Below are 57,671 nucleotides of genomic sequence, written 5' to 3'. Positions count from 1 at the left end.
GTTACTATTTCCTGCCGATATACCAACTATCACCCAAGAAGATTGGGGATTACAACGTATTTGCGTTATGAAATGTCCTATTATGGATGTATACCAATACAATGAAGCATTTTGGAAAGACTTATTTGATGGAATTACAGTTAGACCGCACACTTAAATACACGATACTTTTATCACACCATACATTATAATCGTCCTTATACAAAACAAATAAGGAGTGATTCTATATGTATCCACGTGCAAAAGCTTTCGGTCTTGCTGTACATCAAGATCGCCTTCTCGTACAAGAATATTATACAGAAGGCGAAATATATTATCGTCCTCTTGGCGGTTCAATTGAACTTGGCGAAAAATCAGCACATACTGTTATTCGGGAGTTTAAAGAAGAGCTTCATACGGAGATAGAAATCACCAATTATTTAGGGTGTTTAGAAAATGTCTTTCATCTCGATGGAGACATTGGTCATGAAATCATTCAACTATATTCTTTGCGTTTATTAGACACGTCACTATATGAAATGAAAATATTAAATATACAAGATGAAGAAACAGTAGCGTATGCGAAATGGATTCCTATTACGGCATTCATTCAGAAAGAAAAAATATTATATCCAGATGGAGTTTTAAAATACATCCAAAAGAAAAAAGACGAAATCCTATAGGATCTCGTCTTTCTTTTCATATATTAACCAATATCTCCAAGACGTAGTACGTCACGAGCAATCATAACTTCTTCGTCAGTTGGAATTACGATAATTTTTACTGGAGAGTGTGGGAAGTTGATGAATGCTTCTTCACCGAATACGTTATTACGTTTTGCATCGAAGTATACGCCCATGTACTCAAGGCCTTCTAATACGCGCTCACGAATAATCGCACTGTTTTCACCTACACCAGCTGTGAAGATGATTGCGTCTACACCTTTCATACGAGCAGTGTAAGAACCGATGTATTTGTGGATACGGCTTACGAATACATCAAGTGCTACTTTCGCACGGTGGTCGCCTTCTTCTTCTTTCGCAATGATGTCACGTAGGTCACTAGAGTAACCAGTAAGACCTAACATACCACTCTTCTTGTTTAATACGTTAACTACTTCTTCTACTGTTTGGCCTGTTTTTTCCATGATGTATGGAATTAACGCAGGGTCAAGGTTACCAGAACGTGTACCCATTGTTACACCAGCAAGTGGTGTGAAGCCCATAGAAGTATCGATAGATTTACCGCCTTCTACTGCTGCGATACTTGCACCGTTACCTAAGTGACAAGAAAGTAAGCTTAAGCTTTCAATTGGACGACCTAATAATTCAGCCGCACGCTCAGTTACATATTTATGAGAAGTTCCGTGGAAACCGTATTTACGGATGCCGAATTTTTCATAGTACTCATATGGTAAGCTGTATAGGAATGCAGATTCCGGCATTGTTTGGTGGAATGCTGTATCGAATACTGCTACTGCTGGTACGTTTGGTAATACTTCTTGGAATGCTTTAATACCAACAACGTTTGCTGGGTTATGAAGTGGTGCTAAATCGCTTAATTCTTCGATATCAGCTAATACTTCATCAGTAATTAAAACAGAGTCAGCAAATTTTTCGCCGCCGTGAACAACACGGTGACCGATACCGCCAATCTCATCTAGAGATTTAACGATTCCGTTTTCAGTTAACTTTTTAAGAAGCATATTAACTGCTACTGCGTGATCTGGAATGTTTGTAATTTCTTTTTGTTTTTCGCCATCTACAGTAATAGTGAAGATACTATCTTCTAAACCGATACGTTCTACTAAACCTTTTGTTAATACTGTTTCACTTGGCATTTCAAATAATTGGAATTTTAAGGAAGAGCTTCCTGCGTTAATCGCGATGATTTTTGACATCTAGTCTTTCGCCCCTTTTTCTCTTGGTAGTTGTGTGGATGTTTCCACAAACCGCTCGATTTTATCTGATCAAATTCACCAAATATGAAAACGTTTCATCATTAGCAAATTTTATACTCACGATTTTAATTTAAACATCGTCCGACATATATTTCAAGTGAAAAAATTGTAACACCAAGAAAAAATATATATTACAGATTTCAAAAAAATTCAGTTAAATCTTGTATATATTTAAAAATATGACATATTATATAAAACTGTACTACATGAATCACTAATGCTGTTACATATACCCAGCTTTATTTATGTGTTGCAAACCAAGTATTTAATTGATCCATAATGTCTTCCATCGCCTTCATGTTAGAGAATTTAGGCAACTCCACTAATAATGCCTGTTTTGGCATTGTTACATTAGCGCCTTTCTTTTGGAGAACAAATATACTTTTTGCATTTTTCTCGTTTTTAAACATGGAAACAGGAAGCTGTAATAACCCTTGAATAAAGCATGTTTCTTTAATAAATGCATGTAATTTTGGTGCCTGGTCACTTTCAAAAATGAAGTTTGGTACTAAGAAGAATAAGTAACCGCCCTCTTTCGTATGTTTCACACTTTGTTCAATAAATAAGTGATGGGCATACGACATTCCTTCATCTGCTTTTAATTTATATTCACTTGCACCGATTTCGTTTGGATAATAACCAACCGGTAAGTCTGAAACGACTGCATCAACTGGATCGATATAAAGTGGTGCTAGTCCATCTTGATGGAAGAATTCGATTGCATGCTTTTGTAAATTTGCATTTACTAAAGCAAGTTTAATTAGCACTTCATCCACTTCTACACCAAATCCACTCATTGTTAGTCCTTCTTTGGCGCTATTAAACACTGTAGTCATTAAATTACCTGTTCCAATTGCAGGATCTAAAACTGTGATCTCGTTTTGACCTTGCATAAATTTATGGAATAAGTAACTCATGAACATTCCAACTGCATCAGGCGTCATTTCATGATTCGCTTGTACGCCTTCTTTCATTCCTTTTAAGATGGCTAACTGAAATGCTTTACGAATTTCTTCACCTTTATATGTTTCTTCATTAAACGTACTATATTCACGATTCAGCCTTTCAATTGCTGATTCGGATAATTCCTCTTGTAAAATCGCTCCCTCAAACAAGTTATCACCTGTTTCTACAAGCGCCTCTAAATATGTTACATCTAATTCTTTACGTAAAACTACCGCAGAAGAATCAAAAATAGAAAATAATGTTTCTACTGTCTGACTCACGTACATTCCTCCTTCTCTCTTTTACACATAACTTATATCATACCACAAAGTGATTTTTTCCAAAAAGAAAAAGCGACCTCCTGTAAAGAGCTCCCCTTTAGTTATATATGATATAACGTTTTTTCTCATATATCGATGCTGTTACAGAGCAATATATGAGAAAAAACGACCTCTTTATAAGAGGTCATTTTCATCACATTACTTCGCAGATTTAGCTGCTTCTAATGCTGCTTCATAGTTTGGATGGCTTGTACCTTCGCTTACGTATTCTGCGTAAACTACTTTGTCATTGCTATCTACTACGAATACTGCACGAGCAAGTAAACGAAGCTCTTTCATTACTAAGCCATAAGCTTCACCGAATGAAAGGTCGCGGTGGTCAGAAAGTGTAACAACATTTTCTAAACCGTTTGCTGCACACCAGCGTTTTTGAGCGAATGGTAAATCAGCGCTAATTGTTAATACTTTCGCGTTTTCAATACCTGCTGCATCTTGGTTAAAACGACGTGTTTGTGCATCACACACACCTGTGTCGATTGAAGGTACAACACTAATTAATTTCACTTCACCTTTGTATGTTTCTAAACTTACTGGAGATAAGTCGTTTGCTAATACTTGGAAGTTTGGCGCTTGATCGCCAACTTTAACTTCTGTTCCAACTAAAGTCATTGGATTACCTTTAAAAGTTACGTTTGCCACTTGAAAATCCTCCCTTATTTAAACAAAATATGTACAATGTAAATGATAGTTTGTCCCTATCGATAATGCAAATAAAATCGCTTTATTTACAAAAAAATTAAAGAAGCTAACCTATTGATTAGCTTCTTTATTCGTTAAATTTGAAATTCAGGATCATCTTCTTTTCGTTTATCCATCATTTCTTTCACTTTATCAACAGCTTGTGGCGCTAATTCAATTATTTTATCGATGACGTGTGTTTGTTTATCTAAGTGCAATACTTTCACACCATCTCCATTTATAACAAGAAAGGCAACAGGATTAATAGAAACTCCTCCACCACTTCCCCCGCCAAATGGATGACGGCCTGAATGTTCTACTTTACCAAATTCACTTCCACCAGCAGCAAATCCGAAACTTACTTTCGAAACTGTAAGAATTACGCTTCCATCTGCCGCTTTAATTGGGTCACCAACAATTGTATTTACATCAGTCATTTGTTTTAAATGCTGCATTGCTGTTGTCATTAAACCTTGGATTGGATGGTCCATTCTATATCCCCCTATGCTTGAACAGATTTTTCTGTCATACCAGATCTTTGTCTTCTCATAAATACGAGTAATTTGACGCCAGTTTTTATAGCGCGGAATATACGAAAAGATGCTGTTAACTCGCATCTTGATGCAAATCCTTTCCCTTGAAAAACTGGGGTAATTTCAAATTCTGGTACGTCGACAATATGCATATATTGTCCGACAACTCCAGCAGCCATACCTTTTGTCCCCCATGCATATCCAGTGACAATTCCAGTACTAGCTGCATCGCCTGCTCCAATTTGTGTATGCCATTTCCAACCATTGATTTTCACTCGTTTGAGAAAATCTTTAACAATAGTATGAACTTCTTGAAGCTTTTTTATCAGTTCACCAATGCTGTCAAGTTGCGCCATAATTTTATTATCGAGTCCGCCGTCCTCTTCAGCTTTTTCGATTTTCTGTCCTGTCTTTTTCTGCTGTTTTTCAATTCTTTCCAACACATCAAATGTATATCGAATCATCCATATTTTCACTTGAAGCAAACATTGCTTTTCCATTTCTGAATATAAAAATGTCACCTTAAGCTTTATTTTCGACAATAGTATAAACAAAATAAAAAGAAGAAGAATTATTATTCCAATTACGAGCCACTTCATACGTATCATCCTTTCACTCCGTACCCATTATCGACAAGTTTATTCATCGTTAAACAGAGTTTTATAAGATTGAATATAAAAATTTTTCTAAAAATAAAAAGGTATTTTGACAATTTATATCGAAATATATTATTTGAACATATCATCAGGGAACGGACTCTAATGATATGTAGCACGAAAAACAGAAAATTTAACTGCAGTGGAGGGATACATAATGGCAGATCGTCGCAATTTATTTTTCTTTTATGGTGATGACAAAGCAACGCTCGTTGAAAAAATGAAACCAATCTATCGTATTTTAGAAGAGAATGGATTTACCATATTAGATCATCCAAAAAATGCAAACGCTATCGTCAGTGTTGGAGATGATGCAACCTTCTTACAAGCCGTTCGTAAAACTGGTTTTAGAGAAGATTGCTTATACGCAGGGATTTCTACGAAAGATGAAATTTCTTTCTACTGCGATTTCCATATTGATCACGTTGATACAGCCCTTCAAGAAATTACAAAAAATGAAATTGAAGTGCGAAAATATCCAACAATTCAGGTAGATGTAGATGGCAGTACATCTTTCCATTGTTTAAATGAGTTCTCATTACGTTCTAGCATTATTAAAACATTCGTTGTAGATGTTCATGTTGATGATTTATATTTCGAAACATTTAGAGGGGACGGTTTAGTGGTTTCTACCCCAACAGGAAGTACTGCTTACAATAAATCATTGCATGGTGCAGTTGTTGACCCGCTTATCCCATGTTTCCAAGTAAGCGAACTAGCATCTTTAAACAACAACACTTACCGTACGCTCGGTTCACCTTTCATTTTAAATCACGAACGTACATTAACTTTAAAACTAAGACCAGACGGTAACGATTATCCTGTTATCGGCATGGATAACGAAGCGCTTAGCATTAAACAAGTGGAAAAAGCTGTTGTACGCTTAAGCGATAAACAAATTAAAACAGTTAAATTAAAAAACAATTCTTTCTGGGAAAAAGTACAGAGAACGTTTTTATAGGATTAAAATAACCGCAGAATTATGGAATTCCATAATTCTGCGGTTATTTATTTCCCCCGATTGACGCGAACAATACTCTCTTACTATCCGGCCGTTATTCTTGTCAGTTTTTGTCGGTAATTCGATATATTCCGAAAACCGCTCATATATTTTTACGCATCTTTTCTATAGACAACTTGGCCATCTATTACGGTCATTTCTGCTTGTACTTCTTTTATTTCTTCTGCCTCAATTTCAAAAATATTGCGGTCTAATATTGTAAAGTCTGCTTCATATCCTTTTGTAATTTGCCCTCGCTTCGCTTCTTTTCCAATTGCATAGGCACTTCCTGTTGTAAATAAAGAAACAGCCTCATATACCGTTAACCTTTCCTCAGGCATATAGCATATACCGTCAATAAAACTTCTACGTGTAACAGCGCTATATATGCCTAGAAACGGATTTACTTGTTCAATGGGAGCATCTGAGCCACCGTTGCAGTGTAATCCTGCTTCCAGTAACGTCTTCCAAGCGTACGCATAACGAAGACGGTGCTCGCCTAGTTTTTCAATGACTGACGGAAAATCTGATGAAAGAAAGACTGGCTGTATATCGATAATGGCTTGCAAGTTTTTCATTCTTTCTATCAACTCTTCACGAGCAAGCTGACAATGAATGATGCGGTCACGTAACCCTTCTGCTGGTGGATATAATTCGAGTGCATCAATGACATATTCAAGCGATAAGTCACCGATAGTATGAATCGCAACTGGCATATGTAAATCTCGTGCTTTCTTTACTAATTCCGCAAGTTCTTCACGTGAGAAAATCGCAACCCCATTTGTTTCCTTCGCATCTTCATACGGTTCACTTAATAATGCTGTTCTTCCGCCAAAAGAACCGTCAGAGAAAATTTTCATTGCTCCAAATTCAATATAATGTTCATTTTCATATTCTTTTCGTTCATGTGCTACTTCATGGTGAACGAGCAAATGGGCTTTAAATGGCATTTCTTTTATAACGTGAGAAAACGCATTATATGTTTTTCTAAAACCACCATAATAATTTAAATCTTCCGTATGCCCGCCAACAAGTCCGTATTTCCAGCAATCTTTAATCGCTGTTTGCAGAGCTCTTTGTAAATAAGCTTCATCAATTTCTGGCTGAACATGTTTAATTAATTCTTGCCCTTGTTCATATAAAAGCCCTGTTAACTTATTTGATGAATCCCTACCAATTTTCCCGCCTTTTGGATCTTCTGTCGCTGCTGTTATATTCGCTTCTTGCAGTATGTATGCATTCACCCATGTAACGTGACGACAAACTCTCTTTAATAAAATGGGATGTTCTTTCGAAATTTCATCTAAATCACGCGCGTGAACATCTTTCGTATCTGTAAAGTTATTTTCATTCCATCCTTCTCCAATAATCCAAGAGCCCTTTGGAGCTTCTTCCACTCGCTTCTGAACAAGAGTAAGCACTTCGCCATAAGATGTGCAATTTGATAAATCTAAACGAAGCAATCTCTCCCCATGCCCAATAAGGTGCATGTGGCTATCAACGAGACCTGGAATCATCGTTTTGCCTTTTAAATCGTGCAATGTAACCGCGGCATATTGGTTTTCTAACTCTTCTTTACTTCCAACATCAACGATCGTACCGTTTTCAACGTAAACAGCGCCCACTTTTTCATTTTCTTCTCTCATTGTGTAAATGGTGCCGCCATACCAAATTTCTCCCATATATCCCATCTCCTTTATTTTTTATTGTATAAAAAAAAGCACCATTTCAAAACATGGTGCTTTTCTAAAAATTACTTTCGTTCAGTAGTAGACGTTGTAACTTGCCATTCAATATTAAATTTATCTTTTACTTGTCCGTATGCTGGGCTCCAGAATGTTTCTTGAAGTGGCATGATAACTTCTCCACCTTCTTGTAACTTATCGAATACTTCTTTTGCTTTTTCTGCATTACTAATTTGAATTGCGATTGTTACTTGAGATCCGATTGCATGCCCTTGACCTGGGAATGTATCAGAAATCATAAGATCCGTATTACCAACTTTTAAAGTAGCGTGTAAAACGCGCTCTTTCGCTTCAGCTGGAATCGGGTATTCTGGATTTTCAGGCATGTCACCAAAAGTTTGCATGACTTCTACTTTTGCATCTAAAGCCTCTTTATAAAACTGTACAGCTTCTTGCCCACTACCATCTAAAACTAAGTACGGATTAATACCTAAAATCATACGGACACCTCTTTTTTAAATTTATAAAATCGAACTTGTGTTCGTTTTTATTTTATCATTGATTTACATTTCATTCAACTATTTACTTCACTGTTTTCAAAATTATTTTGACGGAATCTCTATCTCTTGTTTTCTAAGTTCAATACGGCGAACTTTCCCAGAAATCGTTTTTGGTAGTTCATCTACAAATTCAATTTTGCGAGGGTATTTATATGGTGCAGTGAGTTCTTTGACGTGTTGTTGGAGTGTTGGAATTAGTGTTTCTTCGTTCTTTTCTATATTCTCTCTTAATACGATAAATGCCTTCACGACACTTCCACGAATTTCATCAGGACTTGCGACAACTGCACATTCTCTTACGTAAGGATGTTTTACAAGTGCATCCTCTACTTCAAACGGCCCGATTGTATAACCAGAGCTAATAATGATATCATCGCCGCGCCCTTCAAACCAGAAGTAGCCGTCTTCATCTTTCTTCGCTTTATCACCTGTAATATAATAATCACCGCGAAATTGCATCGCTGTACGCTCATCATCTTTGTAATATTGTTTAAAGAGGGCCGGCGTTTCAATGTGAACTGCAATATCACCAACTTCGCCTACTTTAACTGGAGTACCTTCCTCATTTACGATATCGACGTGGTTACCTGGCGTTGGTTTCCCCATTGATCCTGGTCTAATATCCATCCCTTTCATTACACCAACAAGTAATGTATTTTCCGTTTGTCCATAGCCGTCTCTCACTGTAATATGAAAGTGCTTTTTGAACGTTTCAATGACTTCTCTATTTAACGGCTCACCTGCCGATACAGCGCTATGTAATGCCTCTAAATTGTACTGGCTTAAATCTTCTACCTTTGCCATTAATCTATACTCAGTCGGTGTACAACAAAGTACATTCACCTTATTATCGTCTAATAAGTTTAGGTACGTTTTCGGTTCAAACTTACCGTGATATACAAACCCTGTTGCCCCTGATCCTAAAGTTGCTAAAAACGGGCTCCAAATCCACTTTTGCCAGCCTGGACTAGCTGTTGCCCATACAATATCATTCTCTTCAATTCCGAGCCAATTTGGAGCGCTCGTACGTAAATGAGCGTATGCCCACGCATGTGTATGAACGACACCTTTTGGATTTCCTGTCGTTCCTGACGTGTAAGATAAAAAGACCATATCTTCTTTATCTGTCTTCGCCATTTCTAACATGTCACTCTCTGTTTCTAACGCTGTTTTTAAATTAACCCATCCATCTACTGACTGCTCGCTCAGGACAAATTTTCGAAGAGATTCCATCGCTTCTATATCATCAAACTGCCTAATATACGGCTCATAGCTTACTATCGCTTTTACTTCTCCATGTCCAATTCGATATTCTATATCTTTTTTACGTAACATTTCCGAGCTTGGAATTACGACAAATCCTGCTTTAATAGCAGCAATATACGTCATGTACGCTTCAATTAAACGCGGCATCATAATGAGAAGCTTGTCCCCTTTTTGCAAACCACTTTTTATAAAAGCGTTTCCAATTTTATTCGCACCTTGCATTAATTCAGCGTATGTAACTTCCCTTCGATTCCCTTTATCATCTTGCCAAATTAAAGCTAACTTCCCTTTATCACCTGTATATTTCTCTATTTCAGAAACTAAATTATAAGACGGTGGCGCCAACAATTCTTCTCGCTTCATAAAATATCCTCCCTTTTCTTTATGCCTCCTTTATATAATAAAGAATTTTCAGTTAATTTTGAACCCTCTTCTTTTGACAAATTTTTCAGTTCTGTCGAATTAGTAAACGAAATTACATCGACTTACCGACAAATAGCGACACAACACAAAAAAAGAAAGAGCGGGAGAACCCGCTCTTTCTAAGCCATCATATGGGATTATTTTTGGTAACCGCCTAATTGTTGCTCAGCTAGTGAAACTAGACGTTTAGTGATTTCACCACCAACAGAACCGTTAGCGCGAGCTGTTGCATCAGCTCCAAGTTGAACACCAAACTCTTGAGCGATTTCGTATTTCATTTGGTCTAATGCTGATTCAGCACCAGGAACCGCTAATTTATTTGTGCTACGTGACATGTTATATCACCTCCTTGTGAGTATAGAGTGTGATAAATAACATGACTTCATACACGTTTTAGATATGGTAATTTATGGTTTTAGAAAAGTTCTTCAAATTTTTCTTCTTCCGCCACTACTTCTACCGTTTGTAATACCATTGTTTCTTTGTTCGCTACAGCTTCATCGATCAATGGTGTGAAATCGTATTTCGCTTCAAAACGATTTGCTTTTTCACGTTTCGGCTTCGTCGCTGGGCTTGCTGGTGTGAATACAGTACAGCAATCTTCATATGGACGAATTGAAATATCATACGTGCCGATTTCTTCAGCGATTTTAATAATCTCTAATTTATCCATCGTAATAAGCGGACGAATAACTGGGTAGTTTGTTACTTCGTTAATCGTATGCATACTATCTAACGTTTGGCTTGCTACTTGTCCAAGACTTTCACCAGTCGTAATTGCAAGTGCGTTACGCTCCTCAGCAATACGTTCTGTAATACGCATCATCATACGGCGCATAACCGTCATTGAATAGCTAGATGGGATTTCTTTATTAATCGTTTTTTGCACTTCTGTAAACGGAACAAGGTGAAGCGTTACTCGTTTACAATACTTCGTTAACTCTTGCGCTAAATCGATTACTTTTTGTTTTGCACGCTCACTTGTGAAAGGTGGACTATGGAAGTGAACTGCTTCCACAGATACGCCGCGTTTCATCGTTAAGTAAGCTGCTACTGGGCTATCAATACCACCAGAAAGAAGTACCATTACTTTTCCGCCAACGCCAACTGGTAAACCGCCAGCTCCCATACGCTCATCGCACATGATATAGCTATAGCCACTGCGGATCTCTACACGTACATTTACATCTGGATTATGAACATCTACTGTAATATCTTCTGTATTTTCTAGAATGTGTCCGCCAATCTCAGGTAATAATTCCATCGTTCTCATTGGGAAATGCTTATAAGAACGGTGTACAGTAATTTTAAATGTTTTCACATCACCTTTTACTTGTAAGAAAGCTGCTAATGCACCTTCTTTAATGTCTTCTAATTCTGATGGTACTTTCATCGCTAAGTTAAATTTATGAATACCGAATACATCCTTCAATCTTTCAGAGACTGCTTCATGATCTTCACCATTTAACTGGATGTACATACGATCATGTGTTGCATCGATTTTAATATTTGGGAATTTTTTCAGTTTGAACTTCACGTTATCTTTTAATGTGCTTACAAACTTAGAACGGTTCTTACCTTTTGTCGTCATTTCTCCGTAACGCACTAAAATATATTCATATTTCAACATAATTTCTTTACCTCATCACTTCATATAATTTTGGCATCGTCTCTTTTACAATACCTTCAAATTGTTTTACTTCTTCCATTGTGTTTTCTGGTGCCAAACTAATACGAATAGCGCTTGCAGCTGCTGCATGCGGTACTCCCATTGACACTAACACTCTGCTCACTTCATTTGCTTTTGAAGAACAAGCAGATTTCGTTGACACATATACACCGTGTTCTTCTAAAGCATGAACGACTACTTCTGGTTTTAAACCAACAAATGATACATTTAAAATGTGCGGTGCTGCATATGCAAGCGACGTGTTAATCGTTACATCTTCCATCTCTTTAAAGAAACGAACAAGCTCTGCTTGTAAACTTTGCAAATGAGCTACCTTTTCTTTCACTTGTTCCATTGTCATGCGAAGTGCTTTCACCATCGCTACAATGCCAGGTAAATTCTCTGTACCAGAGCGATACTTAAGCTCTTGTTGACCACCTGATAAAATCGGATCTAATCTTACGCCATCGCGTACATAAAGAAGACCCGTTCCTTTTACACTGTGGAATTTATGTCCAGATATTGAGCAAAGATCAATATGAGAAGCATATAAATCAAGCGGTACTTTCCCTATCCCTTGTACATGATCTACATGGAATCTTATTTTCGGATGATTCGATAATAACGTTCCAATTTCAGCAACGGGCTGAATTGCTCCAGTTTCGTTGTTCACATGAATAATTGACACAAGAATCGTATCTTCACGAAGTGCTCGTTTCACATCTTCTACCGACACAACACCATGCTCGTTAACCGGTAAATATGTTACATCAAACCCGAGTTCTTCTAATTGCTTATATGCCTCAAACACAGACGCGTGTTCAATATTTGTTGTAATGATATGTTTGCCGCGCGAACGATTCCTCATCGCTATCCCTTTAATCGCAAGGTTATTCCCTTCTGTTCCACCTGATGTGAAAATAATTTCAGAAGGTTTAACACGAAGAAGCTGCGCTGCAATCGTTCTTGATTGTGTTAATAGACGCTCTGCCTCTCCTCCAAGCGAATGAATAGAAGAAGGATTACCAAAATATTTCCCAGCAACCGTCACATACGATTGAAGAGCTTCTGGATATGGCTTCGTCGTCGCACTATTATCAAAATAGATCATCGTTCTTCCCCTTTCAGCGCTATCACATCGTATAATCATATCATAAATACGTGTCATTACGCTAAGACTACGCAAAGGTTCCGTTTTATCTCGATTGGTGAAGGCTAATAATTGTCGAGGATGCCCTCCTATTACAGTTTCACTTTATCCCGCATGAACGGGCAATAAGACTCTCACCTCAAAATCCAGTTAGAGCAAAGAAGTTAGGTAGGAGTCGGGCTGTCCGTAAATGCCCGATTGGTGAAGGCTAGTAATCAATGGGGATGAATCCTCCTACTGATTACAGTTTCACTTTATTTTGAAACGAATAACCTTGCTGTATTCCGCTATTCATTATAGCAACATCGTCTGCAAAATTACACAAAAAAACAAACCCTTTTATGAAAGGGTTTGTTCATTGTCTACATATTCAGCTATTTTTTGAACAACGCCAGGTTCAAGTTGCTCTAATACTGAAGCCGCTTGTTCTAAAGCTGCATCATATTGATATTCACGGAATAATTTCTCAGCATAATTTAAACTTTCTGCTAGGTTTTCATCATGACTACGGTAACGGTTACCGTACTGAATTAATTTTTCCACTAAATATGCTTGTCCAATTAACTCTTCTGTCATTTCAGCCACACCGTTCACAGTTGTGTATGCTTCTTCTAAACTGCTATTTACAGCGTTCATATTTAACGGCTTCACTTCTAATTGTTCATATACAGCTTGCATTGCCATTTGCCCTCTTTTTAAATCTTCCATAATACTCTCTGGAAGACCTGGCAAATTCGACTTTTGCATAAAGCGTTTCGTTTCGAAAATAGTATTTCGCATTTCTTGTAACTTCTCACGTGCTTCAAATTCTTCTTTGCGCATCGCTTGCAGCATTTCTTTATATTCTGCATGAAGTACTTTTAACGTTTCACATTGCTCATAAACCTCTTCTAGTTCCTCACGAATAATAGAGAAGGCAATATCTTGTTCTGCAACGCGTAATTGTAGCATTTCAAAACGTTTCGTTAAAATGTGCATTTGCTTTTCAATTACTTTTTGAGACTCAATGTCTTTATCTTGTAACTGATAGCTTTGTTTCACAAGTTGTGTTTCTGTTTTCGTTTCAATCGTTTCGATACGCATTTCTTCTAAGTCATCGTAAACAGAAAGTGTTTTTTGCTCCACATAATGTCTCGCATGTACTTCTTGTTCCAATTGGTCGTAGAAGCCATCTAAACGTGTTTTTAAATTTTCTACTTTTTCAGCCGCTTCTGTTATATGAAGCTCCTGTATATCCATTAAACATGTTTGTAGTTGTTTCGTCATATCGCGAACTTCTTTAGGGACTTCCAAATAATCTAATACATAACCTTGTCTTACCATATCATTATGTCCGTGTAATAAATCTTCCAGCTGAACTGGTAACGTCGCTTGACACTCTACCAATAAATCTGGAATTTGGTGAATAATGATTTCTAAATCTGCTAAACCTTCTTCCAAACTAATAACAATTTCTCTCGCTTTTAAATAGTCGCCATTGTTTGTTGCTTCTTCAAAGGTTTTAAATTTCTCAGATTCAGCGTCTAGCATCTCTTCGATTTTCTGCTCTGCTGCTCCATACATATGTCTATGAGCAAGAACACTCTTTTTCATACTACGATATGTATCACGTAACCCTTCAATTTCCGAGCTATTTTTCTCATGGCTTTCTAACAATTGCTGTAATTCATTTAAAATGTCCGTAATACGATTATCAGCGTCATCTAAACCACTTATGGATTCGTTCATCGCATGCTTTGCTTTTCGGAAGGAGAATTGCGAGGCGAATTTTCGCGCTTGCGCTAAATCTTTGTCAGCTTTCGGAAGGGTTGTTGATACAATTTCATCCCATTCTTCACGCCATTTACCAAACAGTTCTTCTGTTTGACCCGTCATGTTTAAATCTTTTACCCGTTTTAGTTCATCTGCCACAGGTTTATCTTTTATCTCTTGTTTCCACTGCTCCAGTGCTTCAATATCTTTATATGAACGATTTCTTATCACAAGCTCTATCATGAGCAGCACTAGAATAGAGCTTACTACAATGATAACGATCGTCAGGATAGAATCCATGCAAAAAAGCCTCCTAGTTATATCTCTTTTTTTGTCCGTTCCGTTTATGAAATGGAAGGCATTATGTATAAAAAGGGAATTCCCCTATATTTAACAACTAACAATGTACTAATCATACCATGTAATGGTTTGTTTTTGACCTAGTTTTTTTTAAAATTTCATGTTTCTTTCAATGTGATTGTAATCTTTCTCAATATTCCGCCTACCTCACTCCCTATCCTCAAATGATTGTAATAACAAACAATCTTTCGTATGGGATACGAAATAAATTTTCCGCATGAGTGGTGGTTCAACAGAAATTACATGTACATTTCCTTGCCTTACAGACTGCTCTACTGCCCTTTCTGGAAGTAACGTGATACCAAGGCCAGCTTTTACCATTGCAAGCATCGGTTCTGCGTAAGATGTTTCCACAGCTATAGTTGGTTTTACACCTATTTCATGAAACATGTTCATAATCATTTTCCTTACATCACATATTTCTGGATATACAATTAATTTTTCATTGTGCAGCTCTTCTATTTGAATGACTATCTTCTCTTTGTACGGATGATTATTTGAAACGGCACAAACAATTTTCTCTTGTTGCACTTCTTTTATATACGTAGCACCTTCTACTACTGAATCGATGAACATCGCGTCAATCTCCCGCGCTTTAAATAAATCTCTTAATACTTCCGTATGCCCGATTTGCCATTCCACTTCGAACTCACCACCTAATATATCTTTACATTCTGATATGTAATGCTCCGCTAAACTCGGTAGTATACCAATTGAAAACTTCCGGTTCTCTTGATACCCCCTCATTTCTGTTTTCACTTCATTTATTTGCTCCAAAATCGGTAACATTCTTTTTATAAATAACTCTCCTGCCTCCGTTAACTCTACTCCTTGCGCAGAACGCTTAAGTAACGTAACCTCTAAATCCGCTTCTAACTTTTGAATTTGTTTACTAAGCGCTGGTTGCGATATATGTAAAATCTTACTTGCCTTTGATAAACTTCGCGTATGCTTCACTTCAATAAACGATCGTACTGCCTCCAAATCCATCGTACACACCTCTAACAAAAAGTTATAACCGTTATAAGAAATCGATATTTCCTCCTATAAACAATTACTCTTTATACTTATTTCATCAACTTACTATAACGAAATGTAAAGGGGAAAGATACTCTTGAACAAAAAACAAATGCTACTCGGATCCTTTCTATGCTTACTCGCTGTCACTGCCTGGGGATTTATGTTTCCTGTAATGGCAAATGCTCTGCAATTTATCGATCCATTCTTCTTCACAACGATTCGCTATGGATCAGCAGCTATTATTTTTCTTATTTTGCTATTAATTACTGAAGGAAAGACTTCACTCCGCTTAGAAAAAAGAACACTTTCTCTATTCTTTTACGGGACAGTCGGTTTCGCGGGGTATGGTTTTCTCGTTTTCTACGGACAACAACTTGCCGGACCTTCCGGAGCAATCCATGCAGCTATGATTCAATCCCTTATGCCACTGATTGCCTTATCACTGCAATGGATAACGAAAAATCGCCGCCCACAAAACTATACATTCCTTTGTATGTTCGTTGCATTACTTGGTGTTATGCTTGTCATTTCAAAAGGAAATATTCACTTATTATTTGGAGCTGCAAGCCACTTATCAACAAACATATTGATGCTATGCGGCGTTACTTGCTGGGTCATTTATACAAACGGGGGTGCTCGTTTTCAATCTTGGTCACCACTTAGGTACACGACATTAACTTGTTTATTTGGCTCCATTTCACTCATCGTTATTGTTACTTTCTTAACGTACACAAATATAGTTACTATGCCGTCACTGCGTACAGTTGTGAGCGTTCGTTTTGAGCTCTTTTATATGTCGATTATCGCAGGCGTTATCGCTGTATTTTGCTGGAATATGGGAAATCGCTATATTTCATCTATTAACGGCATATTATTTATGAATTTAGTTCCTATCCTTGCACTGATCGGTTCTATCTTTCGAGGTTATACAGTCGATAAAATTGAAATCGCTGGAGCTGCATTAACAATTATAGCGCTATTATGTAACAATTTATGGCAAAGAAAAGTAAACATAAAAATCCCCACCTCAGTTCGTTAGGTGGGGATTCTTCACATATGAACAGCTCTTGGCCATTCATGGTACATATTCGCCTTACATAATGCTTGTTCCATCCATTGCTCAATCTCTTTCGTGTACATTTCTATGAAAAATGTCTCAGACGGGAAAGAATGCAGTACTTCTGATATATATTGTGGATATAAAAACGGCATATTTATCATACCTTTTAATTGCGTCATAAACATTGTAAATGATACTTTCTGAAATTCTTTTTTCATTTGTCCTTGTCTAATCATTTGTTCTATATAATATCTTTCTTTAGAAAAATAAACGGTCATCACTTCACGAATTAATGTCGTATCAAGCGAAAGCTCTCGGTAGAAGAAACGTGTTAGTTCTCTATTTTCAAATTGATATCGTAAAATCCCGCGCACCATTTGCACCATCACATCTTTAGCCGACAAATACTCTCTCTGTTCAAACGACATTTCAATCACATGAATATATCCTTCTAAAAAATCAGTAATAAGCTGTTCTAATAAACCTTGCTTCCCAGCAAAATAATATGAAATATTCGCTACATTCACATCCGCTCGCTTTGCAATGTCTCGCACCGATGTTCCATCATACCCTTTCGTATTAAACAACGATATTGCCGCATCAATTACTTTTTGTTTCGTCTGCTTCATGCGCTCACTTCCCCTCACTGAACAGCTATAGTTTAAATTTCTTGACTTTTAAGACAAATTCCTTTAATTTTCTATCGACAAAGTCATGTGAAATACATCGTATTTTGCTAATATTTTACACATCTCGATAAAAAAGGAGCTGTTTCCATGTTTACTAAAGAAAGTTATGCAGGATCTCGCGTGCAGCAATATGAGACAGTAATTAAACAACTGGATGCGTTATTAACTGGCGAATCAAACGTAGTCGCAAACTTATCAAATGCGTCCGCATTATTAAACCAATTTTTAGATCGCGTTAATTGGGTTGGCTTTTACGTAACAGAAGGAAATCAGCTTGTCCTTGGACCGTTCCAAGGAATGCCTGCTTGCGTACGCATTCCATTTGGACGAGGCGTTTGCGGCGTAGCAGCTGAAACGAAAACAACACAGCTTGTAGCAGACGTTCACCAATTCCCAGGTCACATCGCTTGCGATAGTGCTTCTAATTCAGAAATCGTTGTACCGATTGTGAAAGAAGGAGCTGTCATTGGTGTACTTGACATTGATAGTCCTGAAAAGAATCGTTTTGATGAAGTAGATCAGCGCTATTTAGAAAAGTTTGTGGAAACACTCCTAAAACATATGTAAAAAGAAAAGAGCGAGTTATCGATTTAGTACGCCCTGTACAAAACCGATAGCTCACTCTTTTTTCATTGATTTACAGTAGATATTTTCTTTAATGCCTGCTCTAAATCAGAAACGATATCCTCCCACGATTCTAAACCGACTGATAAGCGTATTAAATTATCGAAAATGCCCATTTCTTTTCTTAGTTCAGCTGGAATCGCAGCGTGCGTCATCGTTGCTGGATGCTGAATTAACGTTTCTGTATCTCCTAAACTCACCGCAATTGTAATAAAGTGAAGATCATTAATAAACGCTTGCGTCTCTTCTTTTCCGCCTTTTACTGAAAAAGAAATAACACCGCCCCCGCGTTTCATTTGACGAGATGCTAACTCCCCTTCTGGATACCAAACACCTTCTACCGCATCATGTTTTCTTAGGAACGATACAATTTTTTCTGCATTATCACAATGACGATCCATTCTTACTGCTAACGTCTTTAACCCGCGTAATAATAACCACGCATCAAACGGTGCCATAATACCGCCGATATCCTTTCGCATCGGGCGAATCTTTTCAGCTAATGCTTTCGTTTTACAAATTGTTACGCCTGCTACAACGTCACCGTGACCACCAATATATTTTGTCGCACTATGCACAACAGCGTCACAGCCAAGCTCAAGCGGTCTTTGTAAATAAGGTGAACAAAATGTATTATCAACAATAACAAGTAAGCCATTTCGCTTTGCAACCCGAATCACTTGTTTTAAATCAATTAATTTCATTGTCGGATTAATCGGTGTTTCAACGAAAATAAGCTTTGTATTTGGGCGAATTTTATTTTCAATATCAACCTCTGTCTCCATATCACAAAACGAATGCGTAATCATAAATTTTTCTTCTAACACTTCTAAAAAACCGTACGTGCATCCATATAATCCATTTGAACAAATAATATGATCTCCAGCTTTTAGAAAACCGATTAACGTTGCTGAAATAGCTGCCATACCAGATCCGAAGGCAAGTGCTTCTTCTCCTCCTTCTAACACCGCCATACGTTCTTCAAATAATTTCACAGTTGGATTTCCAAGCCGTGAGTAAATATAAGATGGATCCACTCCCGCAAAACTCGCCTCTCCTTGCTGCGCAGTCTCAAATGTAAATGTAGAAGTTTGAAATAAAGGTGGTGTTAAACTTCCTTTATGTTCCTCAGGTGTATAACCGTAATGAATTAACGCTGTCTCCATATGCTTCTTTTTCATAAAAACATCCCCCTTATGTTTTTATTGCCGCATATTCATCCATAAAAATTTGATGAACGTTTTCCTTCATTTTATGTAAGCGTTTTATTTGTGTTTCTATCTCTTCTTCTATATTGTTTTAAATTCCTTCTTATATTAATTTCCAAAATTTATATGCATAAAACAAAAACGTACTCGCTTGACGAAACTCTGGGTAAAAGATATAATAGCGTTTGTGTAAAATAAAAAGGCAGCCTTGTAATGTGAGTTTATCGTTTGTATTTTGTTCCTCTACGGAGGTGTATCTCGTAACTCCCTGCTGCTGGAGCGAAGGTACATGAAAACAAAATGCCCGTAAATATCGATTACGTCTGTTTTTATTTTACGTAAATAAAAACATTTTTAAAGGAGGAGTCAACTATGGCTCGTTATACAGGTCCAGCTTGGAAACTGTCTCGTCGTCTTGGAATCTCTCTAAGCGGCACAGGAAAAGAATTAGAAAAACGCCCTTACGCACCAGGTCCTCACGGTCCTAACCAACGTAAGAAACTTTCAGAATACGGTTTACAATTACAAGAGAAACAAAAACTTCGTCACATGTACGGCATGACTGAGCGTCAATTCCGTCGCACATTTGACCAAGCAGGTAAAATGCCTGGTAAGCACGGCGAAAACTTCATGATCCTTCTTGAAGCTCGTCTTGACAACTTAGTTTACCGTATGGGCTTAGCTCGCACTCGTCGTGCAGCTCGCCAATTAGTAAACCACGGTCACATCATGGTTGATGGCGCTCGCGTAGATATCCCATCTTACCGTGTAAAACCTGGTCAAACTATCAGCGTTCGCGAAAAATCTAACAGCCTTGTTGTTGTTAAAGAAGCGATCGAAGTTAACAACTTCGTACCAGAATACTTAACTTTCGATGCTGACAAATTAGAAGCTACTTACACTCGTCACGCTGAGCGTGCTGAGTTACCAGCTGAAATCAACGAAGCATTAATCGTAGAGTTCTACTCTCGTTAATGACAAAAAGCCAATCCTGTGGATTGGCTTTTTTCGTTTATATATAAAATAAAATTATTTATTTTCCTCTTTTTGAACATATACATAAGCATCTTTCTGCTCTTTATGTACATCCACCTTCGAATTCTCTGCAAGCTGACCCGCATTTAGCAAAGAAAAAATAATGAGCGCTTCTAGTGACATTTTGTTTTACCACTCCTTTCTATTTGTTATACATTTATCATACCGCTTACATGTGATTTCCGTATGAACTCGAAAAGGAGATTACAACAAAAAGGTTACAGGCCTATGAATGCACGCTATAATAACCATTAAATAGGAGGTGGATTCTTTTTGACAATAAACCAAATGGTTCAACTCGGAAGTTCATTTATGCTATTTATTACTTCAGCACTGATGAGTTGGTATCAAGGGAGTAATTTAATAGATAATCCTGATGAATGGAAATATAGCGCTAAGTTTACGAATTACTTCAAAGGCACCGTTTCAAATTACCAAGATATTTATCAAATCGATTTCTTTATATATGCAGCAAAATTTTATCCAACAGCATTTATCGTTATGCTAGTTAGTTTACTTTATATGCTCATATTAATTCTTTATATTCTATTTTCAAAAAAAGATCCGGCGATTTAAATCCATACATAAAAAACCCCGAATCATAAACTTTTCAGCCTATAATTCGGGGTATTATTTGTTTATATTCGTTTCTAATTAGTAACGAATTAAGAAATATTTCTTTTTACCGCGGCGAATGATTGTGAATTTACCCTCGATGCGGTCGTTTTCTGTTACAACGTAGTCTAACGCTTGTATACGCTCACCGTTTACGTAGATTGCGCCGTTCGTTACATCTTCACGTGCTTGACGTTTTGATGGAGAGATTTTACTTTCTACAAGTAAGTCGATTAATACTGTATCTTCTGCAGTACGTTCTACAGATGGTACGTCTTTGAATCCTTGTTCGATTTCGCTTGCAGTTAGTTCTGCTACAGAACCGCTGAATAATGCAGCTGAAATTTTGATTGCTTGCTCTAATGCTTCTTCACCGTGAACAAGTTTTGTCATTTCAGAACCTAATGCTTTTTGTGCTGCACGTTTTTCTGGCGCTTCAGCTACTTGCTTTTCAAGCTCAAGAATTTCTTCATGAGATAAGAATGTGAAGTATTTTAAGTATTTAACAACATCGCGGTCATCTGTGTTAATCCAGAATTGGTAGAACTCGTAAGGAGTTGTTTTCTCTGGGTCTAACCAAATTGCGCCACCTTCTGTTTTACCAAACTTCGTACCGTCAGATTTAGTAACAAGTGGAATTGTTAAACCGAATGCTTTCGCATCTTCTTCTGATTTACGGATTAATTCAAGACCCGCTGTAATGTTACCCCATTGGTCACTACCACCGATTTGTAGGCGACAATTATGGTGTTGGTATAAGTTTAAGAAGTCGTATGATTGTAAAATCATGTAACTGAACTCAGTGAATGAAATACCAGTTTCTAAACGAGATGCTACTGTATCTTTTGCTAACATATAGTTTAAACCGAAGTTTTTACCGATATCGCGTAAGAATGAAATTACATCTAAGTTACCAAGCCAATCATAGTTGTTAGCCATTGTTGCTGGGTTGTCCACGTTTTCAAACTCTAAGAAGTTTGAAAGTTGGTTTTTAATGCTTTCTGTGTAGTAAGCAACTGTATCTTTCGTATTTAATGTACGCTCTGCTTTTTTACCACTTGGGTCACCGATCATACCAGTGCCACCGCCAACAAGTGCAATTGGTTGGTGACCAGCTAATTGGAAACGACGTAACATTAATACTGGTAACATATGACCAATGTGTAAGCTATCTGCTGTCGGATCGAAACCACAGTATAATTTAACGCTTTCTTTTTCTAATAATTGCTCAAGTCCCTCAGCATCTGTTTGCTGATTAATTAGACCGCGAAATTCAAGATCTTGTAAAATACCCATATCCTACATACTCTCCTTTAAGTTCATTACTGGCGTGAAGGTTGAAAACATAAAAAAATCGCCCCTTCAAATAAGGGACGATTTTGATTATCGCGTTACCACCCTAGTTGCAGGCAAAAAAAAGCCTACCACCTTATTTACATAACGGCTTAGCACCGTCTTTTCCCTTTTGAATACAATTCAATCGAAAAAAGATGCTCTAGGGGCGTAATTCGCGATCATCTATGTGCTGATTTTCACCGGCCATCAGCTCTCTAAAACAGGGAAATGATCACTACTTCTCCCTTTCCACGCTCAATTATTCATATACTTTTCTTTATACCATCATTTATATAGGCATGTCAAATAGAGGTCAGGTTTCCCTTCTTGTCAATCCTTTACAACACCATAAAGAGTATCGTAATAAGAGAAAGAATTGGAACCCCAACTAATAACGATACATGAAACACAATCGATAAATCATTCCCAATGGTCGCCTCCACAGGATCTTTCGTTGGGGAACCAAGAAACCCGATTAATCGATCGAATCGACTTACCGTTTTTGGAAAGTCTGGTATTTCTACATGATCACTATCTAAATGTTGCTTTAACTTATATTCACTCTTAAAGGGATTTTCGCTCAATTTCGTCCACCTCCAGCAATTGTTTCAATTTCTTTATCCCGTTATGAAGTCTCGATTTCACCGTTCCAATCGGAATGTTTAATATCTCTGCAATTTCTTTTTGCTGCATGTCATGATAATAAGAAAGGATTAGGACCGCTCTTTGCTCTTCTGGAACTTTCAAAATTGCTTCTCTTACTGTGAGCCGATCTTCGTGAGAAAATTCTTTTTCCGGAATCGGCACTAAAAATGGCAAAAGCGTACGCCACTTTTTTCTCCTATTTAATTTATTAATCATAAGACGATAACCAATTTGAAATAAATACGTTTTTATTTTACCTTTTTCAAGTTCATACATATGTTTCTTACGCTCTAGCGTCAAAAACGTATCTTGCACAAGATCGATACTTAATTGTTCATCTCGGTTCAATCGATATAAAAATGTGTATAGCGCTGGTTTGATTAAAACATATAGTCTTTCTCCCGCTTGTTTATCTCCACTTTGATACGCAAGCATGAGCTCCTCCTCAATCCCAATCTGCGCCATGATTTTTGATCTCCTTTATTCCTTTTAACGTTAATGAAATACGGGAAATTAAATATGCAATCGCAATAAAAATCCACAATTGTGATTGATTTGTAAAAAATTGCACATATGGGTTTTGAATCGTAAATCCCATTGCAACTAAAGTATTTAACGCTTGCACACATATGCATGCATACAACGCAAGGCAGACAGAAATAGTGTCAAATACATTCCAGCGAAAATACACTTTTGTTTTTGTAAAATCAATTTTATATCCATTTTTCCGTACTATATGTTTTCTATCAAATGGAATAATGATTGAAAACAGAACACTCATTATAACTCCAGCTGTAAGCATTGATACTCTATATCCAATTGGTATCGGTAAGAAAAGACCACAAGAAAATACGACTATAATTCCAAGTAAAGCAAAAGCAAGAAGTAATTTATTAGACATATAAAAGCCTCCCTCATCTATTCTTTCATAAATGTATACAGACGAGGAAGGCACTTCGTTCAAATATTATTTTAGTTTTTTTATAATCTTTGCAGGATTCCCGCCAACTACTACATTATTAGGCACATCTTTCGTTACGACAGCACCAGATGCGATCACCGCATTGTCTCCAATTGATACACCGGGATTAATAATTGATCTTCCGCCAATCCATACGTTATCGCCAATTGTAACTGGTTTTCCGTATTCTGATCCGCTTATGCGCTCTACTGGATCAAGCGGATGTGTTGCTGTATAAATGTGAACACCTGGAGCTAACATACAGTTCACTCCGATTGTTACCGGGCATACATCTAAAATCGTACAGTCAAAGTTCGCGTAAAAATTTTCGCCAACGTGAATGTTATAGCCGTAATCACATCTAAAAGAAGATTCAAGATGAATATTATCTCCTGTCGTTCCGAATAATTCTTTTACGATTTCGCTACGCTCTTTCAATTGCTCTTCTGGCGTATCATTTAATTTTCTCGTTAATATACGTGCTTGCTCTCTTTCTTGTACTAAAACTGGATCAGCCGGTATGTACATTTCTCCTAGTATCATCTTTTCCTTTTCTGTTTTCATCATACTATCCCCTTTAACTTATATATACAAGTTCATGATATCATAAAAAAGAAAGGCCTGAACATTTTTCGTTCAGACCTTTCCCTCTTAATCTTCCATCGTTGATAAGTCACCTGTTGGTAAATTCAGCTCCCACGCTTTTAATACGCGGCGCATAATTTTACCACTTCTCGTTTTCGGTAATTTATCTCTAAATTCAATTTGTCGTGGCGCTGCATGAGCTGCTAGGCCTTTCTTTACAAATTGACGAATTTCTTCTTTTAATTCATCAGATGGTTCGTATCCTGCTCGAAGTGCGATAAATGCTTTAATAATTTCGCCGCGCACCGGATCAGGAATACCAATTACACCAGCTTCTGCAACAGCAGCATGCTCGATTAATTTACTTTCTACTTCAAACGGACCAACGCGCTCACCTGACGTCATAATTACATCGTCGATACGTCCTTGGAACCAGAAGTATCCATCTTCATCCATATAGGCAGAGTCACCTGATACGTACCAATCTCCCGGCATGAAATAAGATTCATATTTTTGCTGGTTATTCCAGATCCCGCGCATCATAGATGGCCAACCTTTCGCAATTGCTAAGTTACCCATTGTGTAAGGAGGCACTTCATTTCCTTCATTATCAACAATCGCTGCTTTCACACCTGGAATTGGTTTACCCATTGAACCTGGACGGATTTCCATACAAGGGTAGTTACAAATTACTTGTCCACCTGTTTCTGTCATCCACCACGTATCATGAATACGAAGTCCAAATGCATTCATACCCCAGCGAATTACTTCTGGATTTAACGGCTCACCAACGCTTAATACGTGACGAACTTGTGATAAGTCATATTTTTTAATTGCGTCTTGTCCAGCTCCCATTAACATACGGAATGCTGTTGGTGCGCTGTACCAAACCGTCACACCGTAATCTTGCAGTGCTTCATACCAAGCTTCTGGACTAAAGCGTCCACCTAAAATAATATTTGACGCTCCAACTAACCACGGTGCGAAAATACCGTAAGCTGTTCCAGTTACCCAGCCCGGGTCAGCAGTACACCAATATACATCGTCTTCTTTTAAATCTAATACCCACTTCGCCGTTTGATAGTGCTGAACCATTGCGTTTTGCGCATGAAGCACACCTTTTGGCTTACCAGTAGAACCAGACGTGTAATGTAGAATCAAACCGTCTTCACGGCCTAACCATTCAATATGTAATTCTTTTGAAGCTTGTTCAAATAACGGATTGAACGCTACCGTTTTACCGCCTTCTTCTACATTATCTCCAACAAGGAAAACTGTTTTTAAAGCCGGTAAATCATTTAATGGTACGCGCTCTAATAATTCAGGCGTTGTAATTAACACCTTTGCTTCGCTATCTTCTAAGCGATCGCGAACTGCGCCTTCCATAAATGCTTCAAATAGCGGTCCAACAATTGCTCCTAATTTCACTGCACCTAAAAGTGCGAAATATAACTCTGGAGAACGTGGCATAAAAATAAAAACGCGATCGCCTTTTTCTACATCGCCATAATTCTTAAGGACGTTTCCTGCTTTATTAGAAAAATCCTTCATTTCCTTAAATGTATATTTCTCTTTTCGCGATCCATCTTGATAATAAAGAGCTACTTTATTCTTTCGATCGGATTTCGCATGCTTATCAATTGCCTCATACGCCATATTTACTCGGCCTGTTTCATTCCAAGTAAAGTTTTTATTAACCTCTTCCCAGTTAAAATTCGCGTATGCCTCATCATAATTCGGCAAATTATTTTCTCCTTTAATGACAGGAAGCGTTTCTACTTTCATACTTTACATCCCCCTCCTATGTATTCTATTATCTATTATAATGACATTATTTAAAATTTTCAGTATATTTGTTGATTTTTAGACAAATTTTTAATGACAAATTTCGATTCACATCGCATATATTATAAAGTACGATATTAATAGATTCACAAACCCTCAAGGTGGTGAGCAATACATTGATTCATAAAAAAATATATAATGCTAGAAACTTAAAAACAGCGAAAGGCACTTTAATTATTGAAGGTCCTGTCTCTACACATAACTTAGAAATGTATGAGTTTCATCCAGACTTAATTGCGTTTCGTCCTGCCGAGCAACAATATAAAGCAATTGTCGAAATTTCTAAATTACCAGAAGCTCGTCTCATTATTGCTAGACATGACCAAACAATTGTTGGATATGTTACATACTTGTATCCTGATCCACTTGAACGATGGTCAGAAGGAAAAATGGAAAACTTAATTGAGCTTGGGGCAATTGAAGTAGTCCCAGCCTTCCGCGGGAGTTCTGTCGGAAAGAACTTACTAGAGGTTTCTATGATGGACGATTATATGGAAGATTACATTATATTGACGACTGAATATTATTGGCACTGGGATTTGAAACAAACAGGTTTGAATGTGTGGGAATACCGAAAAGTAATGGAGAAGATGATGAATGCCGGCGGGTTACAATGGATGGCTACAGACGATCCTGAAATTTGTTCACATCCTGCCAACTGTTTAATGGTCCGCATCGGTAAACGCGTTGATACGGATTCTATTCAAGCTTTTGATCGTCTACGTTTTCACAATCGTTTTATGTATTAATAAAGGGGGCAACTGGAATGATTGTAGAAGAAATTATGAATCAAAATGTAGTTACATTACATCCAAACGATACAATCGAAACAGCAATCCGAACGATACGCACGAAAGGCATTCGGCACATTCCAATTGTCGATCAAAATAATCACGTCGTAGGCATTATTTCTGATCGGGATGTAAGAGATGCAAGTCCATCTATTCTAGATGAACAAGTTTCACTCGATATGCTACAGCAACCTCTCGAACTTATTATGAAACATCCTGTTATGACTTGCCATCCTCTCGATTTCGTTGAGGAAATTGCTACTTTATTTTTTGAAAATAAAATTGGCTGTCTTCCTGTTACAAAGGCCGGGAAGTTAGTTGGAATCATTTCTGAATCTACAGTATTACACACGTTAGTAAAATTAACAGGAGCACATCAACCAAGTTCGCAAATTGAAATTCAAGTAAAAAACGAACCTGGTATTCTTGGAAAAGTCGTTGCTATTTTTAGTGATTTACAAATAAATATCGTGAGTGTTCTCGTCTACCCAGCAAAAGATGAGAATGATAAAGTACTCGTTTTCCGCATTCAAACGATGAATCCTCTAAAAGTGATTGATGCACTTGAAGCAGAAGGCTACCGCGTATTATGGCCAAACATCATGGGGATGCAGGCATGAGTAGCGCGTTTATTTATTCGGATGACTTCCGGGGCTATTCATTTAGCCCTGATCATCCTTTTAACCAACTGCGCGTCACACTTACGTATGATTTATTACAAAAGGGCGGTTTCATCTCTCCCTCTCAAATCATCTCACCACGGACGGCTACAGATGAAGAAATCGCCTACGTTCATACAGAGGAGTACATAAATGCGGTAAAACGTGCTGGAGAAGGAAAGTTAGAAAAATCAATTGCAATGACATATGGACTCGGAACAGAAGATACACCGATGTTCCCAAATATGCACGAAGCAAGCGCATTGCTCGTTGGTGGTACGTTAACAGCTGTCGATGCTGTTCTTTCCGGAAAAGTAAAACACGCACTTAATTTGGGCGGCGGCTTACATCACGGCTTTCGCGGCAAAGCATCTGGCTTTTGTATTTATAACGACAGTTCTATCGCAATGAAATATATTCAAAAGAAATACGGTTTACGCGTCTTATATATTGATACAGATGCTCATCACGGTGATGGCGTACAGTGGTCGTTTTATGATGACCCTAACGTATGCACAATTTCATTACATGAAACTGGTCGCTATTTATTTCCTGGAACTGGCGCTGTAAATGAACGCGGACAAGGTAATGGCTATAGTTATTCTTTTAACGTTCCACTCGATGCTTTTACAGAAGATGAATCGTTCTTAAAATCATATCGAACTGTTGTAAAAGAAGTTGCAGCGTACTTTAAACCGGATATTATTTTAACGCAAAATGGTGCTGACGCACATTATTATGACCCACTTACACATCTTTGTGCGACAATGAATATTTACCGTGAAATACCGAAGCTCGCTCGTGAAATTGCAAATGAATATTGCGACGGTCGCTGGATCGCTGTCGGTGGCGGTGGCTATGATCACTGGCGCGTCGTTCCAAGAGCTTGGGCACTCATTTGGCTCGAAATGAACAACATCCAAAACATCTCAGGTTATCTCCCTCCAGAATGGATTGAAGCTTGGAAAGGACAAGCAGAAACAGAACTTCCCCTCACATGGGAAGATCCAGACAACATGTATAAACCTATCCCCCGTAAACCAGAAATTGAAGAAAAAAACGCATTAACTGTAGCGAAATCCCTTGAAATTATTCGGAATAATATGACAAAATCTTTGTACTAAACGAAAAGGAGGCTCGTTTTTGAATAGCCTCCTTTTATTTATTGTCGGTTTCTGTCGGTAAGTCGATATATTTTAATAATCGCTGATATATTTCGAAATGCGCCGATATATTTTCATTTCATAACAGCCTGGCCCAACTTTTATGAGAAAAGGTAGTGATATTATGTGGAAACGACAAATGATCCACACGAAACGTGGTACATTTGAACTCTTTACAAAAGGAGATGGCGAATCGCTTTGTATTACACATCACTATTCACAATTTAATGAAACTGGTGATTACTTTGCGGATGTTTTTACTGCTACGCATCATGTATTTCTCATTAATTTACGAGACGCTGGTAACTCGTTAAAAGCCAATTCAGAAAAAGAATTAAGCATGATTGAAACAATCCACGACTTGGAAGCCATACGAGAAGCATTACAACTTCCAACATGGCATTTCGCTGGCCATTCAACAGGTGGTATGCTTGGACTTTTATATGCAATTACATATCCACATTCCTTACAATCATTAGTCGTAGCAGGAGCTGCAGCAAGTAACTATACCGAAACACCATTTTGCATTTATTACCCAGCACATCCACAGTTTCAATATATGCAAAAACTCATCGAAAACTTAAAAAGCCCTCACCTTACAAGTGAAGAACGGAAAGAACTATCTACTGAGAGAACAAAATTATCATTGTATAAACCAGAAAACTACAACTCTTATTTTTGTAAACCAATTAATAAAACAATGTCCGTTAGCCGGATGAATGCTTTCGCCAATGAATATCCTTCATTTGATTTAAGAGAGAATTTACCTTTCATCCAAACAAAGACCCTCATTACATGTGGAAGACATGATGTACAGTGCCCGATTCAGTATTCTATCGAGATACATGATGGAATACGTAATTCTATCTTCATTCCATTCGAAAATAGCAACCATTATCCTTTTTTAGAAGAAGCTGCTCAGTTTACTTCTACTACTCAAACATTTTATAAATCGTTACGCCAGTACCGTTATTATTAAGAAAACCTAAACACTGACAAAAAGCTCATAGCCTCTATACGACTATGAGCTTTTTTCAAAAGAAATATTTCACACTAAAAACAACTAAAAAAACAAAAGAAATAACCACTAAACCCACATCAAGTAATACCGACTTTTTATCTCTATCTTTTAAACTTACCTTAGAGCTAGAAATGCTTTTAATTACCCAAAAGATCGCAAAAAAGAACCAACCGAAATGATCATTCGTAGAATCTTCATCATAAAACATTTGTATTGCACCAATAATCAATAAGATAAGTACGATATTAGTTCCAATCTTTAAAGTCTTATTTGATTTATTATCTTTTAATATATCCCCCAACATATAGCTCGCTCCCTATGCTCTCCTCTGTTTTGTTTCTCTTTACATTTTAACACAAATTACCTATTTCTTCCTTTTCATTCGAATAACATACAAAAAACCTGCCAATTACTCGGCAGGTATATTACACGTTAAAACGATAACCAGCTCCCCATACTGTTTCAATATATTGCGGGTGAGCAGGATCTCTTTCAATTTTTTCACGTAGCTTTCTAATGTGGACGACAACAGTGGCTAAATCACCAGCGGAATCTAATCCCCAAATGCGTTCAAATAACTGTTCTTTATTTAATACTTGGTTTGGATGTGTGACAAAGAATGTTAATAAATCAAATTCCTTCGTTGTAAATGCCACTTCTTCATTGTTTATAAAAACTTTCCTCGCTCGTTGATCGATAGAAATTCCGTGAATATATAACGTATCGCGTTGCTTACTTACATTTCCTAATAATCTTTCATAACGAGAAATATGTGCTTTTACTCTTGCGACTAATTCACTCGGGCTAAACGGCTTCGTTATATAATCATCCGCTCCTAATCCGAGTCCGCGAATTTTATCTATATCTTCTTTTTTTGCTGAAACAAGTAGAATCGGAATATCTTTTACAGCACGTATTTGTTTACAAATTTCGAATCCGTTCATTTTCGGAAGCATAATATCTAAAATAATTAAATCATAGTCTTCTTGCAAGGCTGTTTGTAAACCTATTTCTCCTGAATGCTCTACATCAACTTGGAAATCATTAATTTCTAAATAATCTCGCTGTAATTCTGCAATACTTACTTCATCTTCTATTAATAAAATTCTTTTCAATTTACTCACCACATTCCTCTACTTTTTCCAATGAGAAGAAAATGCTTGTGCCTTTACCAAGCTCGCTTTCCGCCCAAATTTCCCCGCCATGTTCTTCAACAATTTGCTTCGCTATTGCTAAACCAAGTCCACTTCCACCTGTGCTAGAATTCCGCGATTGTTCTGCACGATAAAAACGTTCAAAGATATAAGGTAGCGTATCAGATTCTATACCTGATCCGTTGTCCATCACTTTCACAATAACTTTATTATTATCACTCGATACTATTACAGTAATTTTCTTCTCTTCTTTATCCATGTATTTCACACTATTATGAATTAAATTTGATATAACTCTATTGATTTTTTCGCAATCAGCCGTTACATATAGTGGTGATGCATGTAATTGTAAGTTAACTTCTATACCTTCTTTACTTAAATCCATTTGCATCTCTTCGATTAACTCTTGCATAAACGTATTCAATTCAACCGTTTCAAACTGAAAGGGAACTCGATTCAAATCGAGCTTTGAGAATAAAAATAATTCATCAATAAGTGTATCCATATGTCTTGCTTTCGTATGGATAGTTGTTAAATACTTATCCATTTTTTCTGGCGTATTTGCTACCCCGTCCTTTATTCCTTCTACATATCCGATAATTGATGTAATCGGTGTTTTTAAGTCATGAGAGATGTTTGAAATAAGCTCTTTTCTATTTTCTTCATACTGTGTTTGCATCTCTATCGATTCTTTTAATCTCTTCCTCATTTCCTCAAATCCTTGATTTAATTGCCCTATTTCATCGTGTGATGTAACTGGTATTTGAAAATCTAAATTTCCTTCTTTAATTTTCTCCGTTGCGCCTTTCAATACAAAAATTGGTTTTATTACACTTCTTGAAACGAGGTAACTTAATAATCCAATGAGTAAAATGGCTAGTAGTAAGAGAGATACAAATAAGATTGGAAATAATTTTTGTGTAAGATCTACAAATGAACTTTGCTTTTTTAATACAAATATACTTCCCTCTTCTTCCTGAGGAAAATAAAAATCAAACTTTACATATCGATAAAATGTATCGCCTAGTTCCGTTGTACCACGACTATTAATATTTGCTGATTCAAATTTCGGAAGGGCTTCTTTTAAAGATACACTTTCAAATACGTTTGAAGCATATGAAAGTGTTTCTCCTTTTCTTACTACTATTTTCACACCCTCTTTTTCTATTGCTGAGACAAACGACTCATCTAACAATTGAGATTGATGCTGTTTAGCTGCTGACTTCAACTCAAGATAGGCATTCTCTTCTTCTGGTGTAAGCGGCTTTTGAATATAAGAACTTTTATAGAAATTTTTCACTGCTTCCAAGTCACCTGTTATCGAAAAAACGATTAAAAATCCCGCGACTAATATAAGCGTAATGGAAACGAGGATAACAGCAATATAAGAAAATAAAAACCTTGTTTTAATAGACATATCTTAAATCCTCACTTTATCAAACCTTATTATTTATAAGCATAAAAATATATGTTCAATTACTCAAGCGATTTTATAGTAATTTTAGCGTCAGTTTATAAAAATTTAATGTTCCTATTTTACAGTTGAAATTAGGAGGTTGAAATTCCATGTTCAAAAAAACATTCAGTATGATATGTTGCGTAATTTTTTTACAAGGATGCTCGCAAGAACAAGAAGTAAAAAAGGAGATGGCAAACATGGAGACTGCACTACTAGCAGCTACTGAAAAAAATGAAACGAATACTGTTATATCTTTACTAAAACAAGGCGCAAATATAAATGCGACGGATAGTCAAGGACGCACTCCGCTTATGATTGCTACATACAAAAATGATGTAAAAACCGCAAAGGCGCTTATCAAAGCCGGTGCTGACGTAAATATTCAAGATGACATGAAAAATAATCCCTTTCTATACGCCGGTGCGGAAGGTTACTTAGACATTTTAAAACTAACAATTGATGCTGGTGCAGATCCTACGATTACAAATCGTTACGGCGGAACAGCTCTTATCCCAGCTTCAGAACATGGCTATATTGACGTCATAAAAGAACTCCTCACTCGAACAAATATTGATGTAAATCATGTAAATAACCTGGGATGGACAGCTTTAATGGAAGCCATCGTACTAAGTAACGGAAACGAAACACAGCAACAAGTCATTCGCCTTCTTATTGAGCACGGTGCAGATGTAAATATTCCAGACAATGATGGTGTTACCCCGCTAGAGCATGCTCGCGCTCATCACTTTGAGGAGATAGAGAAGATTTTGTTAGAAGGCCGTAAGTAAAAAGCTAATTTTTGCCTTCCTCCCCCACCCTATGCTACATTTAAGCCGTTACATTAATATTAATAGGGTGGGAATAAACATGAACAAACCTAAAATTGGGATGATTGGACTTGGAAGTATTGCGCAAAAGGCCTATCTTCCAACACTTACAAAAGAAACTGATTGGAATTTTGTAGGGGCGTTTACACCTAACGCAGAGAAAAGAAAACAAGTTTGCCAGCAATACCGAATTCAAGACTTTCATTCTATTGAAATGTTAGCTTCGGAATGCGATGCAATCTTCGTTCATAGTTCAACTGCATCGCATTATGAAATCGTTTCTGAACTTCTAAAAAAAGGGATCGACGTTTATATTGATAAACCGCTAGCAGCTACAGTGGAACAAGCTGAGCAACTAGTCGAGTTAAGCGAGAAGTATAACCGAAAATTAATGGTCGGATTTAATCGCAGATTCGTTCCTATGTATGTCGCTGCCAAAGAACAGGCTAATGATATTTCATGGATTCGAATTGAAAAGCATCGTACAAATAAAGTCGGGCCATATACGTACGACTTCACTATGTTAGATGATTATTTACACATTGTAGATACCGCTCGCTGGTTAGCTAATGATGACCTTAACGCCGTTCACAATATGATGCAAATCAATGAAAAGAATGAACTTCTTTACGGACATCATACATATACAACTCCAAGTGGACTGTTACTTTCTACTGCAATGCATCGCCATGCCGGTACAAATTTAGAACAAATTGAACTTGTAACGCCAGGGAAAATCATTCGCGTAAAAAATATGAATACATTTGAAATTGAACAGGAAAACTCAGTTTCACAAAGTGGTTCCCCATCATGGGATACGACGTTAAAACAACGTGGTTTTGAAGATGCTGTTCATCATTTTATTAAGTGTGTACAAGGCGATACAAAGCCTGTTGTAGATGGATTAGAAGGATTAAAAACGCAGCAAATGCTACAATCTTTACTAGATGATGTAAACAAAAATTAAAACGGATACATTTTTCAGAATTTACTTTCATTCCCATTCCCTCTTTATTTCTCTCGTAAATTTCTATAGAATATGTTGATAGGAATTATAAATTTCATAATGAATCGTGGAAAGGATGGGATTAACACATGTGGAACGAGTTTAAAAAATTCGCTTTCAAAGGGAATGTCGTTGATTTAGCTGTCGGGGTTGTAATCGGTGCTGCATTCGGTAAAATCGTTAGTTCTTTAGTAAAAGATATCATCACACCATTACTTGGTATGGTATTAGGTGGCGTTGACTTTACAAGTTTACACTTTGGATACGGTAAATCTGCTGTTATGTATGGTAACTTCATCCAAACAATTTTTGACTTCTTAATTATCGCAGCTTCTATCTTTATGTTTGTTAAAGTTTTCAACAAACTAACATCTAAAAAAGAAGAAGAAAAAGAGGAAGAAATTCCAGAACCAACAAAAGAAGAAGAACTTCTTGGCGAAATTCGCGACTTACTAAAACAGCAAAACTCTTCTAAAGATAGAGCATAATTGAACGGATAAAAAGGCATGTCCCGAGGGGACATGCCTTTTCTATATGCTATAACGTTTCCGAATTCATATGAATAAATAAAATAATACCAGCAACCATAAGTACCATAATGCTACCTGCAAATAGTGTAATACCAATAAACATTAAACTTGTGCTCATATCTACTGATACACTTTCAATAAAAATAGAAATTACATACGTGATAAGGGCAATTCCTGCAAGAATACTTCCTGGAACAAATCGCTTTAAACCATTTTGTTTTAACGTCATATATGCAAAAATAGCAGTCATACAAAGCGTAATTATCCAAAGAACGATCATCTCTTTTCCCCCCTCACAAGCCTTTTCTTTCTATTATACATGACATTGCCCTATAATAGTTAAATTTGCACTTATGTGACATATAACAAGGAATAGCCCCATCTATAGCGAAGGCATTATAACATACACTTATACAATAAGGAGGCTTTCATTTGGAATATACTACTACATATAAATTATAGCTATCCGAACGATTCGATTATGTTACGATTGACTTAGACAAACAGTTTTTTTACATCGAAGTTGTAAATTTACAAAGTAATATAACTGTACTAAAAATATCAATTAACTTGCAAAAAGACGAAACGATGGTAGAGGGAAATATAATTCATTATGATACTTTTCACGTAGATGCATTATTACAAGGATTGAAATATGTTGCTCGAACATGTATTGATCACAATTTAAAAAATCAAAAGGAACTGTTTGCATTTTTAGAAGAAAATTAGCTCTAACAAAAAAATGGTTATTTTTTCTTTTTATTGATATAATTGTTATATAGAAATATTCTTTATAAGGGAGTGTTCATAATGATTTGGATTTCACTAATCGTATTAGCTTATTTCATCATTCTCGTCCCAATACAGTACAACTACATTAAAATGCTCAAAGAAAAACAGAAAAAAATGAGTGTCTCACAAAACGAACTATATGACAACATGTCTTATGAAGAATCCCAAGTACATTACCATTATCAAAGTAACGTATTTACAATACCTGCTTCGCTTGTCGCAAGTATTATTTATAAAGTGAACCATGCAGCATAATATGTACGCTGTAAAATTATTGTTTGAGTCTGTTCATTCTAGTGAGCCTGATTCTACGAAAATTGATGAGCATTATGAAGAGAATCACGATACACTTTTTGAAGAAAGTATTATTCTTGTTAAAGCAAACAGTTTGGAAGAAGCTCATGCACTAGGTGAACAAATCGCTATACAGTCTGAGCATACGTACGATAATATGTACGGCGAGCAAATAACATGGACGTTTCGAAAACTATTGCATGTGTTTGAATTAGACGATACCCCATTTGAAACTGGAAAAGAATTGTATGCAAGATTTTTACACGTTAAGAAAGACGAAATGGTAAATGCAGTCGTACAAAAATACTATCCTGAATACGAATAAAAGCTCACAGCAATCGCTGTGAGCTTTTTTATACTTACTTCGTTGAATCTCTAAATTGGATACGGTGAGGTAAGATAACAGTGTGATCTTCCACTTTTTCTTTGTTCATATACTTTGTTAATAGACGCATTGCTACTGCACCGATATCATACATCGGTTGAACAACTGTTGAAAGCTGCGGACGAACCATTAATGCAAGGCGTGTATTATCGAAACCAAGTACTTCTACGTCAGTTGGTACGTTTAATCCAGCGTCTTGTGCTGCATGGATTACACCTAGTGCCATTTCATCAGAAGATACGAAGATTGCTGTTGGCTTTTCATCATTGCTCCAAAGCTTTTCGAATGCTTCGATACCTGAGTCATATGTGTAATCTCCATCGATTACAAGATTTTCATCATATGAAATACCTGCTTCTTCTAAAGCTTTTTTGTAACCTTGTAACTTCTTCGCGCTTCCCGCTTTATCAATGAAAGGACCAGAGACGAAACCGATACGTTTATGTCCTTGCTCGATAAAGTGCTTCATTGCATCATAAGCTGCTTGTGTATAATCAATATTTACTGATGGCGTTTCATTTTGCTCATCAAATGATGCTGCTAATACAATTGGTACTGGAGATTTTTTAAATTCTTCAATGTGAATGTCTGTAATATCTTCACCCATGAAAACAATTCCGTCCACTTGTTTTCCAAGCATCGTATTTAATAAATGGAACTCTTTCTCTTTGTTTTGGTCAGAGTTACTTAAAATGATGTTATATTTGTACATTGTTGCGATATCTTCAATTCCACGAGCTAGTTCTGCATAAAACGTATTTGAGATATCAGGAATAATAACACCTACTGTAGTTGTCTTCTTACTTGCTAGTCCACGTGCTACCGCATTTGGGCGGTATCCTAAACGATCAATTGCTTCTAATACTTTCTTTCTTGTTGTAGGCTTTACATTTGGGTTACCGTTCACAACGCGTGATACGGTAGCCATTGAAACGTTCGCTTCACGCGCTACATCATATATTGTTACGTTCATCTCATCGCACACTCCTTCTATTTTTGTTATCTATTTTTATGTATCGGTTACTTGAATGAAAAAAAGACATCAACTCTATTTGCAGATGCCACCAATCGTCCCGAGTTCTTCCTTTTACTAATGATACGATAAAAACGCAGGCTCATACAATATTTTCCCGCAAAAGTTTCGAAAAAATTCGCTTCTTTTCTCGTATTTTCGTATTTTTTATGAAAAAAGGGCATTTTTTGTAAAAAAATAGATGTTTCCTTAGTAGAAATCTTATTTTAAGCAGTACGATAGTAAATGAAATTTATATCGGCGATTTTTCGAATATATCGACTGTAACTCGAAATATATCAGCGATTTTCCAAATATATCGACCGCAACTCTAATTATATCAGCGATTTTTTAAATATATCAACTTACCAACAAAAATCGACAATGACAGTCGCTATACAATAGGAGAAAGCTGTTCCAAAATGCCTTTTTGGAACAGCTCATTAAAAGTTTTTATAATTTACTTCCAAATGATTTTAATTCATTCATAAAATCATTGAACTGCGGTATATTCATTTGTTGCGCTGCATCAGATAAAGCTACAGCTGGATCTGGATGTACTTCAGCCATAATTGCGTCTGCACCAATTGCCATCGCTGCTTTTGCAGTTGGTAAGAGAAGGTCACGTCGCCCTGTAGAATGCGTTACATCGACAACGACAGGTAAATGTGTTTCTTTCTTTAAAATCGGCACAGCGGAAATATCAAGCGTATTACGCGTCGCTCTTTCATACGTGCGAATACCTCGTTCACATAAAATAATGTTCCCATTTCCCTTTGCCATAATATATTCTGCCGCATTAATGAATTCTTCAATCGTTGCTGATAGACCACGTTTTAATAATACTGGTTTATTCACAGCACCAGCTGCCCTTAGCAAATCAAAATTTTGCATATTGCGAGCACCAATTTGAATAACATCAACGTAATCTAATGACATCTCAATATCATTCGGATTTAAAATTTCACTAATGACAGCCAAACCATATTCATCTGCTACCTGGCGCAAAATTTGTAATCCCTCTAATCCAAGACCTTGAAAATCATACGGTGAAGTACGTGGTTTAAACGCACCACCACGCATTAATTTCAGACCTTGCCCTTTCATTGCTTCAGCAACTTGACGTACTTGTTCATAACTTTCCACTGCACACGGTCCCATAATAAAATGCTGATTTCCGTCACCAATTTTTTCACCATTAATTTCAACAATCGTATCTTCTGTTTTTTTCTTACGAGAAACAAGTAATGCTTTACGATGATCGTCTTCTTGTAATTCTAAACCAGCTTGAAAAATTTGTTTGAAAATATGTTGTAAAGTCGAAGTTTCAAATGGACCATTATTATTCTCTGCAATTAAATCCAGCATATTTCTTTCACGTACAGGATCAAAACGTTTCACACCTTGTACTTCTTTTAAATTACCAACTTCTTGTACGAGACGACCTCTTTCGTTTAGTAACTCTAATATTTGTAAATTAAGTTGATCAATTTCAGAACGTAAACGACCTAATTGTTGTGATGCCATAAGAAAGCCACCTCTTTCAAATTCCTATATGTTACTTTTTTAAGATAATTTATTATAGCTGATACATATACGATTGTCACACGATATACAGCAAGGAATTACTATCAAAAAACATTATATATTTTCATTTAAAATAAAAAAAAGACAGTTTACATACTGTCTTTTTTTACAAGAAGGAAACAAACGGTTTATCACTGTTTTTCTCTTTTATAATAACGGCCTCAATTTTACTCTCAGACTTGATCTGTAATTGTACTTTCGCATCTTTAGGCAATTTGTCTAACATGCCTTGAGCAGCTAATTGGGTAAGAGCCATTAATTCTGTTTTACCGTTATATTTAATAACAATATTCATATTTAATGTATCCATTTGATCTTTCTTATAAGAAACTTTAGCGTTGACTGGAATAAAATCTCCATTAGAAAAACCTTTTATTTCCTTAGCAAAGTTATTTATTTTTGTATTATCTTCTCCATGTGCTTGTGTAAATTCATCAGAAGGATATGAATACGACTTTTCATCGATCGTACTCCAATTTCCAAGGTTCGTATCATTCTTTTGAACAGTAGCACTAGCAATATACGTACCATTTTTTAAAGAACTTGTACTTTCTTGCTTAAAGATAGCAAACGTAATTGGAGATTTGTTATATTTATCATTTTTGTTAATAGCTTCAATAAGTTGTTTAGCAACTTCAGTCCCTTTAGACATAGCCTCTTCATTCGATACACTTGAAGACATAGCTAAGCCAATCATAACACCAGATAAACTTAATTCATTTGAATTCTGTTTTCCGAAATAATCTTGTTCTATAATATTTGTCAAAACTGGCGCTTCTACTTTCGCAACTAGTTCATCAATTAGTTTCTCTGGAATATACTGGTTTAATTGCAGTACGTGACTCTCTGTATCAAATTGCTGCGTTGCAATATTTATTAAACCATTTTCATACTCTGCTAAATCTAATTTAGAATTTGTTTTTATATTAGCTGTATTAATAACCTTTTGTTCTTTTAAAGGAATAACAGTTCTATAATAATCTTTAGAAACAGCAGTTCTCGGAATCATACTTTTTTCTTTTGTATCTTTTTGTATAACTTCATCCTTCTTACTAATCGTATTACTATTGTTACTACAAGCTCCCAGTAATAAACTTACGACTGCGAAGGATAATGCCATTTTCTTCATTACTTAAAACCTACTTTCAACAATCTAGTTATTTAGTTTGAACTATTAATAGTGTACCACTAAATATATTTCAACAAAAACAAAAAAAAAGAAGCAAGCACCTTTAGCTTGCTTCTTTTTACTTTATATTCTCTTCTAAAGCATCTTTTTTAATATTCCAATGAGATGTATTCCATACTACCATCCCATCTTTTATGTATAACACTTGTGGTGATTCATGTCTAATACTGTATTGTTCTGCAACACGATTTGACACATCTCTCGCATCTTGTACGTATAAGTAATACGCTGGTACTACTCTTTCTTCGCTGCAATACGCTTGAAATTCTGTGTATGCACCGTGACTAATTGGGCATGTCGTACTGTGTTTAAAAAGAACATACGGCTCGTTCTTTTCTACTAAGACTTCAAGCTCTTCAATTGTTTCAAGTTTTGTCATATTCATCACGATTCACCTCTCATACGAAATCTAGAGCGTTTCTCTTTCTTTTCAGCTTTTTTCTCAATTCTTTCTAATTTACGCTCTTCTTTTTCAACCTTCTTCTCTTGTCTCGACGCACGGTAATGATTGTATACTTCAATCGCCGCACTGCTCCACTGTACAACTTGCGCTACTTTATCAGCGTTATTTTCAATTTCGTCCGTTACAGAGTCTGATACATTACGAAGCTTCGTATTTAAAGATTGGATTGTCGTTCCAATCCCATCTACACCCGCTACCACTTTATTTAATGACTGTGACTTCTGTTGAATATCATCAGCTAACGCATTCGTTTTATGTAATAATTGCTCTGTCTCTACGCTAATTCCTTGCATTTGTTTTTCTAAACCTTCTAACGTGCTTGCAACGTTTTCTAACGTCTTCTGAACCGATAACAACGTTCTGCATACATACACTACTAATACTGCGAAAGCAACCGCGATAATAGCCGCACTTACATATAAAAGAACTTGCATTTCATCACTTCCTTTATCTTTTTCATACTTTCCCCTATTATACAATCATTTTCCGTTTCATTCTAATCCCTATCTCATCATTAGAATTTTCATACTTATTCGTTAACTGTAACATAAATCATTCAACAAATTCCACTAAGTAGGTTACAATAGGAGAGGATACATAATTAGTAGGGAGGCTTTACATATGAAAGATCCACGTATTGAAAAGTTAGCATACAATTTAATTAACTACTCTATCCGCTTACAAAAAGGTGAAAAAGTATTAATTGAAAACTTTGGCTTACAAAAAGAACTTGTAACTGCACTTGTAAAAGAAGCATATGCAGCTGGTGGTTTCCCATTCGTCTCTTTAAAAGATCATCAAGTAGATCGCTCTTTATTAATGGGTGCTACTGAAGAACATTTCGAACAAATCGCTGCATATGAAGCAAGCGTAATGAAAGACATGGACGCTTATATCGGCCTTCGCTCTGGCGATAATATTAATGAACAAGCTGACGTTCCAAGTGAGCGTATGAAAGTTCATGGCCAAACAGTTGGTAAAAAAGTTCATAGAGACATTCGCGTTCCAAAAACACGCTGGGTTGTTCTTCGCTACCCAAATGCTTCTATGGCACAGCTTGCTAAAATGAGTACAGAAGCTTTCGAAGACTTCTACTTTGAAGTATGTAACTTAGACTACGGTAAAATGGATAAGGCGATGGACAGCCTTGTTACATTAATGAATAAAACAGATAAAGTTCGTTTAACTGGTCCTGGAACTGACTTAACATTCTCTATTAAAGACATTCCAGCAATTAAATGCTCCGGTCATTTAAACATTCCAGACGGTGAAGTATACTCTGCACCAGTTCGTGATTCTGTTAACGGTACAGTTTCTTACAACACACCATCTCCTTACAACGGTTATACATTTGAAAATGTACAACTTAAGTTCGAGAACGGCCAAATCGTTGAAGCAACTGCAAACGATTCAGAACGCATTAACAAAATCTTTGATACAGACGAAGGCGCACGCTACGTTGGTGAGTTCGCAATCGGCGTAAACCCATACATCTTACATCCAATGGGAGACATCCTATTCGATGAAAAAATCGATGGCAGCTTCCACTTCACTCCTGGACAAGCTTACGACGATGCATGGAACGGTAACAACTCGAACATCCATTGGGACTTAGTATGTATCCAACGCCCTGAATACGGCGGCGGCGAAATTTACTTCGACGACGTACTAATCCGTAAAGACGGACGCTTCGTTGTACCTGAATTAGAAGCTTTAAACCCAGAGAACTTAAAATAATGAAAAACGCTCGGAATTATGTTAACGGGTTCGGTTTTGAGGTACAAAATCAGAAAAAGCAATGCAAAAAACAACTGATTTAGCTTGAATTTTGTACCTAAACTAATACATTTAATAGCATAGAAAAAAGCATCAATTTCAGATGCTTTTTTCTGTTTTCAAGACAACATAACAAGATGTCTTTTTAATCCTCTATACGTTTGTTTTTGTCAGGTTCTTGAGAATAACAGTCGTCATTTTGTTCAAAACCTTCTGGTTCCCAATTCTCCTCTGGGTAGCCATTCTTTTCAAAAATATCTCTTAAATACCGTATAGCTTCTGCCCATTTCACGAACTCTTTATATTCGAAAGGAGGTTGTCCTTTATCATTCCATACTGCCCAATTTTTATTAGGTAATTGGGTTGCAAACCATTCTGCATCGGGAGGGATAATGAATATGTGAAAGGAATTGTCCATTAACTCATTCCAAGTAGAATATCCAAGACTTTGGCTAAACTTTTCCAAATCGCTAAAAAATAGTTTTTTTATTATTTTTTTCATTGTGTTCATCTCAATCCCCCTTCTTTTTGAAAGAAATGATTTTCTTAAATAGATAATATCATTTAACTCATATTTTTTTCTACTTATACGAAGCCTCTGAGCAGGTGTAGCAACAATATCGGAATCTATTTTAGCATGATTTCCAAACATATGATATTGGCTATTGTCAATACGTTAATTACCAATAAACCTTATTAAATCAACAAAAACAAAAGGTTCAAATCATATACGATTTGAACCTAACATTATTACGCTATTTAAGTTATTGTACTCCTAATCCGAACCCGTTAGAATTATATCCGAGCGTTTTTTTATTATCCTCACTCTATATCGAGCTACTGTTCTTACTTTTTGTTTGCTGAAAATGAAAATAATATAAAAGTGCCACTGCGATAGTACCTATTAATATTGGTACATATAAAGGCAGGTTCCATTTCATATTTATCCTAGTGCAGATAGCAAACACCAGCATAATTTCCAAGCAAAAAAAGGTTTTATATATTTCATTTCTTCCCTACCATTTCTATTTTCACATGTGGATTTTCTTTCTCTATAAGCGCCAAGAATTCATCCATATTTTGCGGCATCGCAACCATATGTACTTTATATGCATTCGTCGTAATTTCAAGAGACTTTCCGACCTGACGTATAATTCTCACATCTTTTAATACAATATCACCATTTAAAATACCGTACTTTAATACGCCATTTTCTACTTTATGTTTTTTAATAAATACTTCCCAAACGAGTGGTACATTTACAATGAAGCATAAACCCATCCCAATCAACGCTGACATCCAATGCGCTTTATTAGTGAAAAGCATGACAATTGGATATATAAACATAAAAACTAACGTAAGGCAAACGAAAATGACTACTGACTTACTTCTTTGAATTGGAAAGTTCATACCTACCCCCATAATCCAAATTATACCACTATTTCCATTTTAGTTCATAGAAAAAGGCCATTTCTAAATGACCTTTTACACAATGTACCTATAAAATTTCTTATCTACCTGTAGCACCGGAAAGTTTTTCGGCAACTCGTCTATACTCACACTTTGAAAACCATTCTTTTCATAAAAACGATGTGCCGCTAAAAATTTTACTGTTGTTCCTAAGTAAATATCTTTCAATTTTTTATCCTCAGCCCATGAAATTGCTGTTTGAAGCAACATATGTGATGCACCCCATTCTTTTCCGCGAAACTCTTTTTGTACGAACATTTTTCTTAGCGCTACTTGATGATTCTCAATATCTAATAAAGCTACTGTTCCAACTACTTTACCATCATAAATTGCTACCCAAAAGTTTCCGTGATCCTTTTGATAGAATGTTTCTATTTCAAGTAAATCAGGTTGCTCTTCTTTCGTAATTGAAACATTATACTCTTTTTGCTGAATATGAACGATAAGATCTACTACTTCCTCTTGAAACGTACTTTCATATGGAACAATACGAATCTTCTCGTTCATCGAATCTCTTTCCATTCTGAAGCTAGTAAACTATATACAGCGATATCATGAAAATGATCATATAGCCATTCTTCATCTCGTAAAATACCATCTAACTTAAATCCTAAACGTTCTGGAATTGCGCGGCTTTTCGCATTTCCAACACCGCACCGAATTTCAATTTTATTCAGCTTTAAATTTTCAAATGCATAGTGAAGTACAGCCTTTACGCTACGCGTCATAATACCTTTCCCGCCAGCATCTTCTGCAAGATAATACCCAAGACTCGTCGCTTTCTTCCCCCAGCTCACTGGATGAATGCCTACCATCCCAACGAGCTTTCCTTTGTAACGTATACCACTTTCAAAACCGTCTCCCTCTGCAAACTTCTTTAACCACATCGGAAAAATTTCATCATAAGCATCAGCAGATTTTGTCCCATCTACCCAAGGGAGCCATTTCCGTAAATGATTACGGTTTTGATCTAATAATTGATATAATTCCTCTTTATGATGTTTTTCTAGTAATTGTAGTTCGATTTCGTCATCTACTCGGAGTGTGAACATGTTTTTTAGTCCCCTTTTTAGTTTTCTTATTATTCTAACATTTACATTTCAAAACGCGTACCAATATATCAACGATTTTTGAAATATATCGAACACAACTCCATATATATCGACGTTTCAACATTAATGCACAACCACGACAACATAAAAAAGACGCACAGCCAAGCTATGCGTCTTTTCTATTATTTCTCTGCAACTTGAACTTCTTTTACGTAAGCCGCTTCGAATTTTTGGATGTCACCTGCGCCCATGAAAATTAGAACGCCGTTTTTATGTTTCTTTAATACATCCGTTGTTGTATCTGTAATTAATTCTGCACCGTCAATACGCTTTTGCAGATCTTCGATTGTTAATTCACCTTTGTTTTCACGTGCTGATCCGAAAATATCACATAAGTATACTTGGTCAGCTTTGCTTAGGCTTTCTGCGAACTCATCTAAGAACTTTTCTGTACGTGAGAATGTATGTGGCTGGAATACAGCGACAATTTCACGCTCTGGATGTTTTTGACGAGCAGCTTCAATCGTTGCATTAATCTCTGTCGGATGGTGTGCGTAGTCATCGATGATTACTTGCTCTCCCATCGGCTTTTCATTAAAGCGACGTTTTACGCCTTCAAAAGTTGTTAATTGATGTTTTACTGCTTCTACATCAACATTTTCATAATGGCAAAGCGCGATTACTGCTAACGCATTTAATACGCTGTGATTGCCGTATCCTGTAATTTTGAACGTATCATAGTACGTGTTACGAACGAATACATCAAATATCGTACCATCTGTTCTCTTTTGAATGTTGCGTGCTTGGAAATCATTATCTTCTCCAAATCCATAGAAAATAACAGGTACTTTCGCTTGAATTTTTTGAAGTTCTTCATCATCTCCACATGCAATAATGCCTTTTTTCACTTGCAATGCCATCTCTTGGAATGCACTGAATACATCATTGATGTCTGCAAAATAATCTGGATGATCAAAATCAATATTCGTCATAATTGCATAGTCTGGATTATAAGACAAGAAATGACGACGATACTCACAAGCTTCAAATACAAAATACTTACTATTTTCTACCCCATGCCCTGTTCCATCTCCAATAAGGTAAGATGTTGGGTGTGCACCTTGCATTACATGGGCTAACAAACCTGTTGTTGATGTTTTTCCGTGTGCACCAGTTACAGCAACACTTGTGTATTGGCTCATCAGGTCACCTAAGAAATGATGGTAACGATGGACTGGGATGTTTAATTCTTTTGCTGCTACGATTTCTTCATGCGTATCAGGAAATGCATTTCCTGCAATAATCACTTGTCCTTCTTCTACATTATTCTTATCAAAAGGAAGGATCGAGATACTACGCTTTTCCAACGCTGTTTGTGTAAAGAAACGCTTTTCATAATCAGACCCTTGAACAGTATGCTTCATATCATGAAGAATTTGCGCTAATGAACTCATTCCTGTTCCTTTAATTCCTACAAAATGGTAAACTGTCATCTTAAAGAACCTCCAACATTTCGAACTAATACAACGGCCTATCTATAAGACAGTATATGAATCTTTTCTTATTTTGGTAATCATCATACATTTTTGATGTAGTGAAGTTATTCTTTCCCTTCACTTATCAGGATAAACTCGTACGTACTTCTTTATATGTCCATAATAAGTCCATTATAGCAAAAAAGAAGCCGCTATACTATGATAACAGAAAAACTGATAGGGTCAATCACCTATCAGTTTTTCTCTCTTTTACATCTCTTCTCTTTTTTCTAATTGAACACGCTCTAAACGTGGGTTTGGACGATATTTACGACCAGCTTTTGCTTCTGGTTTCCCATTTAGTTCTACATTATCACCAGTAAAGCCAATATTCATTTTTAATAAGCTACTTCCTACCCCGTATATGTCAACAGGTACGTTTTGAGCTTCAAATTCACGAATACGCTTCTCATCAAATCCACCAGTTACAACGATGTCTACATGCTGGAATCCTTCTTCATCAAGTGCTTTACGAAGTGCGAATACAAGCGATGGGTTTACACCGCGTGGATCGAATGTTCCAAGTACTTCTGGGTGGCGAATAAAGTATTGATCAATCATCGTGCGGGACGTATCTACACGTACACCTTTTAATGTTGATCCAAATTCACGCGCTACGCGAAGTGCATCTGTAATGACATCATTGTTGTAATCAATTAATACAACTAATTCATCTTCTGGGAATTTCTTATGATATGCTTTTGCCGCTTCCACAACATCACCATTAAACATTTGAATTAATGCGTGAGGCATCGTCCCCATACCACTTTTGCCCCACCATTCATTCATCGCATGCGTCGCTTGTGCGCTCATACCTCCGATGTATGCTGCATAACCGTCACCAGCTTGTTGTGTATAATGATCATCACGGTCTCCCATGAAAATAACTGGTTTTTCTTTATCTACGCTACGCGCAGCTTGGACAACGTTATATACGTTTGTCGCAACCGATGTACGACGAGCTAAAATCCCATCAATGACACCTTCTAAAAATCCGAAATTTTCATAAGGGCCATGAATTGTTAACACTGTTTCAAATGGACTAATTTTATCGCCATCTTTTAAAGAGTTAATCTCAAGTTCCTCAGGATTTTTAGCGAATGTTTGTAGCAATGCAATTACTTCATCCGTTCCGCAAAGAACTGCATTTTCCTTTTGGAAAAATTGCATCGTTACAACACTTTTCGGGCGAAATTCTTCGATGATTTCTCTAGTCTTTAAAAAGTAAACGGCAGAGAACCAACCTTCTCCAACACGTTCGTCAAATTTAAATGTTTTATTTGTTAGTCTATTTATTTCACCTTTTAATTTTAATTCAATTTCTTTCATGTCGCTTTACTCCCTACTTTACTATCCAACATTTTCTCTTAGTATACAGCAAAACCGTTTACTATACATTTGTTTCCTGCATAGCGGCAAATTCATCCTCAGAAATAAGGACATCTCTCGGTTTCGTTCCTCTACCTTCAGAAATAATTCCTTGCGATTCCATCTCTTCAATGAGACGTGCCGCGCGATTATAACCGATGCGGAATTTTCGCTGTACAGAAGATGTGGACGCTCCCCCTTGTTCTACAACAAATTGACATGCATCAAGGAACAATTCGTCTTCCGACTCAGCTTGCTCTGTTTTCGCTAATAAATCCTCTTGCTTAAATAAGTAATTCGGCTTCATTTGCTTTTTCACATGATCAACTGTTTTTTCAATCTCATCATCCGATACGTATACACCTTGTACACGAACTGGTTTAGATGTACCGTTCCCTAAGAATAACATATCACCACGGCCAAGTAATTTCTCCGCGCCCCCAATATCAATAATCGTACGCGAATCAACTTGAGATGATACAGTAAACGCAATACGCGTTGGAATGTTTGACTTAATTAAACCTGTAATAACATCTACAGATGGACGCTGCGTCGCTACTAATAAATGAATACCACAAGCACGTGCTTTTTGCGCAATACGACAAATCGCTTCCTCAACATCACCAGGTGCTACCATCATTAAATCGGCTAACTCGTCAATGACAATAACGATATAAGGTAATGTCTCTCCTGGAATTTCTCGCTCACTTACAATCGTATTGTAGCGAGTTAAATCACGAGCACCTGCGTGTGCAAACAATTCATAACGGCGTTCCATTTCCTCAACTGCCCATTTTAATGCAGCTGTCGCTGCTTTTACATCCGTAATAACAGGTGCTACAAGATGCGGAACAGAATTGTATGGTGCAAGCTCAACCATCTTCGGATCAATTAACATTAACTTCACTTCATGTGGTTTCGCTTTATATAAAATACTCGTTAAAATCGCGTTAATACACACACTTTTACCTGAACCCGTTGCACCCGCAATAAGTCCGTGCGGCATTTTTCGAATATCCGTTACAATTGGGTCCCCTGAAATATCAAGTCCAAGCGCAACAGTAAGCGGTGATTCACTCTTTGTGAATACAGGACTTCTTAAAATTTCGCGAAGAAATACTGGCTTGCTTTCTTTATTTGGAACTTCAATTCCAATTGCACTCTTCCCTGGAATCGGCGCTTCAATACGAATATCTTTCGCAGCTAAACTTAACTTAATATCATCACTTAAGTTTGTAATTTTATTTACTTTCACACCTGGGTCTGGCTGTACTTCAAAACGAGTTACCGCTGGCCCTTGCGATACATTAATAACATGTGCGCCAACGTGAAAATTATTAAACGTTGTATCTAATAATTCTTTCTGCTCCTCTAACCATTCTGTATTATCTAACGCTGATTGCTGTGGAATCGACAACAGCGCTAATGGTGGAACAGTATATGTCGGTGGTGTATGCAATACATTTCGCATATCGTTCTCTCTTTGATTTACAACATATGCTTTCTCTTGTACTTCCGTACTTGAAATTGGCTTTTGTACTTGCTCTACCACTACTTGCTGCATTGGTTGCTCTTCCACTTGTGGTTCTGCTACTACTTGCTGCACTGGGCGTTCTTCCACTTGTGGTTCTTCCACTTGTGGTTCTGCTACTTGCTGCACTGGGCGCTCTTCCACTTGTGGTTCTACTACCACCTGCTGCACTGGGCGCTCTTCCACTTGTGGTTCTACTACCACCTGCTGCACTGGACGTTCTTCCACTTGTGGTTCTACTACCACCTGCTGCATTGGGTTTTCTTCCACTTGTGGTTCTGCTACTACTTGCTGCACTGGGCGTTCTTCCACTTGTGGTTCTGCTACCTCTTGTTGTACTGGCTTATTCTCTACTCGTACATTAGCAGAAGGCTGCATTGCATTTGCTCTAGCTGCATGTCTTTCCATTAATCGTGTTCTATCTTGTTTCAACATAACAACATTAAATGGTACATGGCGCTTTTTCTCACGTTTTGGTTCTTCTTTTTGTACAACTGGTTGCTCTTCTGCGATTGGTGTTTCTTCTACAACTCGTTGCTCTTCTACGACTGGCGCTTCTTCTACAACTCGTTGCTCTTCTGCAACCTGTGCTTCTTCTACAACTCGTCTATTTTCCTCTGTTTCTGCAATTAAAACATTCGCAAAGCTTTGAACATCTTTCTTCGTTTGTTCATCAGCCTCAGCAACATGTATGAATTCACTCTTTTGTTCAATTGCTTCATCTTCTTGCTGAATTTCCTCAAGTGCTACAAATGTCTCTACTACAGGCGCTTTTGTTTCTGCAATCACTTCTGTTTCTTCTGCTTCCGCAATTACTTCCACTTCTTCTAGCTCTTTCGCTTCCGCAATTACTTCCACTTCTTCTGACTCTTCTGCTTCCGCAATTACTTCCACTTCTTCTAGCTCTTTCGCTTCCGCAATTACTTCCACTTCTTCTGACTCTTCTGTTTCTGCAATTACTTCCACTTCTTCTGACTCTTTCGCTTCCGCAATTACTTCCACTTCTTCTGACTCTTCTGTTTCTGCAATTACTTCCACTTCTTCTGACCCTTCTGCTTCCACTTCTTCAGGTGCCTCTGTTTCCATAACTACTTCTTCAAGCTCTTCCGTTTCCGCAATTACTTCCACTTCTTCTGACCCTTCTGCTTCCACTTCTTCAGGTGCCTCTGTTTCCATAACTACTTCTTCAAGCTCTTCCGTTTCTGCAATTACTTCTACTTTTGACACTTCTTCTGGTATTTCCACAATGATTGTTTCTTCAAGTTTTTCTTCTGCTTTGACAATCACTGATTCTTCTGGAGCTTGCTTTTCTACTTCAATAGTAGGTTGTTTTATTTCTGTGTTACGTTTAATTTCTTCTGATAATATTGTATCCTCGTGCTCTACTTTAGAAGCTACTAATTCTTCTTGTAGATTGTTTTCGTTTAACACCACTACATCTTTTTCTAGCTTAGCACTTTCCATCTGCTCAGCTACTGTTTTATGAAGTAATTCATCCGCTGAAACTTCCTGCGGTGTACTCATTTCTTGAATCACTTCTTTTTCTTCTACTAAAGGCACTACTTGGCGTTCGATTTCATAACCGTTTTTCTCTAGCCATTGATCAACTACTGACTTTTCTTCCTTTTTATTCTCTTCATATTGTTGCTCTCCTTGCTGGTTAGCAGCTCTATGACTAGAAGAAGTTGGTGCTTGTCCTTCTGAGAAATCAGATAATTTATATCCTTTTTTCTCTAACCATGCATCAACGACTGATTTACCCTCTACAGATATTTCAAGGTCTTCTCTTTCCTTTACTTCCTCCTGCTTTTCTTCCTTTTTCTCTACTGAAGGACGATTATATCCATAAATTGGCGAAATCATTTCTGTTGGACGAAATGGTCTACGGTTACTCTCTTGCGAAGGTGCAGATGCCTTTTTAACGACAGACTCCCGCACCGGTTCATATTGCACTTCCGGCTCTTCATATGTAGAAACTACCTTTTCCACATACGGTCGTCTGCTTCTTTCCACCTTTATTCCTCTTTGGGCAGTAGGTTCTTCATATGTTACTCCTTGAATAGGTTGTTCTTCGAAGCGATTTACTTCGCTTTCATCCTCTTCATCGAACCCATTATCCGGTACTAAAGGAAAACGGCATTTACCTGCATTCCTACTTGCCATTTGTGCTTCTCTTGCTTCAGTGTAGTGGTTTACACGAGGAATTTTCGGCTGACTTTCAATTTGCTTTGGTACTTCTTTATTCATCGCTGTTTGTTCTTCCTCTTTGTTAAACAGCTTTTTCATCCAATCTAACATGCTTACCACTCTTTCTACTAAATAGTAACATCCTTTATTGTATCAGCATTCGGCAAAAAGTGCAGGTAAAATTAAGCATGTCATATTTATCCACAATATTCTAATTTACGAGTGTTTCATATGAAAAAACGCAGCCTTTCATGTAAGACTGCGCTTAAGCTTTACTCTTCCGATATGCATCTATACTATCCGTTACACTTTGCAATAAAGAATTTACATACTGCGGGTCAGATAATTTTTTATCTTCTTCATGGTTTGACATAAACCCAAGTTCTAATAACACACCAGGAACCTTTGCCCAATTAAATCCAGAAAGATCATCCCGAAATTTAATTCCATTTACTTTTACTTGCTGGTTCTCCCTCATTTTATTTACAATCATTTGAGAGATTTGAAGACTTTCCGCATAAATCTCTTTCGTATACGGACTTCCTTCTGCCGGCGTCAATACAGCAAACCCACTTTCGTTTGGATTTTCAGAACCATCTGCATGAAGACGTAAAAATAAATTCGCCTTATGATTATTTGCGAATGTCGCCCGTTCTTTATTACTTATATCAACGTCTTGTGATGTTCTCGTCATTAATACTTGTATCCCTTTTGCTTCAAGCTTTTCTTTTAATAAAAAAGCCATTTCTAATACAAGTACAGCCTCTCTCTTTTTCGTCACAACACCTGTTGTACCGTCTGTCACTTTATATTTTTGCGTTGTTGCCCCTGGTCCAATTGGCTCTAAATTTAAATTCGCTTTTTGTTGATGTCCTGGATCAATAACGACGAGAAACTTCTCTTGTTTTTCATTACCCTCTACTTTTTGTTCATTATTTTGCACTGGTTGCTCAGTTGGCTGTACTGGCGTAGTTTCTTCTTTCTTTTCCTCAGATGATACTTCCTCTTGCTTATGTTCTACTTGCTCATTCGTTTGAATTGCTTGTGACTCTTCATTCTTTTCTTGTTCTTGCTGCTTTTCTACCGGTGCGTCTTCTTTGGTATCTTTGTTTTTCTCTTGTATAGAAGATGTAGTTTCTTTTTTCGGCTGCTCTTGTGAACAACCGGCCATATATATTCCAATGAATGCAATCATGCTCATTATTTTTATATACTTCATACTTCTCTCCCATCACTTTGCACCAGATTCAAAGTTTTTCTTATAATTGCCCTATAATCTCATCCATATTTCCAATATAAACTGGCTGCCATTTTTCTGTACCACGTTCTGCAGTATAAACCGGATAAGCGTCATCATCTATATTTACGAAAACTGGATCGCCCATATCCGTTTCATATCCAATTGTAATCCATCCTTCTTGCCACTTTCCGTTTTCTTCACTTATTAATGAATTTTTATGTTTATCGTATCGGTAACCGATTTGTCCTTTTTCTAATTCACTTTCACTAAACACATATATTTCATAAGTACCTAGCTCAATATCTTGCTGTTTTGAAGTTTCAATTCGTTTTAGAAGTTCTGCGATTTTTATTTGTTGTTTCATACGTCTATCCCCTTCTATTTTTCTAAATTTTAACTAGTTTGTTTATAAAATACAATATAGATTTTAAGAAAAAAGGTGACATCCTTATAATATGAATGATTTTTTGAATATATCTGTCACAACTCTACATATATCAACGATTTTTCAAATATATCTATCGTAACTCTACATATATCAACGATTTTTCAAATATATCTATCGTAACTCTACATATATCAACGATTCGACACGGAATATCGACTTACCAACAAAAAATGACAAAACAAAAAGAGAGGCTGCCCAAAAGGACAACCTCTCTTTTCTTATATCAATTAAAATTTAAACTCTTGTCCAACTTCAAAGCTATCTTCTAATACAAGAATACCTTTTTCTTGTGGAGCATCTGGAAGCTCTAATTCACGTGCAGAGCAGATCATTCCAGAAGAAGGAACACCGCGAAGTTCTGCTGGTTTAATTAACATACCACTTGGCATTACAGCACCAATTTTTGCAACGACAACTTTTTGTCCTGCATCAACGTTTGGTGCGCCACATACGATTTGTAATGTTTCTGTACCGATTTCTACTTTACAGATGTTTAGCTTGTCAGCATTTGGATGCTTTTCTTTTTCAGCTACATAGCCTACAACAAATTTCGGAGAAAGATCTGCTTCTACTGTTTCTTCAAAGCCATTCTTCGCTAAAATTTCGTTGATTTTCTCTACAAGCTCTTTCGTTAATGTAAGGTTGCCTGTTTCTTTTACTTCTAAGTAAGAAGATGCATTAAAGATGTTGAATCCTGCTGTTACATTGCTTTCACGATCATATACGCGTGCAACATCTCCTTTGCGATCAAAAGTACGGTTCTCTAAAGTAATATCTTGTAAGGCAACAATTAAAGTGTCACCAATTCCTTCAAGGTTGTAAAAAACGTTCACTTCGTTCATCCTTTCTCTTTTCCATCTGTCTTCTTCCGATTTTTCGCTAAAATAAAGATTGGTTCAAATTCTCCATCTTCATATACGAATGAAAGTGATGTAATCGGAACATGCCCTTCGGCAAAAAATTTCATTGTCATTTGTGCAATAATATCATAACCGATTTCGTTGACGATATCAGCAATAATTAATACATCTTGGTGAGGAACAGCAACAACCATGTCACCAGAAATCTTTTCACGCATCGATTGTAGTAACGATTCGTTTAAAATACGAGTCGCGTCATACCCATCATTTGTGTTTAAAAAGTAGAATGTATTACCCGCTACTGTGTCTTGTTTAAATTCATAACCTAATGAGCGTGCGTTGAATAATGCCATTTCACGCACTTGCTGTTCTGTAAGTTCTAATTTTTGTAATAGACGCTCATCGATTAGTCGATACGTTTTATTCGAATCTAGCGCGTAGTAAATACGTGTTTCTGCCGTATGATCCGTCATAATAAACGGATTTCCTTCTTCTGCTTGTTTCGGGAAAGAAGTAGAGCGAATAACAGGTAAAATTTTCGCTCCGCTATTTTCTTCTTTATGCATCGCAATTAGCGCTTCTTGTACGTAATAAGCAACTTCTTCAATTGCCTTTTCCTTGTTCACTTCCCATTTTGCCACAACTCCTGGAAGCGATACGTTAATACCTTTTTTGGAGTCTTTTTGTTCAATACGTAAAACTTCTTTCTCACTATCATACTGAAAGTCCCATTCTGGGCGAGATAATTTCTTTATTAACTCATCTTTCATCTTTTTACTTGTCATCTTCATCTCTTTTTTCCTCCCTTCCAAAAAAATAACCTCCCCCGCGAAGGTAGAGGTTGTTTTACAATTCAATTGGCAAATTGCCTTATTTTAAACCTTCAATGAACTCTTCGATTTGTTCTTGTGTTTTACGATCTTTGTTTACATAGCGACCAGTTTCTTCACTTTTATTGTACGCTACAAAGCTCGGAATGCCAAATACGTCTAATTTTACACATAGATCAATAAACTCATCACGATCTACATAGTAAAATGAGAAATCACTATATTTCTCTTCTACTTCTGGCATAAATGGATCTACAAAGCGGCAGTCTGGGCACCATTCTGCTGAGAACATAAAGACTACATTCTCTTCATTTTTTAACTGTTGGAATTGCTCCATGCTTTCTAATGACTTCATCTATATTTCCTCCTCTAACGGGTGCATTTTTCATGTTATAATCTTTCTTTTATACTACCATACATCGCGCACGGTGCAAGGTTTATGCTTGCTTTTTGTCATACTTATATTGCCCAACTAACAACTTAACAACGTGTACAAATAATTCCGTGCGGTCGACATAATCATCTGTAAAAATACCGATAGCACCTTCGTGACTACGAATATCTTTTCGCTGCACAAACTCTTCCATCACTTCGCTTAATTCCTTACCATCTTCAAGAGGTGCTAAAAAATCGTCTGGTAACGTAATACGCGCTCCTCCGGCCACAAATACTTTCCCATCCATTGTTGCTAGCGCGCCCCAGTTACACATAAATAAACCGTGCTCCGTTTTCATTACGCCGCCTTCTAGCCCAATACCAATTGGAGCTTCTCCTTCCTCTAGCGCTCGCTTCGCTCTATTAATCGCTCCTTGCATCGTCTCTTCATCTGAGAAAGGCTGAGCTGATACTCCTGACGGAACAGAAAGAGATGTAATTTCAGCATCTTTCCAAACCTTCTCCACAGCGCCAACCTTCGTTTTATTCTTTGATCCTACTACTACTTTCATTTCGTTCACCTCTATAAAAATTCATCATTCTATTCTAATATCCCTATCAGATACGAATTAAGCATCAACCACTACCACATATCACCAAGTCATCTATTCAGCCTAAAAAAGAAGGTTTTTTCTAGCAACATTACCGTCTTCAAAAACAAAAACAGCCTTCCTCTCACTTCCTACTTGGGGTCTTCATACATCATTCGAACACCAATTAAGCACTGACCATTCCCACTCATGGATGGGGCATCTATTCAAGCTAAAAAAAGAAGGTTTTTTCTAACAACATTACCGTCTTCAAAAACAAAAACAGCCTTCCTCTCACTTCCTACTTGGAGTCTTCATACATCATTCGAACACCAATTAAGCACTGACCGCTCCCACTCATCGCTGGGTCATCTATTCAGCCTAAAAAAGAAGGTTTTTTCTAGCAACATTACCGTCTTCAAAAACAAAAACAGCCTTCCTCTCTTTTCCTATCTAGGGTCTTAATACACCATTCGAGCACCAATTAGGCACTGACCGCTCCCACTCATGGATGGGTCATCTATTCAAGCTAAAAAAAGAAAGGCTCTTCAGCCCTTCTTCCTCTCTACGCGTTATTCTTAATTGTCTCTAACGTCGTTTTATCTGTTGTTCTTACAAGCTTCGTAATTAATTCTTTCGCCGCTGCATAATCATCAACATGTAAAATTGAAGCATGTGTATGAACGTAGCGCGCACAAACACCAATTACTGCTGATGGGATACCAGAGTTACTTGTATGTACACGGCCCGCATCTGTACCACCTTGTGAAATAAAGTATTGGTACGGAATGTTGTTTGTTTCTGCTGTATCTAAAATGAATTCGCGTATTCCTCTATGTGTTACCATCGTGCGATCGTAAATACGAAGAAGAGCACCTTTTCCTAATTGACCGAACTGTGTTTTGTCACCAGATGCATCGTTTGCTGGACTTGCATCAAGCGCATAGAAAATGTCTGGTTGAATCATATTTGCAGCGGTTTGCGCTCCGCGAAGACCTACTTCTTCTTGTACAGTAGCACCAGAATATAATGTATTTGGTAATGTTTCGTCTTTTAATTCTTTTAACAATTCGATTGCAAGACCACATCCGTAACGGTTGTCCCAAGCTTTCGCCATAATTTTCTTCTCATTTGCCATCGGTGTAAACGGGCAGATCGGCACGATTTGTTGTCCTGGTTTTACACCAATTTCAATCGCATCTTCATAACTATCTGCACCTATATCAATTAACATATTTTTTATATCCATCGGTTTTGCACGTTGCGCGTCACTTAATAAATGAGGAGGAATAGAACCAACAACCCCAATAACAGGACCATTCTTCGTCATAACTTGTACACGCTGTGCTAATAAAACTTGGCTCCACCAGCCGCCTAACGTTTGAAAACGAAGCATTCCGTTTTTCGTAATTTGCGTAACCATGAAACCTACTTCATCCATATGACCTGCTACAAGAACACGTGGGCCAGTTTCGTCCCCTTTTTTCAGACCAAATAC

62 protein-coding genes, 2 pseudogenes and 1 other annotated feature (2 of these 65 running past the window's edge) are annotated in these 57,671 nt (G+C 36.9%); of the genes and pseudogenes, 18 read left to right on the top strand and 46 right to left on the bottom strand.

Annotation, left to right across the window (positions count from 1 at the left end):
* Together ACTFRM_RS14455 and ACTFRM_RS14450 are read left to right on the top strand one after the other, a co-directional pair.
* Positions 1–157, top strand: the 3' portion of a protein-coding gene (locus ACTFRM_RS14455; protein WP_440043428.1) for a DUF1796 family putative cysteine peptidase. Its footprint begins 479 nt before the window's first position; 157 of the gene's 636 nt are visible here — the last part of the coding sequence; its start codon lies off the left edge, out of view; it ends in the stop codon at positions 155–157.
* A gap of 70 nt (positions 158–227) precedes the next feature.
* Positions 228–662 carry an NUDIX hydrolase gene (locus ACTFRM_RS14450; protein ID WP_000283500.1) on the top strand — a complete coding sequence of 145 codons (435 nt, stop codon included), beginning with the start codon at positions 228–230 and terminating at the stop codon, positions 660–662.
* 23 nt (positions 663–685) lie between these two features.
* On the opposite strand, the gene ackA is transcribed toward ACTFRM_RS14450, so the two are convergent.
* The 5 genes from ackA to ACTFRM_RS14425 form a co-directional block, all read right to left on the bottom strand.
* Positions 686–1,879, bottom strand: a complete 1,194-nt coding sequence (ackA, locus tag ACTFRM_RS14445; RefSeq protein ID WP_000034574.1) for an acetate kinase — start codon at positions 1,877–1,879, stop codon at positions 686–688.
* A gap of 299 nt (positions 1,880–2,178) precedes the next feature.
* Positions 2,179–3,165 (bottom strand): class I SAM-dependent methyltransferase, encoded by a 987-nt coding sequence (locus ACTFRM_RS14440; protein WP_000084367.1) that lies wholly within the window; start codon positions 3,163–3,165, stop codon positions 2,179–2,181.
* A 198-nt stretch (positions 3,166–3,363) separates the two neighbouring features.
* Positions 3,364–3,864: a thiol peroxidase gene (gene tpx, locus ACTFRM_RS14435; protein ID WP_000024525.1), complete on the bottom strand. Its 501-nt coding sequence runs from the start codon at positions 3,862–3,864 to the stop codon at positions 3,364–3,366.
* A gap of 134 nt (positions 3,865–3,998) precedes the next feature.
* The gene (gene ytfJ, locus ACTFRM_RS14430; protein ID WP_000350003.1) at positions 3,999–4,394 is read right to left on the bottom strand and encodes a GerW family sporulation protein; all 396 of its coding nucleotides are present in this window, start codon (positions 4,392–4,394) and stop codon (positions 3,999–4,001) included.
* 11 nt (positions 4,395–4,405) lie between these two features.
* Positions 4,406–5,044: a DUF2953 domain-containing protein gene (locus ACTFRM_RS14425; protein ID WP_002164419.1), complete on the bottom strand. Its 639-nt coding sequence runs from the start codon at positions 5,042–5,044 to the stop codon at positions 4,406–4,408.
* A 205-nt stretch (positions 5,045–5,249) separates the two neighbouring features.
* Between ACTFRM_RS14425 and ACTFRM_RS14420 the strand changes: the two genes are divergently transcribed.
* Positions 5,250–6,053: an NAD kinase gene (locus tag ACTFRM_RS14420; protein WP_000785177.1), complete on the top strand. Its 804-nt coding sequence runs from the start codon at positions 5,250–5,252 to the stop codon at positions 6,051–6,053.
* A gap of 152 nt (positions 6,054–6,205) precedes the next feature.
* Here ACTFRM_RS14420 and ACTFRM_RS14415 read toward each other — a convergent pair whose 3' ends face one another.
* The 8 genes from ACTFRM_RS14415 to ACTFRM_RS14380 all read right to left on the bottom strand — a co-directional run bounded on the left by ACTFRM_RS14415 (position 6,206) and on the right by ACTFRM_RS14380 (position 15,947).
* Positions 6,206–7,774: an amidohydrolase gene (locus ACTFRM_RS14415; protein WP_440043427.1), complete on the bottom strand. Its 1,569-nt coding sequence runs from the start codon at positions 7,772–7,774 to the stop codon at positions 6,206–6,208.
* Between the two features lie 71 nt (positions 7,775–7,845).
* The gene (locus ACTFRM_RS14410) at positions 7,846–8,277 is read right to left on the bottom strand and encodes a VOC family protein (protein WP_000600351.1); all 432 of its coding nucleotides are present in this window, start codon (positions 8,275–8,277) and stop codon (positions 7,846–7,848) included.
* A gap of 102 nt (positions 8,278–8,379) precedes the next feature.
* On the bottom strand, positions 8,380–9,966 hold the full coding sequence (gene mbcS / locus ACTFRM_RS14405; protein WP_440043426.1) for an acyl-CoA synthetase MbcS: 1,587 nt from the start codon (positions 9,964–9,966) through the stop codon (positions 8,380–8,382).
* Between the two features lie 197 nt (positions 9,967–10,163).
* Positions 10,164–10,361 carry an alpha/beta-type small acid-soluble spore protein gene (locus ACTFRM_RS14400; RefSeq protein ID WP_000091640.1) on the bottom strand — a complete coding sequence of 66 codons (198 nt, stop codon included), beginning with the start codon at positions 10,359–10,361 and terminating at the stop codon, positions 10,164–10,166.
* Between the two features lie 80 nt (positions 10,362–10,441).
* Positions 10,442–11,656: a tRNA uracil 4-sulfurtransferase ThiI gene (gene thiI, locus ACTFRM_RS14395; protein WP_000922337.1), complete on the bottom strand. Its 1,215-nt coding sequence runs from the start codon at positions 11,654–11,656 to the stop codon at positions 10,442–10,444.
* Between the two features lie 7 nt (positions 11,657–11,663).
* On the bottom strand, positions 11,664–12,806 hold the full coding sequence (locus tag ACTFRM_RS14390) for a cysteine desulfurase family protein (RefSeq protein ID WP_000638992.1): 1,143 nt from the start codon (positions 12,804–12,806) through the stop codon (positions 11,664–11,666).
* A 378-nt stretch (positions 12,807–13,184) separates the two neighbouring features.
* Positions 13,185–14,897, bottom strand: a complete 1,713-nt coding sequence (ezrA, locus tag ACTFRM_RS14385) for a septation ring formation regulator EzrA (RefSeq protein WP_000377303.1) — start codon at positions 14,895–14,897, stop codon at positions 13,185–13,187.
* A gap of 207 nt (positions 14,898–15,104) precedes the next feature.
* On the bottom strand, positions 15,105–15,947 hold the full coding sequence (locus tag ACTFRM_RS14380) for a LysR family transcriptional regulator (RefSeq protein WP_410979737.1): 843 nt from the start codon (positions 15,945–15,947) through the stop codon (positions 15,105–15,107).
* A gap of 124 nt (positions 15,948–16,071) precedes the next feature.
* On the opposite strand from ACTFRM_RS14380, the gene ACTFRM_RS14375 reads away from it, so the two are divergent.
* A complete protein-coding gene (locus tag ACTFRM_RS14375; RefSeq protein ID WP_001036052.1) occupies positions 16,072–17,016 on the top strand; it encodes a DMT family transporter in 945 nt (314 codons plus the stop codon).
* 11 nt (positions 17,017–17,027) lie between these two features.
* On the opposite strand, the gene refZ is transcribed toward ACTFRM_RS14375, so the two are convergent.
* Positions 17,028–17,666 (bottom strand): forespore capture DNA-binding protein RefZ, encoded by a 639-nt coding sequence (gene refZ / locus ACTFRM_RS14370; protein WP_000814918.1) that lies wholly within the window; start codon positions 17,664–17,666, stop codon positions 17,028–17,030.
* 147 nt (positions 17,667–17,813) lie between these two features.
* Here refZ and ACTFRM_RS14365 point away from each other — a divergent pair, with 147 nt between their 5' ends.
* Positions 17,814–18,293, top strand: coding sequence for a GAF domain-containing protein (locus tag ACTFRM_RS14365; RefSeq protein WP_000494340.1), 480 nt, complete (start codon positions 17,814–17,816; stop codon positions 18,291–18,293).
* 62 nt (positions 18,294–18,355) lie between these two features.
* On the opposite strand, the gene megL is transcribed toward ACTFRM_RS14365, so the two are convergent.
* Entirely contained in the window at positions 18,356–19,531 is a 1,176-nt protein-coding gene (gene megL / locus ACTFRM_RS14360) for a methionine gamma-lyase (protein ID WP_000726616.1), read from the bottom strand.
* A gap of 399 nt (positions 19,532–19,930) precedes the next feature.
* Between megL and rpsD the strand changes: the two genes are divergently transcribed.
* Positions 19,931–20,533, top strand: coding sequence for a 30S ribosomal protein S4 (gene rpsD / locus ACTFRM_RS14355; RefSeq protein ID WP_000135315.1), 603 nt, complete (start codon positions 19,931–19,933; stop codon positions 20,531–20,533).
* Positions 20,534–20,587: 54 nt separating this feature from the next.
* Here rpsD and ACTFRM_RS14350 read toward each other — a convergent pair whose 3' ends face one another.
* Positions 20,588–20,716 carry a hypothetical protein gene (locus ACTFRM_RS14350; RefSeq protein ID WP_000050944.1) on the bottom strand — a complete coding sequence of 43 codons (129 nt, stop codon included), beginning with the start codon at positions 20,714–20,716 and terminating at the stop codon, positions 20,588–20,590.
* A gap of 165 nt (positions 20,717–20,881) precedes the next feature.
* Between ACTFRM_RS14350 and ACTFRM_RS14345 the strand changes: the two genes are divergently transcribed.
* Positions 20,882–21,169, top strand: coding sequence for a YjdJ family protein (locus ACTFRM_RS14345; protein WP_002198228.1), 288 nt, complete (start codon positions 20,882–20,884; stop codon positions 21,167–21,169).
* A gap of 78 nt (positions 21,170–21,247) precedes the next feature.
* Here ACTFRM_RS14345 and tyrS read toward each other — a convergent pair whose 3' ends face one another.
* From tyrS to acsA, 6 genes are all read right to left on the bottom strand, one after another.
* On the bottom strand, positions 21,248–22,504 hold the full coding sequence (gene tyrS, locus ACTFRM_RS14340) for a tyrosine--tRNA ligase (protein ID WP_000512080.1): 1,257 nt from the start codon (positions 22,502–22,504) through the stop codon (positions 21,248–21,250).
* Positions 22,505–22,574: 70 nt separating this feature from the next.
* Positions 22,575–22,804 (bottom strand) — a binding site (T-box leader).
* A 77-nt stretch (positions 22,805–22,881) separates the two neighbouring features.
* Entirely contained in the window at positions 22,882–23,127 is a 246-nt protein-coding gene (locus tag ACTFRM_RS14335; protein WP_001293787.1) for a hypothetical protein, read from the bottom strand.
* A complete protein-coding gene (locus ACTFRM_RS14330; RefSeq protein ID WP_440043425.1) occupies positions 23,108–23,653 on the bottom strand; it encodes an RNA polymerase sigma factor in 546 nt (181 codons plus the stop codon). The genes ACTFRM_RS14335 and ACTFRM_RS14330 overlap by 20 nt, the downstream gene beginning before the upstream one ends.
* Positions 23,634–24,089 carry a hypothetical protein gene (locus ACTFRM_RS14325; RefSeq protein ID WP_078186239.1) on the bottom strand — a complete coding sequence of 152 codons (456 nt, stop codon included), beginning with the start codon at positions 24,087–24,089 and terminating at the stop codon, positions 23,634–23,636. The genes ACTFRM_RS14330 and ACTFRM_RS14325 overlap by 20 nt, the downstream gene beginning before the upstream one ends.
* A gap of 66 nt (positions 24,090–24,155) precedes the next feature.
* Positions 24,156–24,716 carry a maltose acetyltransferase domain-containing protein gene (locus ACTFRM_RS14320; RefSeq protein ID WP_002164418.1) on the bottom strand — a complete coding sequence of 187 codons (561 nt, stop codon included), beginning with the start codon at positions 24,714–24,716 and terminating at the stop codon, positions 24,156–24,158.
* Between the two features lie 84 nt (positions 24,717–24,800).
* Entirely contained in the window at positions 24,801–26,519 is a 1,719-nt protein-coding gene (gene acsA / locus ACTFRM_RS14315) for an acetate--CoA ligase (RefSeq protein WP_440043423.1), read from the bottom strand.
* A 176-nt stretch (positions 26,520–26,695) separates the two neighbouring features.
* Here acsA and acuA point away from each other — a divergent pair, with 176 nt between their 5' ends.
* From acuA to ACTFRM_RS14295, 4 genes are all read left to right on the top strand, one after another.
* Positions 26,696–27,328, top strand: coding sequence for an acetoin utilization protein acetyltransferase AcuA (gene acuA / locus ACTFRM_RS14310; protein WP_000581388.1), 633 nt, complete (start codon positions 26,696–26,698; stop codon positions 27,326–27,328).
* A 17-nt stretch (positions 27,329–27,345) separates the two neighbouring features.
* On the top strand, positions 27,346–27,990 hold the full coding sequence (locus ACTFRM_RS14305) for an acetoin utilization AcuB family protein (protein WP_000634583.1): 645 nt from the start codon (positions 27,346–27,348) through the stop codon (positions 27,988–27,990).
* On the top strand, positions 27,987–29,153 hold the full coding sequence (gene acuC, locus ACTFRM_RS14300; RefSeq protein ID WP_000092832.1) for an acetoin utilization protein AcuC: 1,167 nt from the start codon (positions 27,987–27,989) through the stop codon (positions 29,151–29,153). Before ACTFRM_RS14305 ends, acuC begins: the two co-directional genes overlap by 4 nt.
* 142 nt (positions 29,154–29,295) lie before the next feature.
* On the top strand, positions 29,296–30,171 hold the full coding sequence (locus tag ACTFRM_RS14295) for an alpha/beta fold hydrolase (RefSeq protein WP_426866799.1): 876 nt from the start codon (positions 29,296–29,298) through the stop codon (positions 30,169–30,171).
* A 55-nt stretch (positions 30,172–30,226) separates the two neighbouring features.
* Here the strand turns inward: ACTFRM_RS14295 and ACTFRM_RS14290 are convergent, their stop codons facing one another.
* From ACTFRM_RS14290 to ACTFRM_RS14280, 3 genes are all read right to left on the bottom strand, one after another.
* Positions 30,227–30,517, bottom strand: coding sequence for a hypothetical protein (locus ACTFRM_RS14290; protein ID WP_000900161.1), 291 nt, complete (start codon positions 30,515–30,517; stop codon positions 30,227–30,229).
* A 121-nt stretch (positions 30,518–30,638) separates the two neighbouring features.
* Positions 30,639–31,328 (bottom strand): response regulator transcription factor, encoded by a 690-nt coding sequence (locus tag ACTFRM_RS14285; RefSeq protein WP_002024886.1) that lies wholly within the window; start codon positions 31,326–31,328, stop codon positions 30,639–30,641.
* 1 nt (position 31,329) lies between these two features.
* Positions 31,330–32,784, bottom strand: a complete 1,455-nt coding sequence (locus tag ACTFRM_RS14280) for a sensor histidine kinase (RefSeq protein WP_000023874.1) — start codon at positions 32,782–32,784, stop codon at positions 31,330–31,332.
* 149 nt (positions 32,785–32,933) lie between these two features.
* On the opposite strand from ACTFRM_RS14280, the gene ACTFRM_RS14275 reads away from it, so the two are divergent.
* The 3 genes from ACTFRM_RS14275 (at position 32,934) to mscL (ending at position 35,147) form a co-directional block, all read left to right on the top strand.
* A complete protein-coding gene (locus ACTFRM_RS14275; protein ID WP_000474105.1) occupies positions 32,934–33,614 on the top strand; it encodes an ankyrin repeat domain-containing protein in 681 nt (226 codons plus the stop codon).
* A 79-nt stretch (positions 33,615–33,693) separates the two neighbouring features.
* The gene (locus ACTFRM_RS14270) at positions 33,694–34,620 is read left to right on the top strand and encodes a Gfo/Idh/MocA family protein (protein WP_086403862.1); all 927 of its coding nucleotides are present in this window, start codon (positions 33,694–33,696) and stop codon (positions 34,618–34,620) included.
* 128 nt (positions 34,621–34,748) lie between these two features.
* The gene (gene mscL / locus ACTFRM_RS14265; RefSeq protein ID WP_000267011.1) at positions 34,749–35,147 is read left to right on the top strand and encodes a large conductance mechanosensitive channel protein MscL; all 399 of its coding nucleotides are present in this window, start codon (positions 34,749–34,751) and stop codon (positions 35,145–35,147) included.
* 49 nt (positions 35,148–35,196) lie between these two features.
* Here the strand turns inward: mscL and ACTFRM_RS14260 are convergent, their stop codons facing one another.
* The gene (locus ACTFRM_RS14260; protein ID WP_000636589.1) at positions 35,197–35,469 is read right to left on the bottom strand and encodes a DUF3917 domain-containing protein; all 273 of its coding nucleotides are present in this window, start codon (positions 35,467–35,469) and stop codon (positions 35,197–35,199) included.
* Between the two features lie 152 nt (positions 35,470–35,621).
* Between ACTFRM_RS14260 and dhp61 the strand changes: the two are divergent.
* The 3 genes and pseudogenes from dhp61 (at position 35,622) to ACTFRM_RS14245 (ending at position 36,600) form a co-directional block, all read left to right on the top strand.
* Positions 35,622–35,918 (top strand): annotated as a pseudogene (gene dhp61 / locus ACTFRM_RS14255) (protein Dhp61).
* A gap of 81 nt (positions 35,919–35,999) precedes the next feature.
* Complete coding sequence (locus ACTFRM_RS14250; RefSeq protein ID WP_000637903.1) at positions 36,000–36,236, top strand: DUF3949 domain-containing protein; 237 nt, start codon at positions 36,000–36,002, stop codon at positions 36,234–36,236.
* A 1-nt stretch (position 36,237) separates the two neighbouring features.
* A complete protein-coding gene (locus tag ACTFRM_RS14245) occupies positions 36,238–36,600 on the top strand; it encodes a DUF4288 domain-containing protein (protein ID WP_002182963.1) in 363 nt (120 codons plus the stop codon).
* Positions 36,601–36,634: 34 nt separating this feature from the next.
* Here ACTFRM_RS14245 and ccpA read toward each other — a convergent pair whose 3' ends face one another.
* The 5 genes from ccpA to ACTFRM_RS14220 all read right to left on the bottom strand — a co-directional run bounded on the left by ccpA (position 36,635) and on the right by ACTFRM_RS14220 (position 41,345).
* Complete coding sequence (gene ccpA, locus ACTFRM_RS14240) at positions 36,635–37,633, bottom strand: catabolite control protein A (protein ID WP_001103297.1); 999 nt, start codon at positions 37,631–37,633, stop codon at positions 36,635–36,637.
* A 492-nt stretch (positions 37,634–38,125) separates the two neighbouring features.
* Entirely contained in the window at positions 38,126–39,199 is a 1,074-nt protein-coding gene (locus ACTFRM_RS14235; protein WP_000168210.1) for a bifunctional 3-deoxy-7-phosphoheptulonate synthase/chorismate mutase, read from the bottom strand.
* Between the two features lie 166 nt (positions 39,200–39,365).
* Positions 39,366–40,388 (bottom strand): CamS family sex pheromone protein, encoded by a 1,023-nt coding sequence (locus ACTFRM_RS14230; RefSeq protein ID WP_000738025.1) that lies wholly within the window; start codon positions 40,386–40,388, stop codon positions 39,366–39,368.
* A 118-nt stretch (positions 40,389–40,506) separates the two neighbouring features.
* Positions 40,507–40,833 carry a bacillithiol system redox-active protein YtxJ gene (gene ytxJ, locus ACTFRM_RS14225; protein WP_440043422.1) on the bottom strand — a complete coding sequence of 109 codons (327 nt, stop codon included), beginning with the start codon at positions 40,831–40,833 and terminating at the stop codon, positions 40,507–40,509.
* Positions 40,833–41,345, bottom strand: a complete 513-nt coding sequence (locus ACTFRM_RS14220; RefSeq protein WP_001197720.1) for a DUF948 domain-containing protein — start codon at positions 41,343–41,345, stop codon at positions 40,833–40,835. The genes ytxJ and ACTFRM_RS14220 overlap by 1 nt, the downstream gene beginning before the upstream one ends.
* 187 nt (positions 41,346–41,532) lie before the next feature.
* On the opposite strand from ACTFRM_RS14220, the gene ACTFRM_RS14215 reads away from it, so the two are divergent.
* Complete coding sequence (locus ACTFRM_RS14215; protein ID WP_000654729.1) at positions 41,533–42,648, top strand: aminopeptidase; 1,116 nt, start codon at positions 41,533–41,535, stop codon at positions 42,646–42,648.
* Positions 42,649–42,832: 184 nt separating this feature from the next.
* On the opposite strand, the gene ACTFRM_RS14210 is transcribed toward ACTFRM_RS14215, so the two are convergent.
* From ACTFRM_RS14210 to ACTFRM_RS14140, 15 genes and pseudogenes are all read right to left on the bottom strand, one after another.
* Positions 42,833–43,339: a hypothetical protein gene (locus ACTFRM_RS14210; RefSeq protein WP_440043421.1), complete on the bottom strand. Its 507-nt coding sequence runs from the start codon at positions 43,337–43,339 to the stop codon at positions 42,833–42,835.
* Between the two features lie 175 nt (positions 43,340–43,514).
* A pseudogene (locus tag ACTFRM_RS14205) lies at positions 43,515–43,696 on the bottom strand (hypothetical protein).
* Positions 43,693–44,097, bottom strand: a complete 405-nt coding sequence (locus ACTFRM_RS14200) for a PH domain-containing protein (protein WP_001010644.1) — start codon at positions 44,095–44,097, stop codon at positions 43,693–43,695. Before ACTFRM_RS14200 ends, ACTFRM_RS14205 begins: the two are co-directional and overlap by 4 nt.
* A gap of 75 nt (positions 44,098–44,172) precedes the next feature.
* A complete protein-coding gene (locus tag ACTFRM_RS14195) occupies positions 44,173–44,664 on the bottom strand; it encodes a GNAT family N-acetyltransferase (RefSeq protein WP_001003163.1) in 492 nt (163 codons plus the stop codon).
* Entirely contained in the window at positions 44,661–45,209 is a 549-nt protein-coding gene (locus tag ACTFRM_RS14190; protein WP_000494681.1) for a GNAT family N-acetyltransferase, read from the bottom strand. The genes ACTFRM_RS14195 and ACTFRM_RS14190 overlap by 4 nt, the downstream gene beginning before the upstream one ends.
* Positions 45,210–45,391: 182 nt before the next feature.
* A complete protein-coding gene (gene murC / locus ACTFRM_RS14185) occupies positions 45,392–46,702 on the bottom strand; it encodes a UDP-N-acetylmuramate--L-alanine ligase (protein WP_000219468.1) in 1,311 nt (436 codons plus the stop codon).
* A gap of 252 nt (positions 46,703–46,954) precedes the next feature.
* The gene (locus ACTFRM_RS14180; RefSeq protein WP_000658370.1) at positions 46,955–48,073 is read right to left on the bottom strand and encodes a nicotinate phosphoribosyltransferase; all 1,119 of its coding nucleotides are present in this window, start codon (positions 48,071–48,073) and stop codon (positions 46,955–46,957) included.
* 61 nt (positions 48,074–48,134) lie between these two features.
* Positions 48,135–51,941 carry a DNA translocase FtsK gene (locus ACTFRM_RS14175; protein WP_440043419.1) on the bottom strand — a complete coding sequence of 1,269 codons (3,807 nt, stop codon included), beginning with the start codon at positions 51,939–51,941 and terminating at the stop codon, positions 48,135–48,137.
* A gap of 154 nt (positions 51,942–52,095) precedes the next feature.
* Positions 52,096–53,049 carry an N-acetylmuramoyl-L-alanine amidase gene (locus ACTFRM_RS14170; RefSeq protein WP_440043418.1) on the bottom strand — a complete coding sequence of 318 codons (954 nt, stop codon included), beginning with the start codon at positions 53,047–53,049 and terminating at the stop codon, positions 52,096–52,098.
* A 40-nt stretch (positions 53,050–53,089) separates the two neighbouring features.
* Entirely contained in the window at positions 53,090–53,434 is a 345-nt protein-coding gene (locus tag ACTFRM_RS14165; RefSeq protein WP_000813166.1) for a hypothetical protein, read from the bottom strand.
* 311 nt (positions 53,435–53,745) lie between these two features.
* Positions 53,746–54,360 (bottom strand): YtpR family tRNA-binding protein, encoded by a 615-nt coding sequence (ytpR, locus tag ACTFRM_RS14160; RefSeq protein ID WP_001006770.1) that lies wholly within the window; start codon positions 54,358–54,360, stop codon positions 53,746–53,748.
* A complete protein-coding gene (locus ACTFRM_RS14155; protein WP_000784588.1) occupies positions 54,357–55,169 on the bottom strand; it encodes a DUF1444 domain-containing protein in 813 nt (270 codons plus the stop codon). Before ACTFRM_RS14155 ends, ytpR begins: the two co-directional genes overlap by 4 nt.
* Before the next feature lie 79 nt (positions 55,170–55,248).
* The gene (locus tag ACTFRM_RS14150) at positions 55,249–55,563 is read right to left on the bottom strand and encodes a thioredoxin family protein (protein WP_440043417.1); all 315 of its coding nucleotides are present in this window, start codon (positions 55,561–55,563) and stop codon (positions 55,249–55,251) included.
* Positions 55,564–55,645: 82 nt separating this feature from the next.
* The gene (locus ACTFRM_RS14145; RefSeq protein WP_000869940.1) at positions 55,646–56,155 is read right to left on the bottom strand and encodes a DUF84 family protein; all 510 of its coding nucleotides are present in this window, start codon (positions 56,153–56,155) and stop codon (positions 55,646–55,648) included.
* Between the two features lie 583 nt (positions 56,156–56,738).
* On the bottom strand, positions 56,739–57,671 hold the 3' portion of the coding sequence (locus ACTFRM_RS14140; protein ID WP_001031514.1) for a M42 family metallopeptidase. 141 nt of this gene lie beyond the right edge of the window; only the last 933 of its 1,074 coding nucleotides appear in the window; its start codon lies beyond the right edge, outside the window; it ends in the stop codon at positions 56,739–56,741.

It is taken from the genome of Bacillus cereus group sp. MYBK227-1 (genome assembly GCF_051916325.1).
GTDB classification, from domain to species: domain Bacteria; phylum Bacillota; class Bacilli; order Bacillales; family Bacillaceae_G; genus Bacillus_A; species Bacillus_A cereus.
Note: the sequence above shows the minus strand (reverse complement) of the source record. Positions and strands in the feature narration are given on the sequence as shown.

Excerpts from the sequence above, each read along its gene's own strand:
- ACTFRM_RS14155 (WP_000784588.1), bottom strand. The coding sequence starts at position 55,169 with ATGAAGATGACAAGTAAAAAGATGAAAGATGAGTTAATAAAGAAATTA.
- ACTFRM_RS14325 (WP_078186239.1), bottom strand. The coding sequence starts at position 24,089 with ATGTCTAATAAATTACTTCTTGCTTTTGCTTTACTTGGAATTATAGTC.
- mbcS (WP_440043426.1), bottom strand. The coding sequence starts at position 9,966 with ATGAAGCGAGAAGAATTGTTGGCGCCACCGTCTTATAATTTAGTTTCT.
- acsA (WP_440043423.1), bottom strand. The coding sequence starts at position 26,519 with ATGAAAGTAGAAACGCTTCCTGTCATTAAAGGAGAAAATAATTTGCCG.
- ACTFRM_RS14365 (WP_000494340.1), top strand. The coding sequence starts at position 17,814 with ATGTTTACTAAAGAAAGTTATGCAGGATCTCGCGTGCAGCAATATGAG.
- ACTFRM_RS14170 (WP_440043418.1), bottom strand. The coding sequence starts at position 53,049 with ATGAAGTATATAAAAATAATGAGCATGATTGCATTCATTGGAATATAT.
- ACTFRM_RS14145 (WP_000869940.1), bottom strand. The coding sequence starts at position 56,155 with ATGAAAGTAGTAGTAGGATCAAAGAATAAAACGAAGGTTGGCGCTGTG.
- tyrS (WP_000512080.1), bottom strand. The coding sequence starts at position 22,504 with ATGGGTATTTTACAAGATCTTGAATTTCGCGGTCTAATTAATCAGCAA.
- ACTFRM_RS14190 (WP_000494681.1), bottom strand. The coding sequence starts at position 45,209 with ATGTTCACACTCCGAGTAGATGACGAAATCGAACTACAATTACTAGAA.
- ACTFRM_RS14410 (WP_000600351.1), bottom strand. The coding sequence starts at position 8,277 with ATGATTTTAGGTATTAATCCGTACTTAGTTTTAGATGGTAGTGGGCAA.
- ACTFRM_RS14380 (WP_410979737.1), bottom strand. The coding sequence starts at position 15,947 with ATGGATTTGGAGGCAGTACGATCGTTTATTGAAGTGAAGCATACGCGA.
- ccpA (WP_001103297.1), bottom strand. The coding sequence starts at position 37,633 with ATGAACGTAACAATATATGATGTAGCGCGTGAAGCGAACGTTTCAATG.
- ACTFRM_RS14165 (WP_000813166.1), bottom strand. The coding sequence starts at position 53,434 with ATGAAACAACAAATAAAAATCGCAGAACTTCTAAAACGAATTGAAACT.
- ACTFRM_RS14260 (WP_000636589.1), bottom strand. The coding sequence starts at position 35,469 with ATGATCGTTCTTTGGATAATTACGCTTTGTATGACTGCTATTTTTGCA.
- ACTFRM_RS14215 (WP_000654729.1), top strand. The coding sequence starts at position 41,533 with ATGAAAGATCCACGTATTGAAAAGTTAGCATACAATTTAATTAACTAC.
- ACTFRM_RS14420 (WP_000785177.1), top strand. The coding sequence starts at position 5,250 with ATGGCAGATCGTCGCAATTTATTTTTCTTTTATGGTGATGACAAAGCA.
- ACTFRM_RS14330 (WP_440043425.1), bottom strand. The coding sequence starts at position 23,653 with ATGGCGCAGATTGGGATTGAGGAGGAGCTCATGCTTGCGTATCAAAGT.
- refZ (WP_000814918.1), bottom strand. The coding sequence starts at position 17,666 with ATGAAGCAGACGAAACAAAAAGTAATTGATGCGGCAATATCGTTGTTT.
- ACTFRM_RS14275 (WP_000474105.1), top strand. The coding sequence starts at position 32,934 with ATGTTCAAAAAAACATTCAGTATGATATGTTGCGTAATTTTTTTACAA.
- ACTFRM_RS14210 (WP_440043421.1), bottom strand. The coding sequence starts at position 43,339 with ATGTTTGGAAATCATGCTAAAATAGATTCCGATATTGTTGCTACACCT.
- ACTFRM_RS14235 (WP_000168210.1), bottom strand. The coding sequence starts at position 39,199 with ATGGCATCACAACAATTAGGTCGTTTACGTTCTGAAATTGATCAACTT.
- mscL (WP_000267011.1), top strand. The coding sequence starts at position 34,749 with ATGTGGAACGAGTTTAAAAAATTCGCTTTCAAAGGGAATGTCGTTGAT.
- ACTFRM_RS14280 (WP_000023874.1), bottom strand. The coding sequence starts at position 32,784 with ATGTCTATTAAAACAAGGTTTTTATTTTCTTATATTGCTGTTATCCTC.
- rpsD (WP_000135315.1), top strand. The coding sequence starts at position 19,931 with ATGGCTCGTTATACAGGTCCAGCTTGGAAACTGTCTCGTCGTCTTGGA.
- ACTFRM_RS14195 (WP_001003163.1), bottom strand. The coding sequence starts at position 44,664 with ATGAACGAGAAGATTCGTATTGTTCCATATGAAAGTACGTTTCAAGAG.
- murC (WP_000219468.1), bottom strand. The coding sequence starts at position 46,702 with ATGACAGTTTACCATTTTGTAGGAATTAAAGGAACAGGAATGAGTTCA.
- ACTFRM_RS14320 (WP_002164418.1), bottom strand. The coding sequence starts at position 24,716 with ATGATGAAAACAGAAAAGGAAAAGATGATACTAGGAGAAATGTACATA.
- ACTFRM_RS14415 (WP_440043427.1), bottom strand. The coding sequence starts at position 7,774 with ATGGGAGAAATTTGGTATGGCGGCACCATTTACACAATGAGAGAAGAA.
- ACTFRM_RS14425 (WP_002164419.1), bottom strand. The coding sequence starts at position 5,044 with ATGATACGTATGAAGTGGCTCGTAATTGGAATAATAATTCTTCTTCTT.
- ACTFRM_RS14150 (WP_440043417.1), bottom strand. The coding sequence starts at position 55,563 with ATGAAGTCATTAGAAAGCATGGAGCAATTCCAACAGTTAAAAAATGAA.
- ACTFRM_RS14400 (WP_000091640.1), bottom strand. The coding sequence starts at position 10,361 with ATGTCACGTAGCACAAATAAATTAGCGGTTCCTGGTGCTGAATCAGCA.
- ACTFRM_RS14345 (WP_002198228.1), top strand. The coding sequence starts at position 20,882 with ATGGTTCAACTCGGAAGTTCATTTATGCTATTTATTACTTCAGCACTG.
- ytpR (WP_001006770.1), bottom strand. The coding sequence starts at position 54,360 with ATGAACGAAGTGAACGTTTTTTACAACCTTGAAGGAATTGGTGACACT.
- megL (WP_000726616.1), bottom strand. The coding sequence starts at position 19,531 with ATGAAAAAGAAGCATATGGAGACAGCGTTAATTCATTACGGTTATACA.
- ACTFRM_RS14250 (WP_000637903.1), top strand. The coding sequence starts at position 36,000 with ATGATTTGGATTTCACTAATCGTATTAGCTTATTTCATCATTCTCGTC.
- ACTFRM_RS14220 (WP_001197720.1), bottom strand. The coding sequence starts at position 41,345 with ATGCAAGTTCTTTTATATGTAAGTGCGGCTATTATCGCGGTTGCTTTC.
- ackA (WP_000034574.1), bottom strand. The coding sequence starts at position 1,879 with ATGTCAAAAATCATCGCGATTAACGCAGGAAGCTCTTCCTTAAAATTC.
- ezrA (WP_000377303.1), bottom strand. The coding sequence starts at position 14,897 with ATGGATTCTATCCTGACGATCGTTATCATTGTAGTAAGCTCTATTCTA.
- ACTFRM_RS14350 (WP_000050944.1), bottom strand. The coding sequence starts at position 20,716 with ATGTCACTAGAAGCGCTCATTATTTTTTCTTTGCTAAATGCGGGTCAG.
- ytfJ (WP_000350003.1), bottom strand. The coding sequence starts at position 4,394 with ATGGACCATCCAATCCAAGGTTTAATGACAACAGCAATGCAGCATTTA.
- ACTFRM_RS14450 (WP_000283500.1), top strand. The coding sequence starts at position 228 with ATGTATCCACGTGCAAAAGCTTTCGGTCTTGCTGTACATCAAGATCGC.
- ACTFRM_RS14270 (WP_086403862.1), top strand. The coding sequence starts at position 33,694 with ATGAACAAACCTAAAATTGGGATGATTGGACTTGGAAGTATTGCGCAA.
- ytxJ (WP_440043422.1), bottom strand. The coding sequence starts at position 40,833 with ATGAATATGACAAAACTTGAAACAATTGAAGAGCTTGAAGTCTTAGTA.
- ACTFRM_RS14390 (WP_000638992.1), bottom strand. The coding sequence starts at position 12,806 with ATGATCTATTTTGATAATAGTGCGACGACGAAGCCATATCCAGAAGCT.
- ACTFRM_RS14305 (WP_000634583.1), top strand. The coding sequence starts at position 27,346 with ATGATTGTAGAAGAAATTATGAATCAAAATGTAGTTACATTACATCCA.
- ACTFRM_RS14295 (WP_426866799.1), top strand. The coding sequence starts at position 29,296 with ATGAGAAAAGGTAGTGATATTATGTGGAAACGACAAATGATCCACACG.
- ACTFRM_RS14245 (WP_002182963.1), top strand. The coding sequence starts at position 36,238 with ATGTACGCTGTAAAATTATTGTTTGAGTCTGTTCATTCTAGTGAGCCT.
- ACTFRM_RS14200 (WP_001010644.1), bottom strand. The coding sequence starts at position 44,097 with ATGAACTTTCCAATTCAAAGAAGTAAGTCAGTAGTCATTTTCGTTTGC.
- thiI (WP_000922337.1), bottom strand. The coding sequence starts at position 11,656 with ATGTTGAAATATGAATATATTTTAGTGCGTTACGGAGAAATGACGACA.
- acuC (WP_000092832.1), top strand. The coding sequence starts at position 27,987 with ATGAGTAGCGCGTTTATTTATTCGGATGACTTCCGGGGCTATTCATTT.
- ACTFRM_RS14180 (WP_000658370.1), bottom strand. The coding sequence starts at position 48,073 with ATGAAAGAAATTGAATTAAAATTAAAAGGTGAAATAAATAGACTAACA.
- ACTFRM_RS14290 (WP_000900161.1), bottom strand. The coding sequence starts at position 30,517 with ATGTTGGGGGATATATTAAAAGATAATAAATCAAATAAGACTTTAAAG.
- ACTFRM_RS14175 (WP_440043419.1), bottom strand. The coding sequence starts at position 51,941 with ATGTTAGATTGGATGAAAAAGCTGTTTAACAAAGAGGAAGAACAAACA.
- ACTFRM_RS14230 (WP_000738025.1), bottom strand. The coding sequence starts at position 40,388 with ATGAAGAAAATGGCATTATCCTTCGCAGTCGTAAGTTTATTACTGGGA.